Below are 57,020 nucleotides of genomic sequence, written 5' to 3'. Positions count from 1 at the left end.
CGCTCCAGCGGGCCGGCTCGGCCATCGAGCGGATCCCGCCGCCCGCCATCGCCTCGCCGATGTCCTGGCAGCACATCAGGGTGCGGAGGTCCAGCGCCCACAGCGCCCGGATCACCGGCACCAGCTCGACGTCGACCGGCACCGTCTCCCCCTCCGGGGCGGCCAGCTCCTCGGCGGGATGCACGTCGGTGATCTCGGGAACGGTCATCGGCTTCCCCTGCGATGCCACGCCCGCGTGCGGACGGCCGCCACGGTGGCGTCGGTCCAAGTGTCGTCCCGGCGGGCCCCGCCGTCCCGGGATCGAACCGACGGCGCCCGCCCGCCCCGCGATCCCGGCCGTGTTCCGCCGGTGGCGAGCAGGACGATGCCGCCCGCCAGGATGGCCAGCCCGGCCAGGGCGACGCCGCCGAGGTGCTCGTCCAGCACCACCAGGCCCAGCAGCGCGGCGACCGCGGGCTCGGCCAGGCCGAGGGTCGTGGCGACGGCGACCGGAGTGGTCGCCAGCCCCCGGGCGTAGAGCACGTAACCCAGCCCGGTGGTCACCACGCCCAGGTACAGCGTCACCAGCAGGCCGGGCCCGTTGAGCAGGGTGCCGGGCCCGCCGCTCAGCAGCACCGGGAGCAGCAGCACGCCCGCGCCGCCGAACAGGGCCCCGACCACGGCCAGGCCGTCCTCGCCGCGGGTGATCAGATGGGACGTCACGGTCGCGTACGCCGCGTAGGTCAGGCCGGACAGCAGGGCGAGCAGGACGCCCACCGGCTCGACCCCGGCGTCCTGGCCGCCGCCGACCAGCAGCGCGCAGCCGGTGACGGCGCCGGCCGTGGCGAGGATCCAGCGCCGCGACAGGCCGCCCTGGCCGGTGAGCAGGCAGAGCACGCCGGTGAAGGCGGGGGCGCTGCCGATGGTGACGACGGTGCCGGTCGCGACCCCGGTGCGGGCGACCGCCGCGAAGAACGCCGTCTGGTAGACCGCGACGCTGACCGCGCCGAGGGCGAGCATGGCCCAGGTCCCGCGGCCGCGGCGGAGCAGCGGGCGCAGGCCGGCGCCCCGGGCGGCGAGCACGAACAGCACCAGCCCGCCGAGGATGATGCGCGCGGCGCCGACGGTGACCGGCCCGGCGGACGCCGGGGCGAGGGTGCGGACGGTGCCGGTGGTGCCCCACAGGGACGCCGCCAGCAGGATGTCGGCCGCGCCGCCACCGGAGCGCAGTGAGCGCAGGGGACGCGGGGAGAGAAGGAACAGCACGCGGAACGCTCCTGAAACTCGAATCGGAAGATCGGATCCGTGTTCCGGGGCGAAGCCGTACGAGGGTGCGCGGAGCGGGCCCGGGTGCTCGGCACCGGGCCCGTACAGCGGAAGGAGAAGCGGCCGCCCCGGGTCAGGGGGCGGGCGGCGGCGTGACCGCGTGCCAGTACGTCATGGCTCCCGAGCGTAGCGGCAATGCCGCCCGCGTCCAACGGCACGCCCGCCACGGTGACGGCACCGGAGTGTGATCACCGTGGCACGGCGGGCGAGCGCCTCAGGCGGGTACGGCGTCGGCGCTCCGGGTGAGGGCGCGGCCGACCAGCGGCGGGAAGTCCCGGACCACCTTGGCCAGCTCCCGCAGGTCACCGTCGACCAGGGCCTGCGGCCCGTCGCACAGGGCGGTCTCCGGGTGCGGGTGCACATCGATGATCACACCGTCCGCGCCGACCGCGATGGCCGCCCGGGTGAGCGGCAGCACCAGGTCGCGGCGGCCCCCCGAGTGCGAGGGGTCCACGATCACCGGCAGGTGCGACAGCCGCTGGGCCACCGGCACCGCGGAGATGTCCAGGGTGTTGCGGGTGGCCTTCTCGAAGGTGCGGATGCCGCGCTCGCACAGCACGATGTCGAGGTTGCCGCGCTGGGCGATGTACTCGGCGGACATCAGCCACTCCTCGATGGTGCCGCTCATGCCGCGCTTGAGCATCACCGGCTTGCCGGCCTCGCCGGCCGCCTGCAGCAGCGCGAAGTTCTGCGTGTTGCGGGTGCCGATCTGCAGCATGTCGGCGTACGAGGCGACCAGGTCGACGTCGCGGGCGTCCACGACCTCGGTGACGATCGGCATCCCGGTCTCGGCCCGGACCTCGGCGAGGATCTTCAGCCCGGCCTCGCCGAGCCCCTGGAACGCGTACGGCGACGTGCGCGGCTTGAACGCGCCGCCGCGCAGCAGGGTGGCGCCCGCGGCCCGCGCCATCTGCGCGGCCTGGAGGGTCTGCTCCGGGGTCTCCACCGCGCACGGGCCGGCGATGAGGGTCATCGTGTCGGGGCCGATCGGGACGCCGCCGACCCGCACCACGGAACGGTCCGGGTGGTTCTCGCGGCTGATCAGCTTGTAGGGCACCGAGATGCGCACGACGTCGCTCACGCCGCTCATGCCGCGCAGGTTGAGCGAGCCGAACTGCTGGACGTCGCCGACCAGCCCGACGATGGTGCGGTTCACGCCGCGGCTGACGAAGGCGTCGCCGCCCGCCGCCCCGACCAGCGAGACGACGGCGTCGATATCCGCTTCGGTGGCCTCTGGGCCCATCACAACGACCATTGCTCTCTCTCCTCATCCAGCGGGACTGTGTGAACATGCAGAAAGCCCCGGGCCAGTGCGGCCCGGGGCTTTCGTGTGAGGTCTGTCAGCGCAGCGTTCGGCCGACCATCACCCGAGCTCCGGGCTGGCCATACCAAAAGAAGTAGACGACGCTGCGCACGTCACACACATTACACACAGTCCCGGGATGCCGCGGGCGGGAGGGCCCGAATATGGCTCACCGCCTGAGGGTGGCAGTATGGCCGGGTCATGACAGATCCAGGGACCGAGCTCGAGAAGTCACTGCCGCCGGGACAGTACGTCCCCCGCGGCTGGCCCGTCCTGCACTACGGGCCGGTGCCCAAGTTCCGGCCCGCCGGCTGGGACTTCCGGGTGTACGGAGCCACCGCGGCCGACCGGCAGTACCGCTGGAACTGGGACGAGTTCGACGGCCTGCCCACCGAGAAGGTCGTCGCGGACTTCCACTGCGTCACCAAGTTCACCATCCCCGACAACCACTGGGAGGGCGTCACCGGCGCCGCCTTCGTGGAGCTGGCCCCGCCGCACCCGGACGTCACCCACGTCATGGTCTGGGCGGAGTACGGCTACAGCGCCAACCTGCGGATGGCGGACTTCCTGGCCGCGGGCACGATGCTCGCCACCCACCACAACGGTGAGCGACTCACCCCCGACCACGGCTTCCCGGTCCGGCTCGTCGTGCCGCACCTGTACGCCTGGAAGAGCGTCAAGTGGGCGCGCGCGGTGGAGTATCTCGTGCAGGACCGGCGCGGGTTCTGGGAGGAGCGCGGCTACCACAACACCGCCGACCCCTGGCGTGAGCAGCGCTACTCCTACCAGGAGGAGGACGGCGACTCCCCGCCGCCGTAGGTACGGGCCAGCCCCGCGGATCGTCATTCTGCGTGTTCGTCTGCTTACTTTTCGTTATCGTAATCTGTCATGGTCTGGCGACGAACACGGCGGCGCGGATTCGGCTCGCTCGCCGACGAGGCCACCTTCGGCACCCTGCACACCATCTCGCTGGCATCGCCGTCCCTGCGGTCCGGCCTGACCAGGGACTCCGCCCGCAAGGCCGCCCGGCACCTGCGGGCGCTGCTGGACGTCGAGGCGGTGGCGCTGACCGACGCCGAGCAGCTGCTCGGCTGGGACGGCGCCGGCGCCGAGCACGCGGGCCGTGCGCTGGGGCACGTGCATCCGGTGCTGAAATCGGGGCGGCCACGGGTGGTCGAGTCCGAGCTGGTGGCGTGCGGCGACCCCTTCTGCAAGGTGCGCGTGGGCATGGTCGCCCCGCTCACCATCGAGGGACGCGTGGTGGGGGCCCTGGCGGCCTACGGCCCGGCCGCGTGCCCGACCCGGATCCGGGCGCTGGGCGAGGTGGCCCGCTGGGTGTCGGGCCAGCTGGAGCTGGCCGAGCTCGACTCCGCCCGGGCCCGGCTGATCGAGGCCGAGATGCGGGCGCTGCGCGCGCAGATCTCCCCGCACTTCGTCTACAACTCGCTGACGACCATCGCCTCCTTCGTGCGCACGGATCCGGAACGCGCGCGGGAACTGCTGCTGGACTTCGCCGACTTCGCCCGGTACTCCTTCCGCAATCCACGCGAGTTCACCACGCTCGCCGAGGAACTGCGCTCCATCGACCGGTATCTGCTGCTGGAACGCGCCCGGTTCGGGGAGCGGTTGCGGTTCACGGTGGAGATCGCCCCGGAAGTGCTGCCCGTGGCCGTTCCCTTTCTCTCCCTGCAGCCGCTGGTGGAGAACGCGATCCGGCACGGCATGGAGGCCAGCAGGCAGTCCTTTCACGTCCGCATCGTGGCCCGCGACGCCGGGGCCGAGGCCGCCATCAGCATCGAGGACGACGGGGTCGGAATGGATCCGGAGCGATTGCGGGCGGTGCTGGCCGGCGACACCGGTCCCAATGCGGGCATCGGGCTGGCCAATGTCGACGAGCGGATGCGGCAGGTCTACGGCGACGAGTTCGGCCTGATCGTGGAGACCGGTCAGGGGGCCGGCACCAAGGTGAGCCTGCGGGTGCCGAAATGCCGGCCCGGGGTCTTTCCGGAGTGAATCCGAGCGCCCGCCGGAAGCAATTACCGGCTACCTGGTGAAAGCGATTGCGCACGCAGGGTGATCGGGGGCATGGTCGGCACATGCTTCACGTACTTGCGGTCGACGACGAGGTTCCCGCGCTGGAGGAGCTGGCCTACCTCCTGCGGGAGGATCCGCGCATCGAACAGGTGACGGCCGCCTCCGAGGCGGCCCAGGCGCTGCGCAACCTCAGCCGCATGCTGGTCGCCGGCCAGCGCCTGGACGCCATCTTCCTCGACATCCGGATGCCCGGGCTGGACGGGCTGGACTTCACCCGGCTCCTGATGGAGTTCGCCGCCCCGCCGGTCGTGGTGTTCGTGACCGCGCACGACGACTGCGCGGTGACGGCGTACGAGCTGGGCGCCCTGGACTACCTGCTGAAACCCGTGCGCCCGCAGCGGCTGGCCGAGGCCGTACGCCGGGTCCAGGTGGCGGTGAGCCGCAAGGAGGAAGGGCCCGCGCCGGACGAGGCGGAGCTGGACGAGGTGATCCCCGTCGAGCTGGGCGGCCGCACCCGGCTCGTCATGCGGTCGACGGTGCTCTACGTCGAGGCGCACGGCGACTACGTACGGCTGCACACCTCCGAGGGCGGCTACCTCATCCGGATGCCGCTGGTGGTGCTGGCCAAGCGGTGGGAGGTCGCGGGCTTCATCCGGATCCATCGCAGCACCCTGGTCTCGGCCGGGCACATCACCGAGCTGCGCTTCGACGGCGGCCGGGCCACCGTGCAGGTCGGCGACGAGCTGCTGCCGGTGAGCCGGCGCCACACCCGCGAGGTGCGCGACCTGCTCGTCCGGCGGTTCCGGTTCGACCCCCGGCCGCGCCCGGACTCGCCGCTGCCGCAGACCTCCCGCCCGCAGCCCGCCCCGGAGCCGCCGGCCGCCTCCGCCCAGGATCCCGCGGTCCCGGGTGCGCCGCCCGCCGGCCCGCCGCCGGCGGAGGCACCGTGAGCGGTCCGCGGCGGGTGCCGGTGACCAGCCCGCGCACGCGGGCGCCGCGCGGCCCCGGGCACTGGCCGGTGAGCCGGGAGCTCGACGAGCAGACCGCGCTGGGCGCCGTCTACGTCCGCTGGCTGATGCGGGCCCAGCTCCGCCTGGCGATGTTCACCTCCCTGGTCATGGTGATGGCCTTCGGCGGCCTGCCGCTGGCGTTCGTCGTGGTCCCCGGGCTGGCCCGGTCGCGGATGCTCGGGGTGCCGCTGCCCTGGCTGGTGCTGGCCCTGGGCGTGCAGCCGCTCTGGATCCTCACGGCCGCGTGGCACGTGCGGCGCGCCGAACGCACCGAGCGGGACTTCACCGAGGTCGTGGAGCGCTCATGAGCGTGCCGGTGACAGTGGCCGCGCTGACGGCGCTGGTGGCGGCCGTGGGGGCGCTCAGCCTGCTGTGGAGCCCGCGGGCGGAGGCCTGCGCCCGGCTCACCCCCCGGCCGATGCGCGAGCCGCGGAACACCCCGGTGATCGGCGGGGAGTTCATCTCCGCGGCGGCCTTCCTCGGCACCGCGGGCCTGGCGCTGGCCTACGGGGCCGGCATGCTGTGGCTGCCCGTCGGGGCCGCGGCCGGGCACGTGCTACTGCAGGTCTTCGTGACCGCGCCGCTGCGCCGCTCCGGCGCCTTCACCCTCACGGGCTTCGCCGAGTGGCGGCTCGGCTCGCGGGCGGTGCGGCGGGCGGCCGGCGTCTGTGTCTGCGTCACCGGCTGGTTCTGCCTGCTGCCTCAGCTGGAGAGCGCCGGGATCGCGCTGCGGGTGCTCGCAGGCCCTCCTGCGTGGGTGGGCCGGACGGCCGTCATCGTCGTCGCCCTGTCCATCGTGCTCGCCGGCGGCATGCGCGGCCTCACCGCCGGCCGGGCCTTCCGGTGCTGGTTCAGGCTCGTCGCGATGGCCGTCCCCGTGGTCGCGCTGCTCGCGCTCTGGCACCTCGGCCTCACCGCCGGCCAGGGCCGGCCGCAGCCGCCCCGCTTCGCGCAGGAGACGACCGTCGCCATCGATCTCGACGTGGCGATCCGGGTGCTCGCCGGCACCGGGATCGAGATCGCCGGGGTGCTGGACGGGCGGCGCCACGACGGGGCGCGCGTCGTGCTGGAACCCGGCACGCACGTGCTGGAGGAGGGAGCCCGGCTGGTCTTCCCCGCCGGTGCCCGGGTGCCGCGCCCGGCCCCGGCGCCGGAGCCGGGCGGTGACGTCTGGGCGGCGCCGTTCGGCCGGGGCGACCACCCGCTGTTCACCACCTACTCCGTGGTCCTCAGCGTGCTGCTGGGGACCATGGGGCTGCCGCACGCCGTCGGGTGCTTCTCCGCCCACGCGTGCGGGCGGGCGGCGCGCCGCACCGCCGCCCTGGTCCCGGCGCTGCTCGGGCTGTTCTGCGTCCTTCCCGCGCTGTACGGCGCCCTGGGCCGGCTCTACACCCCCGGCCTGCTCATGACCGGCGACGGGGACGCGACCGTCCTCATGCTGCCGCACCGGCTGGCCCCCGGGCCGGCCGGCTCGTTCCTGACCGGGCTGGTCGCCGCGGCGGCCTTCGCTGCCTTCGCCGCCGCCTCCTGCTGCGCGGTGGTGGCCATCGCCGGCACCGTCTCCCACTGCGGGCCGCGCGGCGGGGCGGGCGCGTTCCGGCTCGGCGCGGTCGTCGCCGTCGCCGTGCCGCTCGCGCTGGTGGCATGGGTCCGGCCGCTCGGCCCGGCCGGGCTGGTCACGCTCGGCTGTACGGTCTCGGCGTGCTCGTTGTGCCCGCTGCTGGTCCTGGGCCTCTGGTGGCGGCGGCTGACCCCGGTGGGGGCGGTGGCGGGTCTCGCCGCGGGCTGCTCGCTGGCCGTCCTGGCAGCCCTGACGCACCTCGCCGGCGCCGTGCGGGGCGGCTGGCCCGGGGCGGTGCTCGCACAGCCCACCGTCGCCATCGTCCCGGTCACGTTCGCGGTGATGGTGGGGGTCTCGCTGCTGACCCCGCTCCGGGTGCCGCCCGGCGTGGATCGTGCGATGGCCAGGCTCCATCTGCCCGAGGGACTGACCACCGACCGCGCCCGATGAGCCGTCGGGACCGTTCGTCGCCGTAGACCGACCGTTCGTCGTACGACTACTGAGCGTATGACGCTGGCTACGCACCGTTCATCGAGGGCGCGGTTTCCCACCACCCCCATCAGCGGTAAGACGCATAGTGTTCGTCCTGAGCACCGAACTTCAAGACGACACAGGAGATCCGGAGCGCCGGAGCGGTCGTACCACGTTGATGGGCGGGGATTCCCGAACGTACGACGTGGGACCGCACCGGAGGCCGGATCAGAGCCGACAGGCCCCGTACCGGGGGGGTGGGGCCTGACGGCGGTGGGCTCGGGTGCTGCTGAACAGTCGGGGGGTTGTTCGGCAGCGCCCGGGCCCTTTTTCACGGGTCCGGGCAGCCTGCCCGGCCCCGAGGCCAGTGCCCGCCGCGTCGCCCGGAGGCGGCCCGGAGGCGGCCCGGCTCAGCCGTCCCGCAGCCTCTTGAGCGTGTCGATGTCCCGCCGGTGCGGCTCGGCCGACTTGCCCGGGGTCTCGATCAGGAACGGGACCCCCGCCACGGCCGGATGCCGGAAGAGCTCGGCGAACGGGGCCTCACCGATCAGGCCGGCGCCGATGTTCTCGTGCCGGTCCCGGGCGGAACCGCACGGGTCCTTGGAGTCGTTGGCGTGGATCACCTTCAGCCGCCCCGCCCCCACGGTGGCCACGAGCGCGTCGATGGTCTCCTTGACCCCGGCCGCCGCGGTGAGGTCGTGTCCCGCGGCGAAGGCGTGGCAGGTGTCCAGGCACACGCCGAGCCGGGGATGCCGCTCCAGCGCGTCGAAGTAGGGGCCCAGCTGCTGCACGGTCGCGCACAGCATGGCGCCCTGCCCCGCCATCGGCTCGAGCAGCAGATCCGGCCCGTCCTCGGGGATCTCCTCCAGCAGCGGCAGCAGGTGCTCGTGGATCTGTCGCATCGCCTGGTCGTAGGACTGGCTGACCGCGGAGCCGGTGTGCACGACCACGCCGCGGGCGCCGATGTCGGCGGCCCGGCTCAGCGCGTGCCGGACGGAGTCCACCGACCTCTTCAGCGTCTCCTCGGTGGGAGAGCCGAAGTTGATCAGGTAGGACGCGTGCACGTAGGTGGGCAGGCCGCTGTCGCGCAGCCGGGCGTCCTCGGCGGCCTTGCCCGCGGCCAGAGCCCAGCCGCGCGGGTTGGAGACGAAGACCTGGATGGCCTCCGCACCGATCTCGGCGGCGTATTTCAGCCCTCCGGTGGCGAGGCCGCCGGCGACGAAGACGTGCCCGCCGATGGGGCTCTTGGGAGTCGGCGTCATAGGCCTACCAGCCTACTCACCCGGGCGGGCGGCCCGGCCCGTGACGGCCGGCCCCTCAGGGACCCCGGAAGATGCGGATGGTCGAGCCGCGCGCGGCCTGGCCGCCGTTGGGGATCTGGAGCTTGATGATGTCCCCGCCGAACCCGCCGACGTTCACCTGGAACCCCGCTTCGCGCAGGGTTTTGCGCGCGTCGTGCACGTTCTGGCCGACGACGTTGGGCACCGGGATCTGCTCCTGGCCCTGGCCGCCGCCGTTGTCGCAGCCGACCTTGATGCCGAACTGGTCGAAGAAGCACTTCGGCTTGTTCACGGTGACGGTGACGGTGTCGCCGTTGCTGACGCCGGTGCCGGCCGGCGGGCTCTGGGTGACCACCACGTTGGGCGGCTCGCCGTCCTGCTCCTGGAAGCTGGCGTTCAGCCCGGCCTGCTGGAGCAGCTGCGCGGCCTCCTCGCGGGACTTGCCCGCGAGGTCGGGCACCGTGATGCCGTCGCTGACCACGACCGTGACGGACTCACCCGGCTGCACCATCTCCCCGGCGCGCGGATCGGTGCGGACGACCTGGTCGCGGGGCACGGTCTTGGAGGACTCCCGTTTGACGGTGTCGGCGTTGAAGCCCTTCGCCGACAGCGCGCTCTGGGCCTCCGACAGGGACTTGCCCGCGACGCTGGGCACCGGGACGGGCGGCTTGCCCTTGGAGGGGATCAGGGTGACGAGCGCGGACTTGGTGAGCCGGGTGCCGGGGACCGGGTCGGTGGCGGCCACCATGCCCTTGAGCACCTTCTGGTCGTACCTGGCCTTGCCCTGGGCGACGCGGTAGCCCTTCGCCTCGAGCTGGGCCTTGGCGTCCTTGACCGAGACGCCGATGATGTCGGCCGGGACGGTCTCGTACTGGCCCGCGGTCTGGTACCACACCGCCCAGCCGAGCACCAGGGCGGCGATGAGGCCCAGCGCGATGAGCACGAACCGGCCGGTCACGAAGGAGATCACGCGGTCCGCGAGCGGGGCGGCGGGCTCCGCCGGCGCGCCGGGCCGCACCAGGCCGGGCGGCAGGACCGAGGTGTGCGAGCCGCCGCCCTGCATGGTCGGCTGCTGGAAGGAGGCCGTGACATTGGCCATCTGGTGGTCGATGTCACGGGGGAGCGCCCGGTCGGTCTCGGCGACGGCGGCCAGGAAGTGGTTGGCGTCGGCGGGCCGGCGGGCCGGGTCGTGGCTGGTGGAGGTGGCGACCAGCGCGTCGAGCTGCGGCGGGATGCCCGGCAGCACGCTGGAGGGCAGCGGCACGACCTCGTTGACGTGCTTGTAGGCCACCGCGAGCGGGCTGTCGGCCTGGTGCGGCTGGTAGCCGGTCAGCAGCTCGAACAGCATGATCCCGGCGGCGTAGACGTCGGAGCGGGAGTCGGCGTGGCCGGACAGCACCTGCTCCGGCGCCATGTAGCCGACCGTGCCGATGATCATGCCGGTCTTGGTCTGCTTGCTCGCCGTCTCGGCCCGCGCCAGCCCGAAGTCGGCCACCTTGACCTGGCCGTCATCGGTCAGCAGGACGTTCTCGGGCTTGACGTCGCGGTGCACGAGCCCGGCCCGGTGGGCGGCGCCCAGCGCGGCCAGCACCGGCTGCATCAGGCTCAGTGCCTGCCGGGGGCCCAGCCGGCTCTGCTCGGTGAGCAGGTCGCGCAGCGTGCGGCCGGGGACGTACTCCATCGCCAGGAAGACGTAGTGGCCGTCGGTGCCCTGGTCGTAGACGGCCACGACGTTGGGGTGCGACAGCGCCGCCGCGGACTTGGCCTCGACGATGAAACGCCGGACGAACTCGTCGTCCTGCGCGAGGTTGGCGTGCATCACCTTGAGCGCGATGGCGCGACCGAGTTTGATGTCACGGGCCACGTAGACGGTGGCCATCCCGCCGCGGGCGATCCGGGACTCAATGCGGTAGCGCCCGTCGAGCACCTGCCCGACGAGTGGATCTGCAACCGTCGTGTCCATCGGTGTGAGTGTACGGGCGATTCGCCCTTGCTCCCATCAGTCCGGGGTATGAGCATGGGCCGATTCTGGCGCGCGTGTCACAGACGCGGCCCGGAAGGCTATCCGGCCAGGCCCTCCCAGGGCGAGGAGGCCTGGGCGTGGCGGCGCCGGGGGATGCGGCCGGCCAGCCGGGCCAGCCGGCCCGCCTCGACCGCGTGCCGCATGGCCGCGGCCATCGTCGCGGGGGACTGCGCCCGGGTCACCGCGGTGGCCAGCAGGACGGCGTCGCAGCCCAGCTCCATGGCGAGGGCGGCGTCGCTGGCGGTGCCGATGCCCGCGTCCAGCACGACCGGGACCCCCGCCCGCTCCACGATCAGCTCGATGTTGTGCGGGTTGCGGATGCCCAGGCCCGACCCGATGGGGGAGCCCAGCGGCATCACCGCGGCGCAGCCCGCCTGCTCCAGCCGGCGGGCCAGCACCGGGTCGTCGTTGGTGTAGGGCAGCACGACGAACCCGTCGCCGACCAGCTGCTCGGCGGCGTCGAGCAGCTCGATCGGGTCCGGCAGGAGGGTGTGCTCGTCGGCGATGACCTCGAGCTTCACCCAGTTGGTGCCCAGGGCCTCGCGGGCCAGCTTGGCGGTCAGCACCGCCTCACCGGCGGTGAAGCAGCCGGCGGTGTTCGGCAGCACCCGGATGTCGCACTCCCGCAGGACGTCGAGCACCGAGCCGCGCGCCGCCGGATCCACCCGGCGCATCGCGACGGTGGTCAGCCGGGTACCGGAGGCGGTCAGCGCCTCCCGCAGCGCCCGCATGCTGGGCGCCCCGCCGGTGCCCATGATCAGCCGTGAGCCGAGGGACTCGCCCGCGATCACGAGCTCGTCCGTGCCCGCCGGCCGGTCCGCTCCCGCGGGGCCCTCGTTCCTGCCCGGATCCACCCTGCTCACCCTCCCTGTACGGCGGTCAGTACCTCGAGCCGGTCCGCGTCCCGTACGGGCGTCGAAGGCCACTCGGCGCGGCGGACGACCTCGTCGTTGAGCGCGACCGCCACGCCCGCGGTGGCCGGCGTCACCGCCGCGACCACGCTGGCCACGGTCGCGTCGTCCGGGACCTCGCGCGGCTCGCCGTTGACGATCAGCTTCATGCTCTCATCTCCTCGCCGGGCCGCTGGCCGGGCTGATCACCGGGCCGATCGCCGGGCTGATTTCCGGGCCCGCCGCCGGGCCCGGCCGGGGCGAACCGGTCCGGGGTGAACGGCCGGGCGATGGCCGGCAGCGCGCCGCCGGCGAGCACCTCGGCCATCACCTCACCGGTCACCGGCGCCAGCAGCACCCCGCTGCGGAAGTGCCCGGCGGCCAGGAACAGCCCGGGCAGCGCGGCCGGGCCGAGGACCGGGGCGTTGTCCGGCGACCCCGGGCGCAGGCCCGCGTTCACCTCGACGAACTCCAGCTCGGTGATGCCGGGCACCAGCTCGCGGGCGTCGCGCAGCAGCTCCCAGACGCCGCCCGCCGTGATGGTGGTGTCGTAGCCGAGCTCCTCCTGGGTCGCCCCCACCACGATCTCGCCGTCCGCACGCGGCACCAGGTAGATCGAGGAGCCGCGCACCAGCCCCCGGGTCGGGCGGCTCAGCGCGGGAGTGCCCGCCGGTCCGGCCCGCAGCCGCAGCACCTGCCCCTTCACCGGCCGGATCGGCGGCACGACGCCCGGCGGGAGGCCGGCCAGGTCGCCGATCCACGGGCCGGCCGCCAGCACCACCCGGCCGGCCCGGATCTCGCCGCCGCCCGCCAGCCGTACCCCCACCGCGGTGTCCCGCTCCACGATCACGCCGGTGGCGGCCAGCCGTACGAGCTCGCCGCCGGCCCGGCCGACCGCGGTCAGCAGCGCGGCGGTGAGCCGCCGGGGGTCGATCGCGCCGTCGCCGGGGGCCAGCAGCCCGCCCCGCACCGAGGGGGCCAGCATCGGCTCCAGCCGGCGGCATTCCCGGCCGGTCAGGGCCTCGGCGTGCACCCCGAGCTTCTCCTGGAAGCGCCGCAGGTCGTCGAGGTAGCCGAGATCGTCGCCGTCGAAGGCGACCTGGAGGAGCCCGTCGGCCCGGTGCCCCGTCCGCTGCCCGGTGAGCTCCTCCAGCTCGGCCACGAAGGACGGGTAGCGGTCCCGGGAGGCGAGACCGAGGCGCAGCAGCGGCTCCTCTCCGTAGGTGAGCTCGCTGACCGGGGTGAGCATCCCCGCGGCCACGTGCGACGCCCTGCTCGCCGGGGCCGGGTCGACCAGCGTGACCGTCAGGCCGCGCTGGGCCGCCCGCCAGGCGGTCACCAGCCCGATGACCCCCGCCCCGATGATCACCACGTCCCGCGGCGCTGGATCGGACACCTCTGGCTCCCTTCGCCGGCATGATCCGGATCAGGTCGTAGCGGTCGGCGGCCCCATCAGCCGCCCTCTCAGCCCGGTCGTACCGGACTCCCGCGCTCGTCCCCCCTAGCGTATGTCCCGGCGGGGCACCCGGCACCGCCGGACCATACGGCCACGTGTCTGGACACCCGTCTACAGCGGCCCGGAGGCCCCGTACTAGGGTGTGCCGTCATGGATGCGGTTGCGGGCGGGCCCTCGTCGCCGGGCTCCGTGGTGGTCGCCGGCGCCGGGCTGGCGGGTGTGCGGACCGCCGAGGCGCTGCGGGCCAGGGGATACCAGGGCGCCATCACCCTCGTCGGGGCCGAACGGCACCGGCCCTACGACCGGCCGCCGCTGTCGAAGGCGGTCCTCCTGGGGGACACCGACGACACGACCGTCGACACCGACTGGGACGCGCTGCGCTGCGAGCTCCTGCTCGGGCACACGGTCACGGGACTGCGCCTGGCCCCGGACACCGGCGGGACGCTGGAGTCGTCGGCGGGGGAACTGCCCTTCGACGGGCTGGTCATCGCCACCGGCTCGACGCCCGTACGGCTGCCCGGGGACGGCCCCCAGCACGTCATCCGCACGATCGACGACGCCCGGGCGCTGCGGGCCGGGCTGACCGAGGGCGCCCGCATCGTCATCGTCGGCGCGGGCTGGATCGGGGCCGAGGTGGCCACGGCGGCCGCCCGGCTGGGCTGCCGGGTCACCGTCGTGGAGGCCGCCGACGCGCCGCTGGCCAACGCCGTCGGCTCCGAGATCGGCGCGCTGACCGTGCCGTGGTACGCCGCGGCGGGGATCGAGCTGCGCTGCGGGGTCAAGGTCGCCTCGGTCGAACCGAACGGCCTGGCGCTGGCCGGCGGCGGCTGGATCGACGCCCACGAGATCGTGGTGGGGGTCGGCGTCCGCCCGGAGACCGCCTGGCTGGCGGGCTCGGGGCTGGAACTGGCGGGCGGGGTGGTGGTGGACGCCTCCCTGCGCACCAGGCGGCCCGAGATCGTCGCGGTCGGCGACTGCGCCGCGTGGTGGTCGAACCGGTACGGCCGGCGACTGCGGGTCGAGCACTGGGACAACGCGCTCAACGCCCCCGAGGTGGCCGCCGCCTCGCTCCTGGGCGAGGACGCCTGCTACGACGCCGTCCCGTACTTCTGGTCCGAGCAGTTCGGCCGCATGATGCAGTTCGCGGGCCACCCGGGGCCGGGCCGGCCGGTCTTCCGGGGCGATCCCACCGAGCCCGCCTGGGCGGCGTGCTGGCTGACCGGTGACCGGCTGGACGCGATCCTGACCGTCGACCGGCCCCGCGACCTGGTGCAGGCCCGCCGGCTCATGGCGAGCGGAACCCCCGTCGACCCCGAGTTGATCATGGATCCGGGGGTCGCCGTCCGCAATTCCGCACGCATGTGAGATGGTTCAGGCGGTTTGAGCACTTGCCAGAGGTGGTACCAAGGTGTCCGTGACACAGATGAACACCGCTGTTGATAGCGCGACCGGAAAGAGCGCCGAGGACCTGGTGGGAGAGTGGCTCTCCCTCTCGGAGGCGGCTGTCGCTCTCGGGCTCAACCAGAACAAGGCCAAGCAGCTGATCCGTGACCACAAGCTCCTCGGCGTCCCGCACGAGGGCGGCTACCGGATCCCCGCGATCTTCGTCCAGGACGGGCAGGTCGTCAAAGGGCTGAGCGGGACGCTCACGCTGCTGGCCGACGCGGGCTTCAGCGAGATCGAGGCGCTGCGCTGGCTGTTCACCGACGACGACACCCTGCCGGGGACCCCCGCGCAGGCACTGGCCGAGAACCGGGGCACCGAGATCCGCAGACGGGCTCAGGCCCTGGCGTTCTAGGCCCCGCCCCGGGGCCCCTCCCGGGGCCGCTCACCCGAGAGGTCTCACCGTGCCCCTGCATCTCCCGTCCGAACGTGCCGTGACGCTGCGGGCCAGGCTCGACCGGGCCCGGCTCTACCTGTGCACCGACGCCCGGGAGCGGCAGGGCGACCTGCCGGCGTTCCTCGACGAGGTGCTGGGCAACGGCGTGGACATCGTCCAGCTGCGCCAGAAGGGGCTGGAGGCGCGCCAGGAGATCGACCACCTGTCGGTCTTCCGGGAGGCGTGTGACCGGCACGGGGCGCTGCTGGCGGTCAACGACCGGGCCGACGTCGCCGCCGCGGCCCGGCCCGACGTGCTGCACCTCGGGCAGGACGACCTCCCCGTCGCGACGGCCCGGCGCATCCTCGGCGAGGACGTGCTGATCGGGCGCTCGACGCACTCCGACGAGGAGGCCTCGGCCGCCGCGGCGCAGCCGGGCGTCGACTACTTCGTCGCCGGCCCGGTCTGGCCGACGCCGACCAAGCCCGGCCGCCCCGCGCCCGGGCCCAAGCTGCTGGAGTACGTCGCCGCGCAGCGCGTGTCCCGGCCGTGGTTCGCCATCGGCGGCATCGACCTGGGCAACCTCGACCAGGTGCTGGACCGGGGGGCCCGGCGGGTCGTGGTGGTCCGGGCCCTCACCGAGGCCTCGTCACCGGGCGCGGTGGCCGCCGAACTGGCCCGCCGCCTGCGCGACGCGCGGTGCTGACCGGGCGGATGCTCGTATGCCGCCCCCGGATGCACGACAATGACCGTATGAGCATCGCACCCGATGACGACCGGCAGGTGGATCTCTCCGACGACGACCTGGAGATCCTGCCGGACCAGACCCGTGACGACACCGACACCGGCTGGGGGGAGTGGCGCGCGCCCGCCGACGACGACGCCCGCTACCTCGAGGACAGGCCGCCGCACTGGTGACGGCCGGGTCGTGAGCGGTGCCCGCGGGCCGGGTGCCGATCGGGCGGCCCGTCGGGTGGTCTGGGCCGCACGGGCGGCCGGGGTCGTGCCGCGGCGTCTCAGGCGTCCAGTCGTACGGACTCGAGCGTGTCGCGGAACTGCGCCGCGGTGCGAAAGCGCCGGGTCACGTCCTTCTCCAGCGCGATGCGCAGCACCGCCATGAGGGATTCCGGGACACCGGCGATGGACTCGACGGGGCGGTCGTGTGCCGCTGAGTAGTGCTTCACCAGCGCCGTCACCGGCAGGTTCCGCTCCGGAGCACGTGGCGGCCGGCCCGCCAGCAGGGCGTAGAGGGTCGCTCCGAGCGAGTACACGTCCGCGGCGGCGGTCGGCTCGGCACCGTCGAACGACTCCGGCGAGGCGTACGCCGGGGTCATCGTGTTCAGCGTCACCGACAGTTCCCGCCCCGGCTCCGGCAGTGCCGCTATGCCGAAATCGGCGAGCGCCACCTGGCCGAACTCGGTGAGCAGCAGATTGTGCGGCTTGATGTCACGGTGCAGGACCCCCAGTCGATGGGCCTGCCCGAGCGCGCCCGCGATGTGCACGCCGATCTCCCGGACGCGGGCGGGGGGCAGCGGCCCGTTGATCCTCAGCCAGTCCGCCAGTGAGCCGCCGGTGCACATCTCCATGACGAGGTAGGGGCGTCCATCGCCCAGGGCCCCGGCGGCGTGGAGGGTGACGACGTTCGGATGTGCGGACAGCCGCGCGGCGGCCTCCACCTCGCGCTGGAAGCGCCGCAAATCCCGTTCCCGGACCCGGAGATCGACTACTTTGATCGCCACATTGCGTTTCGGGTTGAGCTGTCTGGCCCGGTAGACGGTCGCGTAGCCGCCCTCACCCAGCGCTTCGAGGACGGTGTACCCGGGCAGCCGGAAAGGTGCCCGGCCCGCACTCCCCCCTCCGGGGGGCCGGTCCGCCACGGCGCCCACCATCACCGGCCTGGCCGCCTGGGACTCCTGCCAGGTCAGCTCGGCGACGTCCGCCACCACGCAGGTGATGTTCTCGGGACCGCCGCCCCGCTTGGCCAGGTCGATCAGCCGCTCGGCGGCCCCGCCGGGCTCCGTATGCTCGGTGAGGGCGTGGTGGAGGGTCTGTGCGCTCACCACCCCCGACAGCCCATGGGAGCAGAGGAGATAACGGTCGCCCAGCCGGGCGTCCCGCAGCGACAGGTCGGGCTCGACCTCGCCGCGCCCGTCGAGGGCACGCAGCAGCACCGAGCGCTGCGGATGGGAGGCGGCCTCCTCCAGGGTGATCCGGCCCTCGTCCACCAGCGACTGGACCAGGGTGTGGTCGTGGGTGATCTGGAAGAGCACGCCATCGCGCAGGAGATAGGCCCGCGAGTCGCCGATGTGCACCAGGGCGATGCGGGAGCCCGACCGCAGCATCGCGGTGAGCGTCGCTCCCATGCCGTGGAGGGAGGGTTCGCCCTCGACGAGGTGGTGGAGCTCGTCGTTGGCCCGTCTGACGCCGAGCTCCAGCGTGCCGACGAGGGACTGGGCGGGGATCTCGGTGTCCAGCCCGCGGAGGCTCTCGATGACGGTGGCACTCGCGATGTCCCCGCCGGGCCGGTCCGCGATGCCGTCGGCGACGGCGAGCAGGTGTGCGCCCGCGTAGGCCGAGTCCTCGTTGCGGTCGGGGACGATGCCGGCATCCGAGTGCACGCCGTAACGGATGCCGATGGTCACCGAGCCTCCCGCCGGCAGCACGACTGAGTTCCCCAAAATACCGAAAGACCGGCCTCCGCGTACGCGCCTCGGCGGTGCGAACCGGTCTTCCGGGGCGCCGGCGATCGCCGTCCGGTACGCACAGGCGTCAGGCCGGGATCCGCGCCGCCGGGGCCGTGCCGGGGCCGGGTGACGGCTCAGTGGGTGGGCATGAGGACGCCCAGCAGGAAACCCAGGACGATCACCGCTGCGAGGGCGACCATCATCCGCCAGCGGTAGGCGGGGATCTTCTTCGGCTTGGGCTTCGGGCGGGGGCCGGCACCGGCGCGCAGGGCCTGCACGAGCTGGGGAGCGGTCGGCCGGGCGGCCGGGTTCTTGTCCAGGCTGCGCTCGACCAGCTCCCGCAGCGGTCCCTTGAGGTCGCCGAGGTCCGGAGCGCGCTCGGTCACCCGGCGCATGACGGCCGGTCCGGAACCGGAGCCGAACGGCGGCCGGCCGGTGGCCGCGAACACCATGGTCGAGCCCCACGCGAAGACGTCGGCGCTGGTCCCGACCGGTTCCTCCTCGATCTGCTCCGGGGACATGTAGGCGGGCGTGCCCACCGGCCCGGTGGTCGTCGGCGTGGCGTCCAGGGTGCGGGCGACCCCGAAGTCGATCACTTTGGCGCCCTCCGGCCCGAGCACCACGTTGCCGGGCTTGAAATCGCGGTGCACGATGCCGGCCCGGTGGATGGCGGCCAGCGCGGCGGCCGTCCGCAGCGCTACCTTGCGCAGCTGGGCGCCGGCCAGCGGGCCGCGGTCCTCGACCACGTGCTGCAGTGACGGGCCCTCGACGAACTCGCTGACGATGTAGGGCCGGTCGCCGGTCACCTCGGCGTCGAGCACCCGGGCGGTGTGCGGGGCGGAGACCCGCCGGGCGGCCGCCGCCTCCTTCATGAAGCGCGTACGGGCGCGCTGGCTGGCCGCCCAGCCCCCGCGCAGCAGCTTCACCGTCACGAGGTCACCGCCGCGATCACGGCCCAGGTAGACCACGCCCTGGCCGCCCTCGCCCAGCCGCCCGATGAGCGTGTAACCGCCCAGACGGCGCGGATCGTCCGGGCCGAGGGGAGTGTCATCAGGCACGTGAGCTCCGGCGTTACAGGGGGAGGCAAAGATTGCCCTATTTGTATCGCGTCCGGGAAGAGTGTGGGCCAGGAAACGTCGTCCCATCCGGCAAAAGATCACCGGATGGGACGACGTGACGGTATTCAGAGCCGGTACGTGTGATGGGGACCCCGTGGGTCAGTGCGCCGCCTCGGGCTGCACCCCGAACGCGTTGAGGGCGAAGGCCAGCATCGTGTAGTGGCCGATGAGGATCACCAGCTCGATCAGCCGGTGCTCGTCGAACCGCTCCGCCAGCGCGTCCCAGCTCGCCTGGCTGAGCGTCCGGGTCGTGTGCAGCTCGTCGGCCGCGGCGACCACGATGCGGTCCGCCGGTGCCCAGGGGTACTCGTCCAGCCCTGCGGCCAGGGCCGCGATCTCGGCGTCGTCCAGGCCCGCGTCCCGGGCGAGCCGGGCGTGGTGGGTCCATTCGTAGGTGCAGCCGTTGTTGTGGGCGGCGCGCAGGATCGCCAGCTCACGGTCCCGGGCGGGCAGCGTCCCGCCCATGAGGAGCATGGTGCCGAAGCCGATCCACGATCTGAACAGGTCGGGATGCCGGCCCAGCGTGGTGAAGATGTTGAGCGGGCCGGTCACGGAGACGACTCCGGCCACGGTCTCGTCCCACTCGCTCTCCGGCAGCGGGGTGATGCGGGGGGTCTCGTCAGGCATGGCGAACATTCTGGTTCACCCGGACCTCAGGTGCCCCACCTTTCAGTGACAGAACGCCACGAACTTCCCATTGGCCGACAGTCCACCGCCCTGCCGGCCCGCGGGGCGTCAGCAGTGACCGCCGCCCCGGGGGATGCCGCCGGTGGCGGCGATGTCCCGGGAGGACGCGCCGACCATCACCCGGTAGCAGCCCGGGGCGATCTTCCAGGAGCCGGTGGCCTGGTGCCAGAACGCGTAGGAACGGGCGTTCAGCGGGAAGGTCACCCGCCTGCTCTGGCCCGGCGCGAGGACGACCTTGGCGAACCCCTTGAGCGCTCTGGGCGGCTGCGGGGTCCCGGCGTCCGGCGCGGGCATGCCGAGATAGAGCTGCGGTACGGCCGTGCCCGTGCGCTGCCCGGTGTTGGTCACGGTGACCGAGACGCCGCCCGGCCGCACGGCGAGGTCCCCGTAGCCGAAGGTCGTGTACGACAGGCCGAAGCCGAAGGGGAAGCTCGGGGTGATGCCGTTGGCGTCGTAGTGCCGGTAGCCCACCATGACGCCCTCGGAGTAGGTCGCCGTGCCGTCCACTCCGGGGTAGCGCCGCGGGTCCCCGGCGACCGGGGTGTCGCCCTCCGCGGCGGGGAAGGTCACCGGCAGCCGGCCGCCCGGGTCCACGTCTCCGTACAGCACGCGGGCGAGGGCGGTGCCGCCCTGCTCGCCCGGGTACCACGCCTCCACCACGGCGGCCACCTGGCCGGCCCAGGGGGTGAGGACGGGCCCGCCGGTCTCGAGCACGACGACGGTCCGGGGATTGGCGGCGGCGACCTTGGCGATGAGCCCGTCCTGGTCGCCGCGCTTCTGCGTGCCGCACTCGAGGCTGAGGCAGCTGAGATCGGTGGCCTCCTGACGCGAGGCCGCGGCCACCACGATCGCCACGTCCGACGAGCGGGCCAGCTCCGCGGCGGCGGCCGGGTCGGACCCGTCGGAGTAGGTCACGGTCGCCCCGGACCCGGCGCGGGCGGTGATCCCCTGGCGCGGGGTGACGGGGGCGCGGGGGGTGACCTGGGAGGAGCCGCCGCCGCTGACGTAGGAGTCCGCGGCCGAGCCGATGACGGCGATCTTCCTGGGCGCGCCGAGCGGGAGCACGCCGTTGTTCTTCAGCAGCGTGATGCCGTTCTCGGCGATCTGCCGGGCGGTGTCGGCGTGCCCGGCGGTGTCGATGGTCTCCGGGGCGTTCGGGTACTGCGGGCGGTCGAAGACCCCGTGGGCGAACAGGGTGCGCAGGTAGTTGCGGACGTGGGCGTCCACCGTCGCCCGGCTCACCGTGCCGAGCCCGAGGGCGGCGCGCAGGGCGAGCGGGGTGTAGCCGAGCCCGATCGGCATCTCGATGTCGAGGCCGCCGTTGGCCGAGACCGCGGTGCCCTTGGCGGCCAGCACCCAGTCGGAGATCACCGTGCCGCGGAAGCCCCACTGGTCCCGCAGAACCTGGTCGAGCATGAGCTTGCTGCCGCAGCTCGGCTCCCCGTTGACCCTGTTGTAGCCGCACATCACCATGCCCGCGCGGCCGTTGCGCACGGCGGCCTCGAACGCCGGGAGGTAGATCTCGCGGAGCGTCCGTGCGGAGACCGCGATGTTCCCGAGGTAACGGTCGCGCTCCTGGTTGTTGGCGGGATAGTGCTTCACCGCCGCGATGACGCCCTGCGCCTGCGCGGCGCGGACCCAGGGGACCGTCAGCCCGGTGGCCAGGTAGGGGTCCTCGCCGAAGGCCTCGTAGGCGCGGCCGGCCTGCGGCACGCGCACGATGTCCACGGCCGGGCCCAGGGCCACGTCGTTGCCCTTCCGCCGCGCCTCGTCGCCGACCACCGAGGCGAACCGCGCGGCGGCGGCCACGTCGAAGCCCGCGCCGAGCGCGATCGGGGCGGGCAGTGCCGTGCCGGGTCCCTGGCGGATGCCCGCGGGGCCGCCGCCCGCCATCAGCACGGTGGGGATGCCCAGGCGCGGGATGCCGTTGACGGTGCCCTCGTGCGCGGTGGGGGAGTCGGGGGTGTGCAGCGGCCCGAACAGGTCGTCCCCGGCCATCAGGTCGAGTTCCTCGCCGAGCGTCATCGCCGCGAGCAACAGGCCGGCCCGCTGGTCCGGGGACAGACCGGTGGCGCACCAGGGGCGGGAGGCCGGGTCTCCGCACGGCGCCGCGGCGCGAGCGGCGGTGGCCGCGACGGACCGGGGCAGGGGGGCGGCAGTGCCCACGCCGGTCTGTATTGCGAGGGGAGCGATGCACAGCAGCGCCGCCAGGACGACGGACCGTCGAGTGAGCATGGGCGGACGATATGCCTCGACTGCCCTACTTTGAGGGGTCGGATGCCGGGTGGAAGAAAATTGTAACGCGTTCTTTATTACTGACCCGTAGGCCCCTGGAGCCCCGCCTTCCGCGCTCTGGCGGGGCGGCCCCGGCCGCCATCACGGCATAGGGCCAGGTAGGCGTCCCCCGGTCTCAGGGGCGGGTGAGGAGTGTCCCTTCGGGTGCCGGGTCGTGGACCGTGACACCGTTCTGGAGGGCCAGCCGGTAGAGGTCCTCCAGCGCCGCCTCGTGCAGGTCCTGCTCGAAGACGTCTCCGTCGGCCATGGCCTGTTCCACCGACCGGCGTTCCTGTCCCAGCCGTCGCCTGAGGACCTCCGCGAAGCTCTGCATCGTCCACCCCTTTCGCCTGTTGTGTACGTAATATGTATCAATCGCCGCTTAAGTAGCTAGTCAAGGCAAATGCAGTTATTTGTCTTTAATGTCGGCTTAGTGATGACCTTGCCAGCAGCGGCGGGCCGGCCGGCACGGCGGGGCCCGCGGCCGGGGCGGTACGGCCCCGGATCGCCGCCCCGCCGACCAGGGCCACGGCCAGCGCCAGCAGCGCGCACGGGACGACATAGGACAGCGGCCCGTCGGTGACGGCCGCGCGCAGCCAGGAGTCGCCCAGCCGGAACGCCACGCCGGGCAGGCAGCCGCCGGTCGCCACCAGCGCACGGCCGAGATGCGGCCAGTCCAGCCGGGAGGCGGGGGCCAGCGCGATCAACGGGAAGACCAGCGCCTCGTACCACGGGTAGTAGACCGGGGTGGTGAGCACCCAGGCCAGGCAGATCGCCAGCGAGGGCCGGAGCCGGCCCGAGCCGGACGGCAGCCCGCGCAGCAGCACGAGCGCCACGGCGAAGGCCGCCGCCAGGGGCCCCCACGACAGCAGCCAGCCCGGCGGCGGGCCGCCCAGCACCGGGACCAGCAGCTGCCAGGGCGTGTTCCAGGACGGCATCCGCCCGCGGCGGACCACGGCCATGATCGCCTCGGGGCCGGTCAGCAGGTAGGCGGTGGCCAGCGCGGCGGCGGCCCCGGCCAGGAGCGCCGCCACCGCCCAGCGCGAGGTCCTGACCGCCCAGACCATCCCCGCCCCCGCCAGCGCGTACGGGGCCTTCACCGCGGCCGCCGCGCCCAGCAGCAGCCCGGCCGCCCCGCTGCGGAGCACCGCGCCCGGCCGGCTCGCCCTCCGGCCGGCCGCCCGCCCCAGCAGGCAGAGCCCCGCCACCGCGAGCGCCGCCGCGGGCCCGTCCACGTGGGCGCCGCCGATCAGGGCCCACAGCATCAGCGGATTCAGCGTCCACAGCAGGTGGACGCGGATCCTTCGCGCGGGGTCGGGGCCGGCCAGCCGGGCCAGGGCGACGGAGACGGACAGGAAGGCCGCGGCGTTCCAGATCTTCAGCCACAGCACCGTCCAGGCCGCCGACCCGCCGCCGAGCTCGGCGGCCGCCCACTGGGCGGCCGTGGCGAGCGGACCGTAGACCGAGGGGAGGTCCTCCCACTCGCGGGGCGCCAGCGCGCCCACCGGGTCACCGGTCGCCCGGAACTCGCCGGGGGTGAGCACGTGCGGGTTGTGGCCCAGCGCCGCCATCCGGCCGTAGGCCGCGTAGTCCATCGGGTCCGTGCTGCCCATCGGCGGCGCGATGGTGAGGACCGCGACCGCCACCCCGCCGCCGAGCAGCAGTCCCGCCGCCGGCACGCGCCATCCGCCGCGTACCGCCGCCAGGCCGGCGGCCATCCCTGCGGTGCCGATGATCATCGCGGCCCAGAGCAGGAGGGTCACGGCCAGATCCGTGGAGGGCGCCCAGGGCAGCCGGGGGAGGAGGCCCGGCCGGTCCAGCGCCGGCACCGCCGCCGGCGGGCGCCAGGAGCCGACCAGGGTCATCAGCACGACGCTGACCGAGATCCCGGCGAGCGCGAAGGCCCCGCGTCTCCGCCCCCGGCCAGCTTCCCCGATCACCCGCCGACCGTACGAGCCGCAGGTGAACGCCCCATGACGCCGGCGCGTCTTCCCGGTCCGGGGTCCGTACGGAGATCGCCTGGAGCGGCGCGGGAGGGTCAGCCGCGGCGGGCGGTCGCCGCCACGGCGAGTTCGGTGAGGGCCTCGCGGGCCCCGGCGGCGATGGACGGCGACTCGAGCGCGGCGTGCGCCTGGGCGGCGTAGGTGTCGATCATCGCCTCGCAGGCGGCCAGGGCCCCGGTCTCGACGATGACCGACCTGAGGTCGGCGATGCCCGCCTGGTCCAGTGCCGGATCGCCCAGCAGGCGCCGTACGACCTCGGCCTGGGCCGCGCCGGCGCGTTCCAGCGCGAGCGCGATGAGCACCGTCCGCTTGCCCTCGCGCAGGTCGTCCCCGGCCGGCTTGCCGGTCTCCGCCGGATCCCCGAAGACCCCGAGGACGTCGTCGCGGAGCTGGAAGGCGATGCCCAGCGGCAGGCCGTACGCCGACAGGGCCGCCGGCACCGGCTCGTCCGCCCCGGCCAGCGCGGCACCGAGGTGCAGCGGCCGCTCGATGGTGTACTTCGCGCTCTTGTACTCCACGACCCGCAGGGCCGTCTCGACCGTCCCGGTGCCCCGCGCCTGCTCGAGCATGTCGAGATACTGGCCGCTCATGACCTCGGTGCGCATCAGGTCGTACACCCTGCGCCCCCGCTGGAGGACGTCGGCGGGCAGGCCGCACCGGTCGTACATCTCGCCGGACCAGGCCAGGCACAGGTCGCCGAGCAGGATCGCGGCGCCGGTGCCGAACGACTCCGCCGCCCCCCAGCCGGCCGCCCCCGCCATCGCCTCGAACCGGCGGTGCACCGAGGGCTGCCCGCGGCGGGTGTCGCTGGCGTCCATCACGTCGTCGTGGATCAGCGCGCTGGCCTGCAGCAGCTCCAGTGAGGCCGCCGCGGCCACCACCTCCCGGCGGTCGTCCCCCCCGGCGCTGCGCCAGCCCCAGTAGCAGAACAACGGCCGGAGCCGCTTGCCGCCGGAGAGGAACGCGTCCAGCGCCGCCAGAATCGGCGCCAGATCGTCACTGATGGACAGCAGCGCGGGCCGCTGCCGGTCGACGAAGGCCAGCAGGGCCTCGCCGATCTCCTTGTTCACGCGGGAGGACATGGGCAGAGCGTAGTCACCGATCACAAAGGGACGTACAGGGCATATGCAAATCATGATCTTTCTCGCAGGCCACAACCGGCCCTCGCCTCGTCGGTATCCGCCGGGCCGCCGCCACGGCACTACTGTGGTCGCCATGAGGTCCGCGCGTCCCGAACGCCCCCCGACGATCCGCGAGCTGCTCGCCGCCGGGGGAAAGTCGTTCTCCTTCGAGTTCTTCCCGCCCAGGACCGAGCAGGGTGTGCGGAACCTCTGGCGGACGATCAGGGAGCTCGAGGCGCTGCACCCCACCTTCGTGTCGGTGACCTACGGCGCCGGCGGCGGCACCCGCGACAAGACGGTGGACATCGTCGAGCGGATCGCCACCGACACCACGCTCACCCCGGTCGCGCACTTCACCGCCGTCGACCACTCGCACGCCGAGCTGCGGCAGCTGGTGGGCCGCTTCGCCTCGGTCGGGGTCCGCAACATCCTGGCGCTGCGCGGCGACCCGCCCGGCGCCGACCCGCTGGGCGAGTGGGTCAAGCACCCCGACGGCGTGGAGTACGCCGAGGAGCTGGTCCGGCTGGTCCGGTCGTACGGCGACTTCTGCGTGGGCGTCGCGGCGTTCCCGTACAAGCATCCGCGCTCACCCGACGTCGAGAGCGACACCCGGCACTTCGTGGCCAAGTGCCGGGCCGGCGCCGACTACGCGATCACCCAGATGTTCTTCGTGGCCGAGGACTACTTCCGGCTGCGCGACCGGGTCGCGGCCCAGGGCTGTGACACGCCGATCATCCCGGGCATCATGCCGGTCACCCAGATGAGCACCATCGAGCGGTCCGAGCAGCTGTCCGGAGCGCCCTTCCCGCCCGAGGTGGCGGCCCGATTCCAGGCGGTCGCCGACGACCCGGAGGCGGTCCGGCGGCTCGGCGTCGAGCTCGCCGCCGAGCTGTGCCGGGAGCTGCTGGACGCCGGAGCCCCGGGGATCCACTTCATCACCTTCAACAAGTCGACCGCGACGCGCGAGGTCTACGGGCTGCTCGGCGCCGAGGCGTACCTGGCCGACGGCAGCTCGAGCGGCAAGGACGCGCCCATCACGGCGTAGGGCGGCCCGCCGCCGGGGAACTCGAAGTCCGACAGCAGGTCGGTCAGGCCCACCGAATGGTAGAGCCGGCGGGCCCGGGAGTCCGGGCGGTCGAGGGTCGACAGCACGACGGTGCGCTCCGGCCGGCCCGCGCACAGCTCGGTGAGCAGCCGGCGGCCCAGCCCCTGGCCCTGCGCGTCCGGGCGCACGTGCAGCTCGGCCACCTCGAACGGATCGGCCATCCAGTCGTCGGCGTACCGCCGCCCGCCGAGGTCGGCGAGCGCCTGGTAGACGACGTCGTGCCACCACTGGCCCCGGGCCCCGTGGAAGCCGTAGATGAACCCGGCCGGCTCCGGGAGGCCGCCGGGCCGCAAGATCCCGCCCCGGCGGCGCTCGGCCACGATCGCGCGGAAACCCGGGTAGACGGCGTGGCGCTGCATGATCGCGTGCCGTCCCGACACCTGGTCCAGCGGCGGGTCCATCGCGGCCGTGTAGACGTCGAGCAACGCGCCGATGCGTTTACGGAACGCGGCGGCGTCGACCTCGCGCAGGTTCGGCTCCTTCACCCGGCCGAGCCTAGCCCTCCGGTTCAGGCGCGGACGGGGCTTGCCCCCGTCGTGATCCGCTCCGTCGACGCCAGCGTGGTGTAGATGTCCCACAAGATCTTGTCTGCGGCGTTGCGGAGGGCGTGCTGGTGCGCGGAAAGCTGCGCACCCCACTGGCGCGACTCCGGACCCAGCCAGGCGTCGGTGCCGTGCAGGGTCTTCAGCGGCGCGTCCAGCGCCCTGCGGAGCTGGTCGATGCTGCCGAAGGCGTCCTGGTAGCTCTGGTAGAGCTCCTTGTAGAGGGGATTGGGCTGCTGTCCAGGCGGCAGCTTCTGCGCCGCGGCGCCCTCGATCGGCGGCGGGAGGCTGCCCGGCGGCGGGGGAGTGGCCATGTCGTCCTCCTGTCAGCCGATGGTCACCGGGAAGAGCGCGGCGTCGCGCAGCCACCGTCCAGCCGGTTGCTCACCAGATGCGGGCCGAGCCCGGCCGCGCTCATCACCGGCGGGCTCTGCGGGGCCGGGACGGCGGCCCGGCCCTCCGGGCGGGGCGCCGCCGGCGGCTCCGTGACGTGTGCCGTGACGTGTGCCGGGGCGGGTGCCGTGACGTGTGCCGTGGCCGGGGAGAAGGCCGCCCCGGTGACGTGCCCGGCCTTCAGCACCTGCTCGAGCGCCGCCGCGGTCCGGGGGGTGAAGTGCGCCCCGGTCAGCACCTGCACGGCCGCCGCGCGGTCGTGCAGCCGGTCGGCCTCCGCGAGCAGCCTGTTCAGCCATTTCCGGTCCAGGCCGAGCTGGTGGTCGGCCATGGCGAGCGAGGTGCTGATCTGCTGGAGCCTCGCCTTGTCGTGACCGGCCGCCGCGATCAGGCCCGCGGTGCCCGCCGGTCCGAGCCGCTCGTAGAGCGCCTGGGTGTAGTCGGGGTCATGGGCGTTGGCCTTGAGGCGCTGCCACACCCCGGCGGGGATCGGGGTGTGGTTCTCGCCGGCCTTGCCGATGGTGAGGGCGTCCGCCGCGGCGGCCTTCACCGCCGCGTGATGGGTGGGGTAGTGGCCGAGATCGGCTCCGGCGCCGTGCGGCGTCACCCGCGGCTTGGACGGCGTGCCCGCGGCCTTGCCGAGACCCGTCCCCGCGCCGCCGCCGGACCCGCCCGAGCCGCCCGAGCCGGTCCTGCCCAGCTTCCCTCCGGCCGGAGGCACGGTCACGCCGCCACCGGTGTCGGGATGGGTGAGGGCGTAGTTGCGCCGCCGGGTCAGCATCCCGAGCTGCGTGGTCACCCACTGCCCGGCCTGCGCGGCCTGCGTGTAGCCGGTGGCCGGCACCCCGGGCGGCGGGCGGTGGGCGCTCAGCCAGCTCCGGATGGCGTTGCCGGCGTCCGTCGTCTGCTTGACGAGCTGGCCCAGCGCGTCCGGATCGATGCCACGGAAGTTCGGGTCGCGCCTGGCTGCGGCGAGCATGTCGCCGGTCGATCCGCCCATCGGTGCTCCGGATGGTCGCGACGGTCCAGTGGTGCTCAGTGTGATTGTTGTATCACGCGTTATCGAGGGCTGTCTGTACCGCTCCGGCATCCCGTGCCGTTTCAGGGACGTCCGTCATCGGTCACGGCGGCGGCGGCCGGTCGGCCCCGGTGGCCCCCGGCGGACCGCCGCCGGTTCCCGCCGGTCACGCCGCCGGCCGCGCCGCGGTCCGCGGCCGGGGGTGCCGGGCGTTGCCGGGCGCCGGTCCCCGGCCGGGCGCCGGTCCCCGGCCGGGTGCCGGTCCCGGCCGGAGAAGGGCGGAGAGACCCGGCGCGATTCTGTCGGACCAGGCTGTTCTACTGGGGCGCGTCCGGTGAACCGGCCTGATCGTTCCTGGTGAGAGGCCCTACGCGACACCCGTTCGAACGTATTGACGAACAGCGGGAGGCACGGTTTACTGGAGGTACGTCGAACTGACGTTCGACGGGTGCGGGGCTCGCGGCCCGCGCCCAGGGACCGTCTCGCCGGGGCAGCGCATCCAACCGGCGGGACGCGACGGCCGGGCGGAGTGAGGGGAAGCTCTCCGCCCGGCCGGCCCGCCCGACCGCCGGGCGTGCCTGCCTGGTTCAGCTCGTTTCCACCCGGGGGGCGACCCCCGGACCCCCGCAGGGGGGCCGGAAGGAGACATGCCATGTCCGTGAACACGACCGTGCGACGACTCCCGACCCCCCGGGTCGCACCCTCGGCGCTCGCTCTGCTCCAGGCCGCCCGCCAGGGTCTCGCGGAGTCCGCCGAGGCGACCGCTCCCGCCAGCCGTTATGTCGCCGCGCACCTGTCAGCACTGCGGGCCGCGGCCGCCCTGCTCGCCACCCGTGAACCGGCCGGCACCCACCGGCGCGGGCGCCCCCGCAGCGTGTGGGTGCTGCTCCCTGAGGCCGACCCGGCACTCAGCGAGTGGGCCGCATTCTTCGCCGCCGGTGCCGACAAGCGGGCCGCGGCCGAGGCGGGGCTGCCCCGGGCCGTGACGGCACGGGAGGCGGAGGAGCTGCTGCACGACGCCGAGATCTTCGTCGCCCTCGTCGAGGACACCCTGGGCCTGCCCGGCCAGCCGACCCTGCCGATCGCCGACTCACGCGCCAGCTGAGCGGCACGACCACAAGGGAGCGCACGCAAGGGACGAACGCGGGAGCGAAGCGGAGGCGCCCATCGGCCGTGCTCGTCGCGCCGGTGGTGCCGGACCGTGCTCCCGCGCGGAGGAGGGCGCTCGCCTGGCCGAGCGTCCCGGATCCGCAGGTACGTCTCCCGGGGACCATCCCCCGAGCCCCGGAGGCGACCCGCGCCGATGGCGCCGCTCTTCCCCCGAGGCGGCGCTGTCGGCGCGGCCGCGTGCCACGGAAGGTGCGGACGGGCGCCGGACGCGCCTGAACCGCGGGGAAACGCCGGACGCGCCTGAATGCGCGAGACATGCCGGACGCGCCTGAATGCGCGGGACATGCCGGACGCGCCTGAATGCGCGAGACATGCCGGACGTGCCTGAACGCGCGGGACACGCAGGACGCGCCTGAACGAACGCGAAGCGCCGGATGTGCCCGCACCCGCGGGAACCCTGAACCGCTGCCGCAGGTGGGAGCACGGGGAGTCCGGGGCAGGCCGGTGACGGGCCGGTGGCCGGCCGGTCTCACCTCTCGCCATGATCATGTGGTCCTTGTCACAAGGGCCACATGATCACGGCGAGACGGTTCTGTGAGGGGGTGTCAGAACCCCTCGACGGCGCGGCGTGCCTCGGGATCGAGGACGCCCCAGTTGATGAGTTCCTCGGTCAGTTCGGCCGGGGACTTGTCATAGATCACGGCTAGCGACCGGAGATCCTCCTGCCGGATCGACAGGACCTTTCCGTTGTAGTCGCCCCGCTGGCTCTGAATCGTCGCGGCGTAGCGGGCGAGGGGACCGGCCTTGTCCTTCGGAAGCTGTTGCAGGCGCTCGAGATCGATGACCAGCTTCGGCGTCGGGCCGAGTGGGCTCGGCGCGGCTCCGCCGGGCAGCAACTCGGACACCGGCACGCCGTAGAAATCAGCGAGCTCGGCCAGCTTCTGAACGGTGACGGCGCGGTCGCCCCGCTCGTACGAACCCACGACGACAGCCTTCCAGCGGCCACGGGACTTCTCCTCCACGCCGTGCAGGGACAGCCCCTGCTGGGTACGGATGGCACGGAGTCTCGCACCGAGAGCCTTTGCGTATTCAGACGGCATCTTTGCGGCCCCCCAGGCTCACTTCGTCGTCATTGGGGTCCGGGAGAGAGGACCTGGGAGTGTTCCACCACTCTTGCTTCCCCGGGGGCCCGCACCTTCGTGACGAAGGGGCTGATCCGCCCGGGGGGTCCATCTCCAGGGATGGTTACGGACAGTGACGGTAAAACGGAGACGGCCTAAGGTCAAGCTGATTGGAAAAAAGGGGTCGAACCGGCCACCTGTGGTCGAGTGTCCTCGGACCGTGCACAGACCGCTACCGCCCCCCTGGCACAGGGTGTTCCCCGCGCCACAGCATGTGTGCGGGCAGCGGCCGGATGTGACCCCTCTCACCTGCTAAGACACCCTACGCTCCGGTACGGCCGCAGTGGTCGGAGACTGCTACGGTGAAGAGACAAGGCGTCCTTTAAACCCCGTCCCGTGAGGCGGGAAAGGAGGTTTCTGAGGTGAATGCTGCTTCCCTGCCTGCGGAGGCACGCGCGGCGGACGGTGACGGGCGGCACAAGTCCGTCCTCGAGGCTCCCGACATCCGGCGCGCGCTGACCCGCATCGCACACGAGATCCTCGAGCGCACCAAGGGCGGCGAGAACGTCGTCCTGCTCGGCATCCAGACCCGGGGCGTGACGCTCGCCCGCCGGCTGGCCGAGCGGCTCGAAGAGGTCGAGGGACGACCCGTGCCCTGGGGTTCGCTCGACGTGACCATGTACCGCGACGACCTGCGCATGAAACCGGCCCGCGCGCTCAGCAGGACTGAACTGCCCGCGGCCGGCGTCGACGATCGCATCGTCGTCCTCGTCGACGACGTGCTGTTCTCCGGCCGCACCGTGCGCGCCGCCCTCGACGCGCTCAACGACCTCGGCCGCCCGCGCGCCGTCCAGCTCGCGATCCTGGTCGACCGCGGCCATCGCGAGCTGCCCATCCGAGCCGACTACGTGGGCAAGAACCTGCCCACGTCGACGCGCGAGACCGTCAAGGTCCTGCTGGCCGAGAACGACGAGCGCGACGCCGTGCTGCTCGGCCCACGATTCGCCGAGGGGCGGGAGCAGGCATGAGCGCGGCAAGGGCGCGCGCCTGGACCGGGGAACGCGCGCAGCGAGGAACGAGCGAGCACGTGACGAGGGAAGGCGCCGCCTTCCGGCGTCCCGGCGCTGAGCGGGAGAAAGCATGAAACGCCATCTCATCTCGGCGGCGGATCTGAGCAGGGACGACGCGCTGCTCATCCTCGACACGGCGGAGGAGCTGGGCCGGGTCGCCGGCCGGTCGATCAAGAAACTGCCCACGCTGCGCGGCCGTACGGTGGTCAACCTCTTCTTCGAGGACTCCACCCGGACCCGGATCTCCTTCGAGGCCGCGGCCAAGCGCCTGTCCGCCGACGTCATCAACTTCTCCGCCAAGGGCTCCAGCGTCTCCAAGGGCGAGAGCCTCAAGGACACCGCGCTGACCCTGGAGGCGATGGGCGCCGACGGGGTCGTCATCCGGCACGGCGCCTCGGGCGCGGCGCACCGCCTCGCCAACTGGGTGCAGGGCAGCGTGGTCAACGCCGGTGACGGCACCCACGAGCACCCCACCCAGGCGTTGCTGGACGCGTTCACGATGCGCCGCCGGCTGGGCGACCTGGAGGGCCGCAAGGTCACGATCGTCGGGGACGTCCTGCACAGCAGGGTGGCACGTTCCAACGTGCTGCTGCTGCGCACGCTCGGCGCCGAGGTGACCCTGGTCGCCCCGCCGACGCTGCTCCCGGTGGCGGTCGACAGCTGGCCGTGCGCGGTGTCGTACGACCTGGACGCGGTGCTGCCCAAGAGCGACGTCTGCATGATGCTGCGGGTCCAGGCGGAGCGGATGAACGCCGCCTACTTCCCGACGGCGCGCGAGTACACCCGCCGGTACGGGCTGGACGGGAGCCGGATGGCGATGCTCCCCGAGCACGCCATCGTCATGCATCCCGGTCCCATGATCCGCGGCATGGAGATCGCCGCCGAGGTGGCCGACTCCCCGCGCTCCACGATCGTCGAGCAGGTGGCCAACGGTGTCACCACCCGCATGGCCGTGCTCTATCTGCTCCTCGGCGGCTCCGAGCCCGCCATCGGCAAGGAGATCAACGAATGACGTCGTACATCATCAGGAACGCCCGGATCCTCGGCGGCGACGCCCAGGACCTGCTGGTCCGGGACGGCGTCATCGCCGAGGTCGGCGCCGGCCTGAGCGAGGCCGACGCCCAGCCGGTCGAGGCCGGCGGGCTCATCGCGCTGCCCGGCCTGGTGGACCTGCACACGCACCTGCGCGAGCCGGGCCGGGAGGACGCCGAGACCGTCGCGTCCGGCACCCGGGCCGCCGCGCTGGGCGGCTACACCGCCGTGCACGCCATGGCGAACACCCATCCGGTCGCCGACACCGCCGGGGTGGTCGAGCAGGTCTGGCGGCTGGGCACCGAGGCGGGCTACTGCGACGTGCACCCGGTCGGCGCCGTCACCCAGGGCATCGCCGGCCGCCAGCTCGCCGAGCTGGGCGCGATGGCCGACTCGGCCGCCCGCGTCCGGGTCTTCTCCGACGACGGCCACTGCGTCTCCGACGCCGTGATCATGCGAAGGGCGCTGGAGTACGTCAAGGCGTTCGGCGGGGTCATCGCCCAGCACGCACAGGAGCCGCGGCTCACCGAGGGCGCGCAGATGAACGAGGGCGACGTCTCCGGCCGGCTCGGCCTGGCCGGATGGCCCGCCGTGGCGGAGGAGGCGATCATCGCCCGCGACTGCCTGCTCGCGGCGCACGTCGGCTCCCGGCTGCACGTCTGCCACGTGTCGACCGCCGGCTCGGTGGAGATCATCCGCTGGGCGAAGAGCAAGGGCTGGCAGGTGACCGCCGAGGTCACCCCGCACCACCTGCTGCTCGACGACTCCCTCGCCGAGACCTACGACCCGATCTACAAGGTCAACCCGCCGCTGCGCACCCGCGCGGACGTCCTGGCGCTGCGGGAGGCGCTCGCCGACGGCACCATCGACTGCGTCGCCACCGACCACGCCCCGCACCCGCTCGAGGACAAGGAGACCGAGTGGGCGGTGGCCGCCATGGGCATGGTCGGCCTGGAGACCGCGCTGCCGGTGGTGCACGAGGCGATGGTCGAGACCGGGCTGCTGGACTGGGCCGGGGTCGCGGACCGGATGTCGCGCCGCCCGGCGCGGATCGGCCTGCTGACCGGCCAGGGCCGGCCCCTGGAGCCCGGCTCGCCCGCCAACATCACGCTGTACGACCCCGCGGCCCGCACCACCGTCGATCCCGCGGGCTTCGCCTCGAAGAGCCGCAACACGCCCTTCGCCGGCCTGGAACTGCCCGGCCGGGTCGTGGCGACGTTCCTGCGCGGCCGCCCCACCGTCCTGGAAGGAAAGCTGCAATGACCTCGGCACCCCCCGCACTTCTGGTGCTCGAAGACGGACGGGTCTTTCACGGAGCCGGGTACGGCGCGGAGGGGGAGACCTTCGGCGAGATGGTCTTCAACACCGGCATGACCGGCTACCAGGAGACCCTCACCGATCCGTCGTACCACCGGCAGATCGTCGCGATGACGGCCCCGCACATCGGCAACACCGGCGTCAACGACGAGGACGCCGAGTCCCGGCGCATCTGGGTGGCCGGCTACGTCGTGCGCGAGCCGGCCCGGGTCGCCTCCAACTGGCGGGCCAAGCGGTCTCTCGAAGAGGAGCTGCGCGCCCACGGGGTCGTCGGCATCGCCATGCCCGGCACCCGGGCGCTGACCCGGCACCTGCGGGACCGCGGCGCCATGCGCGCCGGGATCTCCACCGTCGAGACCGACCCGCAGGCGCTGCTGGCCCGCGTCCTGCAGAGCCCGTCGATGGCGGGCGCGGACCTGGCCCGCGAGGTCAGCACCCCGCACCCGTACGTGGCCGAGGCCCGCGGCGCCAAGCGCTTCACGGTGGCCGCGGTGGACCTCGGCATCAAGGCCATGACGCCGTACCGGCTGGCCGAGCGCGGCTGCGAGGTGCACGTGCTGCCCGCGGCGGTGACCGCCGCCGAGATCCTGGCCCTGGGCGCGGACGGGGTGTTCTTCAGCAACGGGCCGGGCGACCCGGCCGCCGCCGACTACGCGGTCGAGTCCATGCGCGGGGTCCTCGACGCGGGGACCCCGGTCTTCGGCATCTGCTTCGGCAACCAGATCCTCGGCCGGGCGCTCGGCCTGGGCACCTACAAGCTGGCCTTCGGCCACCGGGGCATCAACCAGCCGGTCCGCGACCGGCGGAGCGGCAAGGTCGACGTCTCGGCCCACAACCACGGCTTCGCGGTCGACGCGCCCGCCGACGGGCCGTTCGAGACCCCGTACGGCGGGGCCGAGGTCAGCCACGTCAACCTCAACGACGGCTGCGTCGAAGGGCTGCGGCTGCTGGACCGGCCGGCGTTCAGCGTCCAGTACCACCCGGAGGCCGCCGCCGGCCCGCACGACGCCACCGCCCTGTTCGACCAGTTCTGCGCGCTGATGGAAGGTGCTCCGTAATGCCCCGCCGTGAAGATCTGAACTCGGTCCTGGTCATCGGCTCCGGGCCGATCGTCATCGGCCAGGCGTGCGAGTTCGACTACTCCGGCACCCAGGCGTGCCGGGTGCTGAAGGCCGAGGGGCTGCGGGTCTCGCTGGTCAACAGCAACCCCGCGACGATCATGACCGACCCCGAGTTCGCCGACGCCACCTACGTCGAGCCGATCACGCCCGAGGTCATCGAGAAGATCATCGCCAAGGAGCGCCCGGACGCGCTGCTGCCGACGCTGGGCGGCCAGACCGCGCTCAACGCGGCGGTGGCGCTGCACGAGTCCGGGGTGCTGGAGAAGTACGGGGTCGAGCTGATCGGCGCCAACTTCGCTGCCATCCAGGCCGGCGAGAACCGCGAGCTGTTCAAGAAGGTGGTCGCCACCGTCGCCCGGGAGCAGGGGCTCAACGCCGAGTCGGCCCGCTCGGTGGTCTGCCACACGATGGACGAGTGCCTGGCCGCGGCGGGCACCCTCGGCTACCCGATGGTGGTGCGCCCCTCCTTCACCATGGGCGGCGCCGGCTCCGGCATGGCCTACGACGAGCAGGACCTGCGCCGCATCGCCGGCTCCGGCCTGGACGCCTCCCCGACCAGCGAGGTGCTGCTGGAGGAGTCGATCATCGGCTGGAAGGAGTACGAGCTGGAGGTCATGCGCGACCGGGCCGACAACGTGGTGATCGTGTGCTCCATCGAGAACGTCGACCCGATGGGCGTGCACACCGGCGACAGCGTGACCGTGGCGCCCGCGATGACGCTGACCGACCGCGAGTACCAGAACATGCGCGACGTGGCCATCGCGGTCATCCGCGAGGTCGGGGTGGACACCGGCGGCTGCAACATCCAGTTCGCCGTCGAGCCCGCCACCGGCCGCATGATCGTCATCGAGATGAACCCGCGGGTCTCGCGCTCCAGCGCGCTGGCGTCGAAGGCCACCGGCTTCCCGATCGCCAAGATCGCGGCCAGGCTGGCCATCGGCTACACGCTGGACGAGATCCCCAACGACATCACCCGGGAGACCCCCGCCAGCTTCGAGCCGAGCCTGGACTACGTGGTCGTGAAGGCCCCGCGCTTCGCGTTCGAGAAGTTCCCCGGCGCCGATCCGACCCTGACCACGCACATGAAGTCGGTCGGTGAGGCGATGGCGATCGGCAGATCGTTCCCAGAGGCCCTCCAGAAGGCCCTCAGATCCCTTGAGCAGCCCGGATCCCCCTTCTCCTGGGTCGAACCACCTGGAGGGGTCACGGAGGCGCAGAGGGCCGCACAGCGGGAGGATCTCGTCACGCGGAGTCGTAGCCCCCATGACGGCCGGATGCGCACCGTGCAGCGGGCGCTGTGGGCGGGCGCCACCATCGAGGAGCTCTACGAGGCGACCGGCATCGACCCGTGGTTCCTCGACCAGATCGCCGCCATCAACGAGATCGCCGCCGACATCAAGTCCGCCCCGGACGCGCTCACCAAGGAGAAGCTGCTCCGGGCCAAGCGGCACGGTTTCTCCGACGAGCAGATCGGCGGGCTGCGGGGGCTGTCCCAGGAGGTCGTCCGCGAGGTGCGGCACGCCCTCGGGCTGCGGCCGGTCTACCAGACGGTCGACACCTGCGCCGCCGAGTTCGCGGCCCGGACCCCGTACCTCTACTCGACCTACGACGAGGAGACCGAGGTGCCGCCCGGGCTGCGGCCCAAGGTGATCATCCTGGGCAGTGGGCCGAACCGCATCGGGCAGGGCGTCGAGTTCGACTACAGCTGCGTGCACGCGTCCTTCACGCTGCACGAGGCCGGCTACGAGACCGTCATGGTCAACTGCAACCCGGAGACCGTCTCGACCGACTACGACACCTCCGACCGGCTGTACTTCGAGCCGCTCACCCTGGAGGACGTGCTCGAGGTCGTCTACGCCGAGCAGCAGACCGGCATCCTCGCGGGCGTGATCGTCCAGCTCGGCGGCCAGACCCCGCTGGGCCTGGCGCAGAAGCTCAAGGACGCGGGCGTCCCCATCGTGGGCACCAGCCCGGAGAGCATCCACCTCGCCGAGGACCGCGGCGCGTTCGGCAAGGTGCTGGAGCGGGCCGGGCTGCCCGCGCCCAAGCACGGCACCGCGACGTCGTACCAGGAGGCAGCGGCCATCGCCGCGGAGATCGGGTACCCGGTGCTGGTCCGGCCGTCCTACGTGCTGGGCGGGCGCGGCATGGAGATCGTGTACGACGACGCCACGCTGGAGTCGTACATGCTGCGGGCCACCCAGGCGCTGGGCGCGGTGGTGGGCCCCGACCATCCGGTGCTGGTCGACCGGTTCCTCGACGAGGCGATCGAGATCGACGTCGACGCGCTCTTCGACGGCCGCGAGCTCTATCTGGGCGGCGTGATGGAGCACATCGAGGAGGCCGGCATCCACTCCGGCGACTCGGCCTGCGCGCTGCCGCCCATCACGCTCGGCCGCGAGAACATCGACCGGATCCGCGAGTCCACCGAGGCGCTGGCGCGCGGCATCGGCGTGCGCGGGCTGATCAACGTGCAGTACGCGCTGTCGGCCGGCGTGCTGTACGTGCTGGAGGCCAACCCGCGGGCCTCGCGGACCGTGCCGTTCGTCTCCAAGGCCACCGCGGTGCCGCTCGCGAAGGCGGCCGCCCGCGTCACCATGGGCACCAGCATCGCGCAGCTGCGCGCGGAGGGGCTGCTGCCCGCCGAGGGCGACGGCGGCACCCTGCCGCTGGACGCGCCGATCTCGGTGAAGGAGGCGGTGCTGCCCTTCGACCGGTTCCGCACCATCGAGGGCCTGGGCGTCGACACCGTGCTCGGCCCGGAGATGCGCTCGACCGGTGAGGTGATGGGCATCGACGAGGTCTTCGGCACCGCCTACGCCAAATCCCAGCAGGCGGCGTACGGGTCGCTGCCGACCAAGGGGCGGGCCTTCGTGTCGGTGGCGAACCGCGACAAAAGGGCCATGATCTTCCCGGTCAAGCGCCTTGCTGACCTGGGCTTTGAGATTCTTGCCACCGAGGGGACCGCGGAAGTCCTGCGCCGCAACGGCGTGCGTGCCAAGATCGTCCGAAAGCACAGCGCCGGGCCGGGGGCGGACGGCGAGCCGACGATCGTACGGCGCGTCCTCGATGGCGAAGTGGACCTCATCGTCAATACTCCGTTCGGCAGCCCCGGGCAGTCCGGGCCGCGGCTCGACGGCTACGAGATCCGTACCGCGGCCGTGCTGCGCGGCATCCCGTGCGTGACCACCGTCCAGGGACTCGCCGCCGCGGTGCAGGGAATCGAGGCGATCGTGCGCGGAGACGTCGGCGTCCGTTCGCTGCAGGAACACGCCGCGCGGGTCCAGGACGGCCGGGCCCGCGCCTAGCGCACAGAAGCGGAGACAGGGTGAGCGAGCTGGCGGGGCGCGGCGCCGTCTGGACTGAGGAGCGCGCGGAGCGAGGAACGAGCGAGCACGCGACGAGGGAGGGCGGTGCCTTCGGGCGCCGCGTCGGCTCGCGGGGGGCGCTGTGAGCGAGCTGGCGGGGCGCGGCGCCGTCTGGACTGAGGAGCGCGCGGAGCGAGGAACGAGCGAGCCCCCCGGCACCCGGGAGGCACTGTGAGCGACACGCCGGTGCAGGCGTCGGGGACCGTGCTGACGGTCCGGCAGGTCGGCGCGTACCACGCGATGACGCTGGTGGCCCCGGCGGTCGCGGAGCGCTTCCGGCCCGGTCAGTTCGTGGCGCTGGCCGTCGGCGGCGAGCACACCAACCGGCTGGCCCGCCGGTGCTTCGTGGTCTACGAGGTCAAGTCCGACTACGGCGGCACGGTGGAGTTCGTCTTCGCCGACCGGGATCCGGGCACGGCGTGGCTGACCCGGCGCCGGGCGCGCGACACCGTGGACCTGCTCGGCCCGCTGGGCCGGCCCTTCCCTCAGCCGCGCGATCCGGTCAGCTGCGTGCTGGCCGGCGCCGGCCCCGGCGGGGCGGCGCTGTTCTCGCTGGCCGACGCGCTGCGCAGGCGGGGCTGCCAGGTGCACTTCGTGCTCGGCGGCCCCGACACAGCCCATGTCTTCGGTGCCCGCTCGGCGCGCCGGATCGGCGACTCGGCGACGGTCGCCACCGGCGACGGCTCGTCCGGCGTCCAGGGCTCGGTGGGCGACGTGCTGGCCCAGGTCGTCGAGGAGACCCGGGCCGACGTGGTCTACGCCTGCGGGCCGACCTCGATGCTGCGGGCGGTCAGCGCCGTCTCCACCGAGTACGGGCTGCCCGCCCAGGTCTGCCTGGAGGAGTTCCTGCAGGAGACCGGGGCCTGCGGCACGGGGATGTGCCTGAACTGCGTGCTGCCGGTCATCGGCGACGACGGCGTGACGCGGATGCTGCGCGCCTGCGCGGACGGCCCGGTGCTGCGCGGCGAGCGGGTCCGCTGGGGCGACCTCGGCACCATCCCGCTGGACGTGCTCGGCGGCCCGCGCGTCCCGCACGTCACGGAGGGCGCCCGGTGAGCGCGGACATGGCCACCCGGCTCGGCAAGGCCCACCTGCCCAACCCGGTGATCACGGCGTCGGGCTGCGGGGGCACCGGCCGCGAGCTGGCGGTGTACACCGATCTGAGCCGGCTCGGCGCCTTCGGCACGCCGTCGGTGATGGCCCAGCCCAGGCCGGGGCGGCCCACCCCGCGGATCGCCGAGACGCCCAGCGGCCTGCTCAGCGCGGGCGGCCTGCCCGGCCCCGGAGTGGACGCGTTCGTGGCCCGCGACCTGCCGTGGCTGGCCGAGCAGGGCGCTCGCGTGGTGGTCTCGGTCGGCGGCAACAGCATCGCGGAGTACGCCGAGGTGGCGCGCAGGCTCTACGACGCGCACGACGCCCCGGGCGGAGAGGCGATCACGGCCGTGGAGGTCAACATCGCGTGCCCGAACGCCGAGGACCGCGGGCTGATGTTCGGCGGTCACCCCGCCGCGTCCGCCGAGGTCGTACGGGCCGTACGGGCCAACACCCGGCGCGACGTACCGGTCTTCGCCAAGCTGTCGCCCGACGTCGCCGACATCGTGACGATCGCGCTGGCCTGCGCGGACGCCGGTGCTGACGGGCTCTCGCTGATCAACACGATGGTCGGCATGGCGATCGACACCCGGACCCTCAAGCCCGCGCTGTCGGGGGTGTCGGGCGGCCTGTCCGGCCCGGCGATCCGCCCCGTGGCGATCCGCTGCGTCTACCAGGTGCACGCCGCGCTGCCCGACACGCCGATCATCGGCGGCGGCGGAGTGGCGACCGGGCTGGACGCATTGGAGTTCCTGCTGGCGGGGGCCTCGGCCGTCTCGGTCGGCACGACGGTGCTGCACGACCCCTCGGCGGGCCCGCGGATCGTGCGCGAGCTCGAGGACGCCCTCGCCGAGCGCGGTATCGCCCGGTCGGCCGAGGCCGTCGGACTGGCCCACCGGCCGCCGGGACTGGTCCCGCGGCAAGTCCGGCAGCGGCAGGCGCCCGCGGCCGGTCCCGACGCGACCCGCGCCCAGAAGGAGAAGCTGCCGTGACCCCCGCTCCCATCGCCGTCGCCCTCGACGCGCCGGATCTGGAGACCGCCGCCCGGTGGGCCAGCCTGGTCACCCCGCACGTGAGCACCGTCAAGGTCGGCCTGGAGCTCTACCTCAGGTACGGGCCGGACGTGGTCGCCAGCGTGCGCGGCGCGAGCCGGGTCCAGGTCTTCCTCGATCTCAAGCTGCACGACATCCCGGCCACGGTCGCCGGCGCCGCCCGCGCGGTGGCCCGGCTCAAGCCGTCGTTCCTGACCGTGCACGCCACCGGGGGCGCCGCCATGATCCGGGCCGCGGTCGAGGCCGCCCCGACCACCAAGATCGCGGCTGTGACGGTTCTCACGTCCCTCGGCGACCAGGACCTGCGCGAGATCGGCCTGGCCGGGCCCGCCTCAGACGCCGTACGACGGCTCGCGGTCATCGCCGTGGGGGCGGGGGCGCAGGCGCTCGTCTGCTCGCCGCAGGAGGCCGCTGCGGTCCGCGCAGAGGTGGGTCAGGAGATCACCCTCATCACCCCGGGGGTCCGGCCGTCGGGCGCGGCGGCCCAGGACCAGGCGCGGGTCTCCACCCCCGAGGTGGCACTCAACGCCGGCGCCGACCTTCTGGTGATCGGCCGTCCGATCACGGGGGCCGCCGACCCGGGCGCCGCCGCGGCCGGGATCGCCGCGGCGTTGCGCCGGACCGGCACCGTGGCGCGCTGACGCTCCGCAGCATGATCATGGGTGGCCCGGATGAACCCGGCGGGTGGTTTTCCGAGCCGCGTGCGAACCCGGCGTGATGGTTTTCTGTCCCCTCCCCATGGGCCGTTCGGGTGGTTTCAGACCCTCCTTCGGGAACCCCCGGGGTGGTTTTCAGGCATTTGTCAGGGTTCTGTCAGGGGGCTCTGACGCCTCCCTGACGGGCTCCGGCCGGGCTCTGTCGGGAGGCGGGCAGGAAGCCTTGCGAGGGGCCGTTCGGGGCGCGAAAACGCGGTCAGGGGAAAGTCTCGGCCGACCTGGTTTCAGCGCGCTGGAGGGCTTACTTTGGGTACAATGCGTATTCAGGACAGCACGAAGAGAGACATTCGTGATTTTGTACCGGGCTAAACGGGGGTTCACGTTGCTTTATGGGGTCTGAACTCGCTAGTTTCCCAACCCGTCCGACTCCGTCGAGTGGAAACACGAGGTGACCCGGCGTGGCTCTTCCGCCCCTAACCCCCGAACAGCGCGCCGCAGCCCTTGAAAAGGCTGCCAAGGCCCGCAAGGAGCGGGCCGAGGTCAAGAACCGGCTGAAGCATGGCGGCACCACCCTGGCTGAGGTCCTCAAAGAGGGCCAGACCGATGATGTCGTCGGCAAGATGAAGGTGACGGCCCTGCTGGAATCACTGCCTGGCGTGGGCAAGGTGCGCGCCAAGCAGATCATCGAGCGGCTCGGCATCGCCGAGTCGCGCCGCGTACGCGGGCTGGGCGCCAACCAGCGCGCGGCCCTGGAGCGTGAGTTCGGCGGCGGTGGGAACCGCTGACGAGCTCTCCGCAAGCGGGCGCAACGGTATGACTCCCGTCGCGGCCGGCTCCGGTATCCCCCCGATGCCGGATGACGGCTCCATCCCGCTGCGACGCTTGACGGTCCTCTCCGGGCCGTCGGGCGTCGGCAAGAGCACGGTCGTCGCCGAGATCCGGCGGGCCCACCCCCAGGTGTGGCTGTCGGTCTCGGTGACAACCCGGGCCCCCCGGCCCGGGGAAGTGCATGGCGTGCAGTACTTCTTCGTCGACGACGCCGGTTTCGACCGGCTCGTCGCCGAGGGGGAGCTGCTCGAGTGGGCCGAGTTCGCGGGCAACCGCTACGGCACACCGCGGCGCGCGGTCGAAGAACGGCTCGCCGCCGGGGTGCCGACCCTGCTGGAGATCGACCTGCAGGGCGCCCGGCAGGTGCATCACGCCATGCCGGAGGCCCGGCTGGTCTTCCTCGCCCCGCCCTCCTGGGACGAGCTCGTGCGCCGGCTCATCGGCCGGGGCACCGAGCCCCCCGACGTCATCGAACGCCGTCTCCAGGCCGCGAAGGTCGAGCTCGCCGCCGAGAAGGAGTTCGACGTCACTCTGGTCAATACCTCCGTCCAGGACGTCTGCCGGGAACTCACGGCGCTGATGTGGCGGTAGTCTGGGCTCTTCTATCCGGACTAAGGGAAGGCATACGGCGTGGCAGCCAGTGCCGAAGGCATCACCAACCCGTCGATCGACGCTCTCCTCGACGTCGTCGACAGCAAGTACAGCCTCGTGAGCATCGCCGCCAAGCGGGCGCGGCAGATCAACGCCTACTACGCCCAGCTGGGCGAGGGCCTTCTGGAGTACGTCGGGCCGCTGGTCGAGACGCAGGTCCAGGAGAAGCCGCTGTCCATCGCGCTGCGTGAGACGCGCGAGGGGCTGTTGCACGTAGAACCCACCGAGGGCTGAGTCCCCCTTGTCGGAGGGGCGGCGCCCCCAGGTCGTCCTGGGGGTGGGCGCGGGCATCGCCGCGTACAAGGTCTGCGAGCTCCTGCGGCGGCTCACCGAGTCAGGACACGACGTGCGGGTGGTCCCCACCCGTGACGCGCTGAGGTTCGTCGGTGAGCCGACGTGGGCGGCGCTGTCGGGGCACCCGGTCTCCACCGAGGTGTGGGACGGCGTCTCGCAGGTCCCGCACGTACGGCTCGGGCAGCAGGCCGACCTGGTCTTCGTCGCACCCGCCACCGCCGACCTGCTGGCCAGGGCGGCGCACGGGCTCGCCGACGACCTGCTGACCAACACGCTGCTCACCGCGCGCTGCCCGGTGGTCTTCGCCCCCGCGATGCACACCGAGATGTGGGAGCACCCGGCCACCCGGGCCAACGTCGCCACCCTGCGCTCCCGCGGGGCCATCGTCGTGGAGCCCGCCTCGGGACGCCTCACCGGCGCCGACACCGGCCCCGGCCGGCTGCCCGAGCCCGCCGCGCTGTTCGAGGTCGCCCGGCGGGTGCTGGCCCGCGGCGGTCTCGCCCAGGACCTCGCCGGCCGGCGGGTGACCGTCTCGGCGGGCGGCACCCGCGAGCCCCTCGACCCCGTGCGCTTCATCGGCAACCGGTCCTCCGGGCTGCAGGGCTACGCGCTGGCCAACGTCGCGGCCGCCCGGGGCGCCGAGGTGACGCTGGTGGCCGCGAACGTCGCGCTGCCCGATCCGGCGGGCGTACGGCTCGTGCGGGTGGGATCGGCCGAGGAGATGCGCACGGCCGTCCTGGCGGCGGCGCAGGAGTGCGACGCGGTCGTGATGGCCGCCGCGGTGGCCGACTTCCGGCCCGCGGACTACCAGGACTCGAAGATCAAGAAGACGCCCTCGGACGAGCCGGCGCCGATCCGGCTGGCCAAGAATCCCGACATCCTCGCCGAGCTGGTGCGGCGGCGCCCGGCCGGGGCCGCGCAGGTCGTCGTGGGCTTCGCGGCCGAGACCGACGACGTGGACCGGCACGGCCGGGAGAAACTCGCCCGCAAGGGCTGTGACCTGCTGGTGGTCAACCGGGTGGGGGAGAACCTCACCTTCGGCGCGCCCGACAACGAGGCCGTGGTGCTCGGTGCCGACGGCTCCTCGGTGGCGGTGCCGCGCGGCCCCAAGGAGGCGCTCGCCGAGGTGGTCTGGGACCTGGTCGCCGACCGCCTGGACAGATTCTTGCCGTCGTGCGACAAGGGCGGATCCCGCTAGACTTCCGGCGAGCCGGATCTACGACCATCCCCATCTGCTACCAGTCAGCAGCCGCTGCAAGGAGTTCCGTACGTGTCTCGTCGCCTGTTCACCTCCGAGTCCGTCACCGAAGGACACCCGGACAAGATTGCGGACCAGATCAGTGACGCGATCCTCGACGCGATGCTCAAGGACGACGCCAAGAGCCGGGTCGCCGTTGAGACCATGATCACCACCGGTCAGGTGCACGTCGCCGGCGAGGTGACCACCGAGACCTACGTCGACATCCCCGGCGTGATCCGCGAGAAGATCCTGGAGATCGGCTACGACTCCTCCGCCAAGGGCTTCGACGGTCACTCCTGCGGCGTGTCGGTCTCCATCGGCGCGCAGTCGCCCGACATCGCGCAGGGCGTGGACGACGCCTACGAGACCCGTGAGGGCGAGGGCGAGGACGACCTCGACCGCCAGGGCGCCGGCGACCAGGGGCTGATGTTCGGCTACGCCTGCCGCGACACGCCCGAGCTGATGCCGCTGCCGATCACGCTGGCGCACCGGCTGTCGGCCCGGCTCACCGCCGTCCGCAAGGACGGCACCGTGGCCTACCTGCGGCCGGACGGCAAGACGCAGGTCACCATCGAGTACGACGGCGACCGCCCGGTCCGGCTCGACACCGTGGTCGTGTCCACCCAGCACGCTCCCGACATCGACCTCAAGGAGCTGCTGACCCCGGACATCAAGGAGCACGTCGTCGACCCGATCGTCGCCGAGCTCGACATCGACACCGACGGCTACCGGCTGCTGGTCAACCCGACCGGGCGGTTCGAGATCGGCGGCCCGATGGGCGACGCCGGCCTCACCGGACGCAAGATCATCGTCGACACCTACGGCGGCATGGCCCGGCACGGCGGCGGCGCCTTCTCCGGCAAGGACCCGTCCAAGGTGGACCGCTCCGCCGCGTACGCGATGCGCTGGGTCGCCAAGAACATCGTCGCGGCCGGCCTGGCCGACCGTGCCGAGGTCCAGGTCGCCTACGCGATCGGCAAGGCGCACCCGGTCGGCGTCTTCGTGGAGACCTTCGGCACCGAGAAGATCGCCGTCGACAAGATCCAGGACGCCGTGCTGACGGTCTTCGACCTCCGCCCGGCCGCGATCATCCGTGACCTGGACCTGCTCCGCCCCATCTACTCCGAGACCGCCGCCTACGGTCACTTCGGCCGTGAGGGCTTCTCCTGGGAGTCCACCGACCGCGCCGACGCGCTCAAGGCCGCCGCCGGTCTGTGAGCTGCGGCGCCGCCTGATCCGGCGCTCCGAGCGGGTGGTTTCGAGGGCCCGGACGACCGTTGTCGTCCGGGCCCTCGGCATGCCGGGGCCCGGCGAAAAGTGTGATATGCCACAATTTCCTGCTGTACGGAGAGGTGGGATGTCGTACGGGCCGCGTCCCGCGATCACTGCGAACGCGGGAGCCGTGAACACCGTGTGTTCCTGACCGCCGGCGTGCGTGGCGAATGGGGGCCGATGCCCGTGCGGACATCGACTCGGATGGGACGACCCCGGGCAGGGCGGCGCCGGTGGGCGCTGGTGCCGATGCTGGTGGTCTGCTGGCTGGCCGCTCCTCCGGCGGCGGGCGCGGTGGCGGGGGCGGCGGACGATCCCGAGGTGCACGCCTACGCGGGCGTGGGCCTGTCGCCCGGCGACGGCGACCCCGGCCGGGAGTACCTCTACCTGACGGTGCGGAACGCCACGGCCTGCGCGCTGCCAGCCGGGGCCATCGGGCCGGAGGCCAAGGCCACACGCGGTGTACGGGTCGAGTCGGGAGGCAGGCGGCTCTACCCGTCGGTGGTCACCGCCGCTCCGGAGGATCAGACCGGCACGGAGGTCTGGTACTCGGGAGCCGACGACCTGATCATCGAGACGCCGGCCAGGGGCCCTGCCGGTTCGGCGTTCCCGCTTCGTCTCGACTGCCGGGACCGGGCCGGGACCTGGGTGAAGGTGCTGGACCGCTCGATCCCGTCCCCGGGTCACGCGGGCGTACTGCCGGTGCTGCACGACCTGGTGGCCGCGAACGGCGCGATCACCGTCGCCGACGTCAGCGCCCAGTACAGCCAGCCGCCCAAGGTCACGGCGGCCACGCTCACCGCGGAGGTGGAGGGGCGGCCGGCCCAGGTGCGCGCCGGCCGGAGCGCCGGCCTGATGTCCGTGCGGCTGCCGCCGGGTCTCACACGGGGCGTCCATCTGCTGACCCTGCGATCCGGCTCCCAGGTCACGACCGTGCCGATCATCAATGGCTTCGCGGTGACGGTCGCGCCGCCGCCCGCCCGGCCCGCGCCGAGGCGGGAACCCCGGTCGGCGGTGCTGCGCGCGGTGCCCACGCTTTCGCAGCTGAGCCCGACCCCCGCGACGGTGGGGCTGACCGTCGGCGCGGCCGGGACCCTGCTGGCGCTCATCGCCTTCCCCGCCCAGCCGTTCAACCGGACGCTGGACGAGCACGAGGAGCAGATCAGGCGGGGCCTGCGCAGGCTGGCCGGCCGGCGCGGCGGTGCCGGGGCGGCGCCCGCGGCGCCGGCCCGGGTGCGGATTCCGCCGCTGCTCGCGTTCGCCGGGTTCTGCGTGCTCGCCGCGGGGCTGGGGGTGCTGGTCGACACGCACGTCACGACGCTGGGGGCGGACGCCGCCGTCCTGTTCACGGGATTCCTGGTCGCCGTCCCGCTCACCACGCTGACCTACGCGGGCGTCGTCGAGCTGTACGCCCGGCTGTTCTCCGGTGTGCGGGGCACGCTGGGGGTCCTCGGCTGGGCCCTGGGCATCGCCGTGACCTGTGCCCTGGTGTCGCGGCTGGCCAGGTTCGAGCCCGGTTACGTCTACGGGCTGGTGGCCGGATTCGTGGTGGTCCGGGACGGGCGCCGGGTCCGGTCCCGGGGGCTCGGCGCGGAACGCGACGGCGCGACGGTGCTGGCCGGTGCGGTCTCGGTCCTGATGCTCAGCCTGGCCGCGTACATGGTCCTGGACCAGACGCACGACCCGGCGCTGAAGGACGGGGCGGCCCTGTGGCTGCGGTTGCTCGACGCGGCGATGGTCGCGACCTTCGTGACCGGTGTCCAGACGATCGTCTTCGGGCTGCTGCCGCTGAGCTTCATGGACGGGCACACGCTCTTCCGGTGGAGCAGGCCGGTGTGGGCCGTGGTGTACGGCACCGGTCTGGCGGTCTTCGTCTACGTGCTGGTGCTCAAGCACGGCGACGAGGGGCCCCGGCAGCACGCCGGGGACCTGGTCCGCGGTCTGTGGGTCTTCCTGGCCTTCGGTGTCCTCTCGGTGCTGCTGTGGGGCTTCTTCCGCTACCGGCCCGCTCCGGACGGCGCCGGGGATCCCGCCGGGTCCCGGCGCCACGGCTGGGCCTGGTTCGCCGCCGGGGCGGTCCTGCCCTCGGCACTGATGCTCGCGGGCGGGGTCTGGGCCACCGCCGCGTTCGGCGGCGCCGGTCCCGCCGTCGCCTCCGCACCGGCTCCCGCGTCCCCGGCCCCCACGTCCGTGCCGGCGACGGCGTCCGTCACGGCGACGCCGACGGCGGCGCCCGGCACGCCGTCGGCCGCGGCCGTGGCGTGCGAGAAGGGGTCCCGGACGGTCACCGACTACCGCGGAGCCGATTTCAAGGTGTGGTACTGCCCCACGGCACGGGCGGGCGAGGTCTACCGCACCCCGGGCGGGGGAGTGGCGACCGGGTTCCTCGAAGCCGGCCGGAACTGGTTCGCCTGCCGGCGGCAGGGCACCCCGGACCCCTCGGGGGGAGCCCGCACCTGGCTGTACACCCAGGGCGATGACGTCTACGAGCAGCGGGGGTGGGGCTGGTTCCCCGCGAGCTCCCTGACCTCCGCCGGAACCGACCCGTCGCTCCCCGGCCTGCCCGCCTGCCCCGCCGACGTGCCCGGCTGAGCCGGAGCCGAGCGCGGGACCGGAGGGCGGGGCCGGGCCGTGCCGCGGCTAGGCTGCCGGGCCATGGGAGCTCACGTGATGGCCGGCGGGCTGCCGACCTATCACGAGGTGCACGGCGACGGCGACCCGCTCGTGCTGCTGCACGGAGGGCTGGCCACCGTCGAGTCCTGGGGCGCGCAGATACCCGCGCTGGCCGGGCACTACCGCGTCCACGTCCCCGAACGGCGGGGCCACGGCCGTACCCCGGACGTCGAGGGCCCGATCACCTACGCGGCGATGGCGGGCGACACCATCGGCTACCTGGAGGCGCTCGGCCTCCGACGGGCGCATCTGGTCGGGTGGAGCGACGGAGCCGTCGTGGCGGTGCTCGTCGCGCTGCGGCGCCCCGACCTGGTGGGCAAGCTGGTGCTGATCGGCCAGTTCTTCAACCGGGACGGTGAGCGGCCCGAGTCGAGGGCCATGACCGAGGCGTGGGCCGCCGAGCCCCCGCGGGAGTTCCGGATGTTCTACGACCCGTACTCCCCGGACGGGCCCGCCCACTTCCCGGTCGTGTTCGCGAAGATGATGCGGCTGTGGCGCGAGGAGCCCGACCTCGACCTGGCCGAGCTGGCGGCCATCGCGGCGCCCACGCTGGTCATGCAGGGCGACGACGACGTGGTCACGGTCGAGCACAGCGCCGCCGTCGCCCGCGCCGTGCCCGACGCCCAGCTCGCGGTCGTGCCCGGGGCGTCGCACGCGCTGCCGCTGGAGCGGCCCGAGCTGGTCAACCGGCTCATCCTGGAGTTCCTCGCGCCCGGGCGGCCGGCCAGGCTGATGCCCCTCACCCACTGAGCGGGGCCGGGTCCGGGCCATGCGGAACGGAACATTCCGCGATTTCTTCTAGCATGCTCCGCATGACCGGACGCGAAGGAACCCACGCCGAGCCCCCGCGGGCCGGATCGCCCGGGGGAGGCCCGGAGTGACGCCGGACGTCCTCGGCCCCCGGGCGCTCAACCGGGCCACGCTGGCGCGGCAGGCACTGCTGCGCCGGGCGGACATGACGGCCGCCGAGGCGATCGAGCACCTGACGGGGATGCAGGCCCAGGCGCCCGACGCGCCGTACGTCGGCCTGTGGACCCGGCTGAGGGGCTTCCGCGCCGCCGAACTGGCCGAGCTGATCACCGAGCGGCGGGCGGTGCGCGTCTCGCTGATGCGCGCCACCGTGCACCTGGTCACCGCCCGCGACTGCCTGGAACTGCGCCCGCTGGTCCAGGTCGTCCTCGACCGCGGCTTCGCGGGGCAGGTGTTCGCCCGCAATCTCGCCGGGATCGACCCGGCGGAGCTCCAGGAGGCCGGCCGGGCGCTGATGGACGAGCGGCCGCGCACCCGGGCCGAGCTCGGCCGGCTGCTGGCCGGCCGGTGGCCCGGCCGCGACGCCACGTCCCTGGCCTTTGCGATCAGTTACCTGCTGCCGGTGGTGCAGGTGCCGCCGCGCGGCGTCTGGCGTGCCGGCGGGCGGCCCACGCTGGCCGTCGCGGAGACCTGGCTCGGCCGCCCCTTCGCCGCCCGGCCGTCCCTGGACGACCTGGTCCTGCGCTACCTCGCCGGGTACGGCCCGGCCACCGTGCGGGACGTGCAGCTGTGGTCCGGCCTGACCCGGCTGACCGAGGTGACCGAGCGGCTCCGTCCGCGGCTGCGCGTCTTCCGCGACGAGCGGGGCAGAGAGCTGTACGACCTGCCGGACGCCCCGCGGCCCGGCCCGGACGTCCCCGCCCCGCCGCGTTTCCTGCCCGAGTACGACAACCTGCTGCTGTCGCACGCGGACCGCACCCGCTTCATCCCCGACGGACGCCGGGTGCCGCTCCCTCCGGGCAACGGCGGGCGCCAGGGCACGCTGCTGGCCGGCGGGCTCTTCCGCGCGACCTGGAAGATCACCTGGCGGGGGGACACCGCCACGCTCCAGGTCGAGCCGTTCGGGCCCCTGCCGGACCAGGACGCGATCGCGGGTGAGGGCGAACGCCTGCTGGCCTTCGCGGCGGCGGACGCCGCCGTCCACGAGATCCGGTTCGCGCCTCCGCCCTGACGGCCGCACGCCACCGCCCTCTGGGCCGCCTTCGGGGCCGCCTTCGGGGCCGCCTTCGGGGCCGCCTTCGGGGCCGTCAGTGCCCCGGCCGCGGTGCCGGGGCGCGGGCCACCGCCGCGCCGGCGGGCCATGGCGCGATCAGCTCAGCGCCGTCCGCAGCGCGCCGAAGGCCACCCGGGGGTCGGTGATCGCGTGCTGGATGCCGGGGATCGGCCGGTCGATGCCGAGCAGCGAGTAGACGCCGTGCATCGCGCCGCGTACGGAGTACTCCACGGTGAAGACGACGTCCTGCGGGATCTCGGTGTACTGGCCGAGGAAGGCGAAGTTCTTCGCACCCCTGGGCACGACCAGCGGCCGGTCCTCGACGCCGCGCGGCTGGAAGGCGCTGGCGGCGTACGGCATCATCACCGGGATCACGGTGGTGGTGGCCTCGATCTCGCCGAGGTCGTCCTCGAACCCGAGGTGGTGGACGAGCTCGGTCAGCAGCTCCCGCCCGGTGGCCCGCGCCATCGTCGTCTCGACGAAGTCACCGGGCTCGTCCACGAACAGCCCGTACCCCCAGAGCGTGAAGACGTCGTCGGGCTGACCGTCGAAGTGCGGCTGGTGGGGTACGACGATGGACATCAGCCACCGGGAGTCGACGAAGGTCATCAGGGCGCCGGTGCCGGGGGCGTTTCCGGAGAACTCCTCGATCCTTCGCAGCAGCAGCGGACTGCGCATGGTCAGCGTGAACGACTCCCACTTCGACTCCTCGACGTTGCCGGTGAAACTCATCGGGCGACCGAAGTCCGGTGCCTTCCGGGCAATGCGCTCCCAGAGGGCGAAACCACCGTCGCGCTTGCCGCGGATGAGCTCGGGAGCATGATCGTCGTCGCCGTAGGCGGAGTCGGAGGTCAGCGAGCCGAGGGTGATGAAGGCCAGGTCGTCGGGGCCGAGTTCGCAGGCGCCCGGGCGGCCGTCGCGCTCGAGATGGATCCTGATCGCCCGGCGGTCGTCACCGGCGGAGGTGAAGTCCACGTCGGTGACCCTCGTGCCGTACTCGGTGACCACCCCCCGGTCGGCCAGCCAGCTCTGGATCGGGCGCACGATCGAGTCGTACTGGTTGAGCCGGGTCCGCCGGACGCCGCCGAGGGTGTGCATCCGCGGGAACTCCTGGGCGAACCGCAGCAGGTAGCGCTTCAGCTCGATGGCGCTGGACCAGTTCTGGAAGGCGAAGGTCGTGCGCCACATCGCCCAGAAGCCGGTCTCGAAGAAGTGCGGCGAGAACAGCTCGTCGATGCGCCGTGACCCGATGGACCGCTCGGGCAGCGCCATGAGCCTGGTGAGCTCGGCTCGGTCCCGCACGGTGAAGCCCAGGTCGGCCGCGTCGACGACGGTGTGCTTCTCGTCGATCAGCCGCGCCCTGGCGTGGGTGCGCCACGCCGCGTTGAAGTCCTGGATGTCGGCGAGCACCGACGTCGCCGGGTCGGAGAGCGTGGGAATCGTCTCCAGCAGGTCGCAGAGGCAGCCGTAGGCCTCCTCCTCGAACATCCGCCCGCCGCGGGTCACATAGCCGTGCTCGGGGTCGCCCGAGCCGTCGAGCGCGCCGCCCGCCACCGGCAGCTCCTCGAGGATGCGGATGCCGGACCCCTCGAAGCCGCCGTCCCTGACCAGGAAGACCGCCGCGGCGAGGGAGGCGATCCCACCCCCGACGATGTAGGCCCTGGCCGTGGTTTCCGCCACGCTCATGTGCTCCCCCTGTCTCCCCCCATGACCTCCCCAAGATCATGAAGCCCCCGGAGTCCTCCCTACCCGGCGGCATTTCCGGTTACACGGGGTCATGGCGGGGCACCCGGTCGTACGGTTCCGTCCGGCGCTTCTGTTAGGAAGGGGAGATGACCGACGGCGGCGCTGAGATGGAGCTCCTGCCGGGGATGGACGACCTCCCCGTGCGGGCCGCCGGCACGCCCGTCCGGACCGCGCCCGGCGGGGCGGGCAAGGGCGCGGCCGCCGAGCGCGGCGCCGCCGGGAGGCCCGCCGCCCCGGGCAAGGGGGCCAAGGGCGCCGCTCCCGGCAAGGGGGCCAAGGGCGCCCGGCAGGCCGCGGAGCGGCTTCCGGTGGCACGGGTGGCCGTGGACATGTCCCTGCCGCACCTTGACCGCCCCTTCGACTACCTGGTCCCCACGACCCTGGACGAAGCGGCCGTGCCGGGCTGCCGGGTGCGCATCCGGTTCGCCGGGCAGCTCGTCGACGGGTTCCTGCTGGAGCGCGCCGAGGAGAGCGACCACGGCGGGAGGTTGTCGTTCCTGGAGCGGGTCACCTCGCCCGAGCCCGTGCTGGCCCCCGAGGTCGCCGCCCTGGCCCGTGAGGTCGCCGACCGCTACGCGGGCACCCTCGCCGACGTCCTGCGGCTCGCCGTGCCGCCCCGGCACGCCCGCGCCGAGGCCCGCCCGGCGCCCCCCGCCCGCCCGGCGACGGTCTCGCCGCCCGAGCCGGGCCCGTGGGCGGACTACCCGGCGGGGCCCTCCTTCCTGGCGGCCCTGGCGGCCGGCAAGGCGCCGCGCGCGGTGTGGACCGCCATGCCGGGCCCGGACTGGCCGGCCGCCGTCGCCCGGGCCGTACGGGCCACGCTGGCGGGCGGGCGCGGGGCGCTCGTCGTGGTGGCCGACGGCCGGGACGTCGCCCGGGTGGACGCCGCCCTCGCCGCGGAGCTCGCCGCCGTCCCCGAGGCCGCCGTCCCCGAGGCCGTTCCCGAGGCCGCCGTCCCCCAGGTCGTCACCGCTGAGGCGGTCCCCGCCGAGGCCGCCACGCCGGGAGCCGTCCCTCCGGAGAGCGGACTTCCGCGGGCGGGTCCCGCGGAGGCGGGCTCATCGGAGGCGGGCCCATCCGAGGAGGGTCCGGCGGAGGAGGCACCCGCCGGGGCGGCTTCCGGGGAGCCCGCGGCCACGGAAACGCCCTCTCCCGGCGCCGCACGCCAGGAGGCCGGGCCTCCGGTGGCCGGGCCCCCCGAGGCCCCGGCCGGGGCCGGTGCGCCCCTGCACGTCGCGCTGACGGCGGAGCTGGGGCCGGCGGAGCGGTACCGCCGGTGGCTCGCGGTGCGCAGGGGGCAGGTGCGGGCGGTCGTCGGCACCCGGGCGGCGATGTTCGCGCCCGTGCGCGACCTGGGCCTGGTGGTGCTCTGGGACGACGGGGACGACGTGCACGCCGAGCCGCACGCCCCCTATCCGCACGCGCGGGAGGTGCTGGCCCTGCGCGCGCACCGGGCCGGGGCGGGCGCGCTCGTCGGCGGGTTCACCAGGACGACCGACGCCAGCCGGTTCGTGGAGACCGGCTGGGCGCATCCGCTGGTCCCCGGGCGGCAGGAGCTGCGCCGGACCATGCCGCGGATCAGGCCGGCCGGTGACGACCTGGAGCTGGCCCGCGACGAGATGGCCAGGACGGCCCGGCTGCCCGCCCTGGCGTTCCGTACCGCCAGGCAGGCCCTGGAGCACGGCCCGGTCCTGGTGCAGGTGCCCCGGCGGGGATACCTGCCCGCGCTCGCCTGCGGGCGATGCCGGGGCCCGGCCCGCTGCGCCGAGTGCTCCGGCCCGCTGGCGATGCGCTCGTCGCACGCGGTCCCGTACTGCCGGTGGTGCGGCCGGATCGCGGGGGACTGGCGCTGCCCCGAGTGCGGCGGCATCCAGGTCCGCGCGGTCGTGGTCGGCGCGGGCCGTACCGCGGAGGAGCTCGGCAGGGCCTTCCCCGGGGTCAGCGTCCGCACCTCCGGACGGGACGGGATCCTGGCCGAGGTCGGCCAGGACCGGGCCCTGGTGGTCGCCACGCCGGGCGCCGAGCCGGTGGCCGCCGGCGGTTACGCGGCGGCGCTGCTGCTCGACGGCTGGGCGCTGCTCGGCCGGCCGGATCTGCGCGCCGACGAGGAGGCGCTGCGGCGATGGATGAACGCCGCCGCCCTGGTCCGCGCGGGCGGGCACGTCGTCGTGCTGGCCGACGGGGGCCTGCCGCCGGTGCAGGCCCTGATCCGGTGGGACCCGGTCACCATGGCGGAACGCCAGCTCGCCGAGCGGCGTGAGCTCGGCTTTCCCCCGGCGGTGCGGATGGCCTCGCTGACCGGCACCCCCGCGGCCGTACGCGAACTGCTGGCGGCCGTCCCGCTGCCGGACGGGGCCGAGATCCTGGGGCCGGTCCCGGTGCCGGACCGGGACGGCGACACCCAGGAGAGGGCGCTCGTGCGGGTGGCCCTGCCCGCCGGAGCGGCCCTCGCCCGGGCGCTCAAGTCGGCCCAGGGGGTGCGCAGCGCCCGCAAGACCGCGGAGACGGTACGGGTCCAGCTCGATCCGCTGGAGCTCATCTGAGGACGGCGTGCGCCTGACGACGGCGTCGGCGGTACTAGGGTTTTCCGTGTGGCCGACGACTGGGTGAAGACGACCGTCCGCGAACTGACGGAATGGGCGGGAAAGCGAGAGGGCGAGCTCGACCTCGCCGGTGCGGAGCTGCTGCTGGAGCTCGCCCAGGAGGGGCTGGGGCTCTCCGGGGCCGGGGAGCTCGGCTCCGAGCAGCTGCGCAGCCTGCTGCTCGAGGAGTTCCCCGACGCGGTCGTCGCCAATCCCGACGACGTCCCGGCGGTGCTGGCGACGGCCGGGGCGCTGGTCGACTTCCTCGCCGAGACCGGTGCGCTGCCGCCCGGGCGGCCGGAGATCCTGCGCGCCGAGCTGAAGCGGCTGGAGCCGGAGTTCACCGAGATCATCGCCGAGAACGACGCCGCCGACCAGGAGGCGGCCTTCGAGGTGCTCGCCCGGATGATGCGGGCCGACGGCGTCGACCTGACCGACGAGAAGGCCATGGAGCGCTGGGTCCGGGAGTTCGAGGCGCTGCCCGAGCAGGAGCGCAACGCCCGCACGCTGCCCTACCTCAGCGACCAGGAGGAGGACAGCACCGTCCCGCCGGTGCGCCTCGCGCCGCGCGCCGAGCTGGCCGCGGCGGCCCGGGAGTCGCGCCTGCTCACCGACGTACGCGAGCTCGTGGACTGGGCGATCGGCCGCCCGCTGACCAAGGACGAGGAGCTGGCGCCGGCCGACGCCGCCGCGGCCGCCGAGGCCCTCGGGCTGCCCACCCCGCGCCGGCGCGACGAGGACATTCCCGAGATCGCCCGGCTGTGGTGGGCGGCCCTGGAGGTCGAGCTGGTCACCGGTGCGGACGGCACGGCAGCCCCGGGTGCCGGGCAGGCCGCCCTCGACGGCGGCGACGAGGAGGTGCTGGACCTCTGGCTGCGGATGTTCGACGACGTCACCACGCTCGACCCCGAGGAGGACGACCAGCTGACGCCGTACGAGGTCGTGCAGAACGAGCTGCCCGGCGTCCTGCTGCACCTCTACGAGCAGGAGCGGGCCTCCACCCTGGAGGAGCTGGCGGGGGCGCTGGCCGAGCACATCCTGCAGCTCTACGAGGTCGGGGAGAACGACCCGCTGGAGGGCGCCGCCGAGTACGCCCTCGAGCTGGAGCTCGGCGACCTCACCGAGTGGGGGGTCGTCGCGGGCGACCAGGAGGGCTACGAGCTCACCCCTCTGGGGGTGTGGGGGGTCCGTGAGCTGCTGATCGCCGACGGCTACACCGCCCCGCTCGTGGGCGACCTCGCGCAGGGCCCGGCCGACGCGCTCATCGAGGGCCTGGCCTGGCACGGCGAGGACACCGCCGACGAGGAGATCGACCTGTGGCTGGAGCGGCGCGAGCCGATCGCGGCCGCCACCGAGCTGATCGAGCTCATGCAGGCCGGCACCCCCGGCACCCGGCACCTGGCCGCCGCCGTGCTGCACCACGTGGACATGGCCGCCGCGCCGGTGCTGCGCCAGGCGCTCGCCAACCCGCTGACCCGCCCGTACGCCACCCTGTGGCTGCACGAGCACGGTGACGACACCACCGACATGGCCCCCGCCGAGATGATGTGGATCTTCATCGACATGGTGGCCGGGCTGCTGGAGACCGCACCGCCGGCCGAGGCCATCGCGGCCTCGCTCGCCGACGTCCCCGCCGAGGTCGACCTGTTCGGCATGGTCAAGGAGATGTGGCGGATCGACCACCCGAATGTCACCCAGGTGCTCGAGGCCCTCGGCGACCACCACCCGGACAAGACGCTGGCCAAGGCGGCCCGCAAGGCCGCCTTCAAGGCCAGGTCCGCGCAGGAAGGGGCCTGAACCTCCGTAGAATGGGCCGTGTTCCTCCGACAGTCACGGACGAACGCTCGATCGCGGGAAACGGAGTCACCCCTTGGCCGTCAAGCCCATCCGTCTTTTCGGCGACCCCGTGCTGCGCACGCCGGCGGACCCGGTGCGCGACTTCGACAAGGAGCTGCGCAACCTCGTCAAGGACCTCACCGACACCATGATCGACGCCCCCGGCGCGGGTCTGGCCGCCCCTCAGCTGGGCGTGGGCCTGCGGGTCTTCACCTACTACGTCGACGACCGCCTCGGCCATGTGGTCAACCCCACCCTGGACCTCTCCGAGGAGCAGGAGACCGACGACGAGGGCTGCCTGTCGCTGCCCGGCCTGGCCTTCCCCACCCCGCGGGCCGTCCGCGCGGTCGCCAAGGGCTTCAACATGCACGGTGAGCCGATCACACTCGAGGGCACCGACCTGCTGGCCCGCTGCGTCCAGCACGAGACCGACCACCTCGACGGCATCCTGTTCCTCGACCGGATGGACCCCGAGCAGCGCAAGCTGGCGATGAAGGCCGTCCGGGAGGCCGAGTGGTTCGGCGACCCGGTCCCGGTGATCAGGGAGTCCCCGCACCAGACGTTCGGCAGGGCCCTCTAGTGCGGCTGGTCTTCGCCGGCACCCCGCAGACCTCGGTTCCCGCGCTGGAGGCGCTGCTGGCCTCCGCGCACGAGGTCGTCGCGGTCCTCACCCGCCCCGACGCCCCCGCCGGGCGCGGCCGTCACCTGGTCGCCAGCCCGGTCGCCGAGCGGGCCGCCGAGGCGGGCATCGAGGCGCTCAAACCGGCCCGGCCGCGCGACCCGGAGTTCCTCGACCGGCTCCGCGAGATCGCCCCCGACTGCTGCCCGGTGGTGGCCTA

General features: G+C 73.5%; 51 protein-coding genes and 1 riboswitch (2 of these 52 running past the window's edge). Of the genes, 31 read left to right on the top strand and 20 right to left on the bottom strand.

What is annotated here, in order from left to right; genetic code table 11:
- The 3 genes from ACRYCC_RS29135 to aroF form a co-directional block, all read right to left on the bottom strand.
- On the bottom strand, positions 1 to 208 hold the 5' portion of the coding sequence (locus ACRYCC_RS29135; RefSeq protein ID WP_433816916.1) for a hypothetical protein. The gene continues 233 nt to the left of window position 1, outside the view; the window shows 208 of its 441 coding nt (coding positions 1-208); it begins with the start codon at positions 206 to 208; its stop codon lies beyond the left edge, outside the window.
- On the bottom strand, positions 205 to 1,245 hold the full coding sequence (locus tag ACRYCC_RS29130; RefSeq protein ID WP_433816915.1) for a DMT family transporter: 1,041 nt from the start codon (positions 1,243 to 1,245) through the stop codon (positions 205 to 207). The genes ACRYCC_RS29135 and ACRYCC_RS29130 overlap by 4 nt, the downstream gene beginning before the upstream one ends.
- A gap of 274 nt (positions 1,246 to 1,519) precedes the next feature.
- Entirely contained in the window at positions 1,520 to 2,560 is a 1,041-nt protein-coding gene (gene aroF, locus ACRYCC_RS29125; RefSeq protein ID WP_433816914.1) for a 3-deoxy-7-phosphoheptulonate synthase, read from the bottom strand.
- Between the two features lie 249 nt (positions 2,561 to 2,809).
- Here aroF and ACRYCC_RS29120 point away from each other — a divergent pair, with 249 nt between their 5' ends.
- The 5 genes from ACRYCC_RS29120 (at position 2,810) to ACRYCC_RS29100 (ending at position 7,663) form a co-directional block, all read left to right on the top strand.
- Positions 2,810 to 3,427: a molybdopterin-dependent oxidoreductase gene (locus ACRYCC_RS29120; protein WP_433816913.1), complete on the top strand. Its 618-nt coding sequence runs from the start codon at positions 2,810 to 2,812 to the stop codon at positions 3,425 to 3,427.
- Positions 3,428 to 3,496: 69 nt separating this feature from the next.
- Positions 3,497 to 4,621: a sensor histidine kinase gene (locus ACRYCC_RS29115; RefSeq protein ID WP_433816912.1), complete on the top strand. Its 1,125-nt coding sequence runs from the start codon at positions 3,497 to 3,499 to the stop codon at positions 4,619 to 4,621.
- Between the two features lie 83 nt (positions 4,622 to 4,704).
- Positions 4,705 to 5,592, top strand: a complete 888-nt coding sequence (locus ACRYCC_RS29110; protein ID WP_433816911.1) for a LytR/AlgR family response regulator transcription factor — start codon at positions 4,705 to 4,707, stop codon at positions 5,590 to 5,592.
- On the top strand, positions 5,589 to 5,960 hold the full coding sequence (locus tag ACRYCC_RS29105; RefSeq protein WP_433816910.1) for a hypothetical protein: 372 nt from the start codon (positions 5,589 to 5,591) through the stop codon (positions 5,958 to 5,960). Before ACRYCC_RS29110 ends, ACRYCC_RS29105 begins: the two co-directional genes overlap by 4 nt.
- Positions 5,957 to 7,663, top strand: coding sequence for a sodium:solute symporter family transporter (locus tag ACRYCC_RS29100; RefSeq protein ID WP_433816909.1), 1,707 nt, complete (start codon positions 5,957 to 5,959; stop codon positions 7,661 to 7,663). The genes ACRYCC_RS29105 and ACRYCC_RS29100 overlap by 4 nt, the downstream gene beginning before the upstream one ends.
- Before the next feature lie 431 nt (positions 7,664 to 8,094).
- On the opposite strand, the gene ACRYCC_RS29095 is transcribed toward ACRYCC_RS29100, so the two are convergent.
- From ACRYCC_RS29095 to thiO, 5 genes are all read right to left on the bottom strand, one after another.
- Positions 8,095 to 8,946: a deoxyribonuclease IV gene (locus tag ACRYCC_RS29095; RefSeq protein WP_433816908.1), complete on the bottom strand. Its 852-nt coding sequence runs from the start codon at positions 8,944 to 8,946 to the stop codon at positions 8,095 to 8,097.
- A gap of 55 nt (positions 8,947 to 9,001) precedes the next feature.
- A complete protein-coding gene (gene pknB, locus ACRYCC_RS29090; protein ID WP_433816907.1) occupies positions 9,002 to 10,927 on the bottom strand; it encodes a Stk1 family PASTA domain-containing Ser/Thr kinase in 1,926 nt (641 codons plus the stop codon).
- A 98-nt stretch (positions 10,928 to 11,025) separates the two neighbouring features.
- Entirely contained in the window at positions 11,026 to 11,841 is an 816-nt protein-coding gene (locus ACRYCC_RS29085; protein WP_433817212.1) for a thiazole synthase, read from the bottom strand.
- A gap of 5 nt (positions 11,842 to 11,846) precedes the next feature.
- On the bottom strand, positions 11,847 to 12,047 hold the full coding sequence (gene thiS, locus ACRYCC_RS29080) for a sulfur carrier protein ThiS (RefSeq protein ID WP_433816906.1): 201 nt from the start codon (positions 12,045 to 12,047) through the stop codon (positions 11,847 to 11,849).
- Positions 12,044 to 13,273, bottom strand: coding sequence for a glycine oxidase ThiO (gene thiO, locus ACRYCC_RS29075; protein ID WP_433816905.1), 1,230 nt, complete (start codon positions 13,271 to 13,273; stop codon positions 12,044 to 12,046). Before thiO ends, thiS begins: the two co-directional genes overlap by 4 nt.
- A riboswitch (TPP riboswitch) is annotated at positions 13,264 to 13,377 on the bottom strand. (Overlaps the previous gene by 10 nt.)
- 106 nt (positions 13,378 to 13,483) lie before the next feature.
- Between thiO and ACRYCC_RS29070 the strand changes: the two genes are divergently transcribed.
- From ACRYCC_RS29070 to ACRYCC_RS29055, 4 genes are read left to right on the top strand one after another with little or no spacing between them, the layout of a single operon-like run.
- The gene (locus tag ACRYCC_RS29070; protein WP_433816904.1) at positions 13,484 to 14,698 is read left to right on the top strand and encodes an NAD(P)/FAD-dependent oxidoreductase; all 1,215 of its coding nucleotides are present in this window, start codon (positions 13,484 to 13,486) and stop codon (positions 14,696 to 14,698) included.
- A gap of 58 nt (positions 14,699 to 14,756) precedes the next feature.
- Positions 14,757 to 15,131 carry an Rv2175c family DNA-binding protein gene (locus tag ACRYCC_RS29065; protein ID WP_433817211.1) on the top strand — a complete coding sequence of 125 codons (375 nt, stop codon included), beginning with the start codon at positions 14,757 to 14,759 and terminating at the stop codon, positions 15,129 to 15,131.
- Positions 15,132 to 15,180: 49 nt separating this feature from the next.
- The gene (gene thiE, locus ACRYCC_RS29060; protein WP_433816903.1) at positions 15,181 to 15,858 is read left to right on the top strand and encodes a thiamine phosphate synthase; all 678 of its coding nucleotides are present in this window, start codon (positions 15,181 to 15,183) and stop codon (positions 15,856 to 15,858) included.
- Between the two features lie 47 nt (positions 15,859 to 15,905).
- The gene (locus ACRYCC_RS29055) at positions 15,906 to 16,070 is read left to right on the top strand and encodes a hypothetical protein (protein WP_433816902.1); all 165 of its coding nucleotides are present in this window, start codon (positions 15,906 to 15,908) and stop codon (positions 16,068 to 16,070) included.
- A 98-nt stretch (positions 16,071 to 16,168) separates the two neighbouring features.
- Here ACRYCC_RS29055 and ACRYCC_RS29050 read toward each other — a convergent pair whose 3' ends face one another.
- The 7 genes from ACRYCC_RS29050 to ACRYCC_RS29020 form a co-directional block, all read right to left on the bottom strand.
- A complete protein-coding gene (locus tag ACRYCC_RS29050) occupies positions 16,169 to 17,794 on the bottom strand; it encodes a bifunctional protein-serine/threonine kinase/phosphatase (protein ID WP_433816901.1) in 1,626 nt (541 codons plus the stop codon).
- A gap of 176 nt (positions 17,795 to 17,970) precedes the next feature.
- Positions 17,971 to 18,894 (bottom strand): serine/threonine-protein kinase, encoded by a 924-nt coding sequence (locus ACRYCC_RS29045; protein ID WP_433816900.1) that lies wholly within the window; start codon positions 18,892 to 18,894, stop codon positions 17,971 to 17,973.
- 159 nt (positions 18,895 to 19,053) lie between these two features.
- Positions 19,054 to 19,581 (bottom strand): carboxymuconolactone decarboxylase family protein, encoded by a 528-nt coding sequence (locus ACRYCC_RS29040; protein WP_433816899.1) that lies wholly within the window; start codon positions 19,579 to 19,581, stop codon positions 19,054 to 19,056.
- A 108-nt stretch (positions 19,582 to 19,689) separates the two neighbouring features.
- Positions 19,690 to 21,876 carry a beta-glucosidase family protein gene (locus ACRYCC_RS29035; RefSeq protein WP_433816898.1) on the bottom strand — a complete coding sequence of 729 codons (2,187 nt, stop codon included), beginning with the start codon at positions 21,874 to 21,876 and terminating at the stop codon, positions 19,690 to 19,692.
- Between the two features lie 175 nt (positions 21,877 to 22,051).
- A complete protein-coding gene (locus ACRYCC_RS29030) occupies positions 22,052 to 22,249 on the bottom strand; it encodes a hypothetical protein (protein ID WP_433816897.1) in 198 nt (65 codons plus the stop codon).
- An 85-nt stretch (positions 22,250 to 22,334) separates the two neighbouring features.
- On the bottom strand, positions 22,335 to 23,855 hold the full coding sequence (locus ACRYCC_RS29025) for an MptA/MptB family glycosyltransferase (protein WP_433816896.1): 1,521 nt from the start codon (positions 23,853 to 23,855) through the stop codon (positions 22,335 to 22,337).
- 98 nt (positions 23,856 to 23,953) lie between these two features.
- Positions 23,954 to 25,000 carry a polyprenyl synthetase family protein gene (locus tag ACRYCC_RS29020; protein ID WP_433816895.1) on the bottom strand — a complete coding sequence of 349 codons (1,047 nt, stop codon included), beginning with the start codon at positions 24,998 to 25,000 and terminating at the stop codon, positions 23,954 to 23,956.
- A 133-nt stretch (positions 25,001 to 25,133) separates the two neighbouring features.
- On the opposite strand from ACRYCC_RS29020, the gene metF reads away from it, so the two are divergent.
- Positions 25,134 to 26,084 (top strand): methylenetetrahydrofolate reductase [NAD(P)H], encoded by a 951-nt coding sequence (gene metF / locus ACRYCC_RS29015; RefSeq protein WP_433816894.1) that lies wholly within the window; start codon positions 25,134 to 25,136, stop codon positions 26,082 to 26,084.
- Here the strand turns inward: metF and ACRYCC_RS29010 are convergent.
- Genes ACRYCC_RS29010 through ACRYCC_RS29000 form a run of 3 tightly spaced genes read right to left on the bottom strand, consistent with a single transcriptional unit; the run spans position 26,009 to position 28,079 of the window.
- The gene (locus tag ACRYCC_RS29010; protein WP_433816893.1) at positions 26,009 to 26,629 is read right to left on the bottom strand and encodes a GNAT family N-acetyltransferase; all 621 of its coding nucleotides are present in this window, start codon (positions 26,627 to 26,629) and stop codon (positions 26,009 to 26,011) included. The genes metF and ACRYCC_RS29010 overlap by 76 nt on opposite strands.
- 23 nt (positions 26,630 to 26,652) lie before the next feature.
- A complete protein-coding gene (locus ACRYCC_RS29005; RefSeq protein ID WP_433816892.1) occupies positions 26,653 to 27,000 on the bottom strand; it encodes a hypothetical protein in 348 nt (115 codons plus the stop codon).
- Between the two features lie 23 nt (positions 27,001 to 27,023).
- The gene (locus ACRYCC_RS29000; RefSeq protein ID WP_433816891.1) at positions 27,024 to 28,079 is read right to left on the bottom strand and encodes a hypothetical protein; all 1,056 of its coding nucleotides are present in this window, start codon (positions 28,077 to 28,079) and stop codon (positions 27,024 to 27,026) included.
- A 670-nt stretch (positions 28,080 to 28,749) separates the two neighbouring features.
- Between ACRYCC_RS29000 and ACRYCC_RS28995 the strand changes: the two genes are divergently transcribed.
- Positions 28,750 to 29,202, top strand: coding sequence for an SAV_6107 family HEPN domain-containing protein (locus ACRYCC_RS28995; RefSeq protein WP_433816890.1), 453 nt, complete (start codon positions 28,750 to 28,752; stop codon positions 29,200 to 29,202).
- A gap of 610 nt (positions 29,203 to 29,812) precedes the next feature.
- On the opposite strand, the gene bldD is transcribed toward ACRYCC_RS28995, so the two are convergent.
- On the bottom strand, positions 29,813 to 30,307 hold the full coding sequence (gene bldD, locus ACRYCC_RS28990; protein ID WP_433816889.1) for a transcriptional regulator BldD: 495 nt from the start codon (positions 30,305 to 30,307) through the stop codon (positions 29,813 to 29,815).
- Between the two features lie 458 nt (positions 30,308 to 30,765).
- Between bldD and pyrR the strand changes: the two genes are divergently transcribed.
- From pyrR to ACRYCC_RS28910, 16 genes are all read left to right on the top strand, one after another.
- Positions 30,766 to 31,356, top strand: coding sequence for a bifunctional pyr operon transcriptional regulator/uracil phosphoribosyltransferase PyrR (gene pyrR / locus ACRYCC_RS28985; RefSeq protein WP_433817210.1), 591 nt, complete (start codon positions 30,766 to 30,768; stop codon positions 31,354 to 31,356).
- A 112-nt stretch (positions 31,357 to 31,468) separates the two neighbouring features.
- Positions 31,469 to 32,410 carry an aspartate carbamoyltransferase catalytic subunit gene (locus ACRYCC_RS28980; protein WP_433816888.1) on the top strand — a complete coding sequence of 314 codons (942 nt, stop codon included), beginning with the start codon at positions 31,469 to 31,471 and terminating at the stop codon, positions 32,408 to 32,410.
- Positions 32,407 to 33,693, top strand: coding sequence for a dihydroorotase (locus ACRYCC_RS28975; RefSeq protein ID WP_433816887.1), 1,287 nt, complete (start codon positions 32,407 to 32,409; stop codon positions 33,691 to 33,693). Before ACRYCC_RS28980 ends, ACRYCC_RS28975 begins: the two co-directional genes overlap by 4 nt.
- Complete coding sequence (gene carA / locus ACRYCC_RS28970; protein WP_433816886.1) at positions 33,690 to 34,805, top strand: glutamine-hydrolyzing carbamoyl-phosphate synthase small subunit; 1,116 nt, start codon at positions 33,690 to 33,692, stop codon at positions 34,803 to 34,805. The genes ACRYCC_RS28975 and carA overlap by 4 nt, the downstream gene beginning before the upstream one ends.
- Entirely contained in the window at positions 34,805 to 38,176 is a 3,372-nt protein-coding gene (gene carB, locus ACRYCC_RS28965; RefSeq protein ID WP_433816885.1) for a carbamoyl-phosphate synthase large subunit, read from the top strand. The genes carA and carB overlap by 1 nt, the downstream gene beginning before the upstream one ends.
- 231 nt (positions 38,177 to 38,407) lie before the next feature.
- Complete coding sequence (locus tag ACRYCC_RS28960; RefSeq protein ID WP_433816884.1) at positions 38,408 to 39,292, top strand: iron-sulfur cluster-binding protein; 885 nt, start codon at positions 38,408 to 38,410, stop codon at positions 39,290 to 39,292.
- Entirely contained in the window at positions 39,289 to 40,320 is a 1,032-nt protein-coding gene (locus tag ACRYCC_RS28955) for a dihydroorotate dehydrogenase (protein ID WP_433816883.1), read from the top strand. The genes ACRYCC_RS28960 and ACRYCC_RS28955 overlap by 4 nt, the downstream gene beginning before the upstream one ends.
- Positions 40,317 to 41,021, top strand: coding sequence for an orotidine-5'-phosphate decarboxylase (gene pyrF / locus ACRYCC_RS28950; protein ID WP_433816882.1), 705 nt, complete (start codon positions 40,317 to 40,319; stop codon positions 41,019 to 41,021). Before ACRYCC_RS28955 ends, pyrF begins: the two co-directional genes overlap by 4 nt.
- Before the next feature lie 473 nt (positions 41,022 to 41,494).
- Positions 41,495 to 41,821 carry an integration host factor, actinobacterial type gene (gene mihF, locus ACRYCC_RS28945; RefSeq protein ID WP_433816881.1) on the top strand — a complete coding sequence of 109 codons (327 nt, stop codon included), beginning with the start codon at positions 41,495 to 41,497 and terminating at the stop codon, positions 41,819 to 41,821.
- Between the two features lie 64 nt (positions 41,822 to 41,885).
- Positions 41,886 to 42,455, top strand: coding sequence for a guanylate kinase (gene gmk / locus ACRYCC_RS28940; RefSeq protein ID WP_433816880.1), 570 nt, complete (start codon positions 41,886 to 41,888; stop codon positions 42,453 to 42,455).
- A 39-nt stretch (positions 42,456 to 42,494) separates the two neighbouring features.
- A complete protein-coding gene (gene rpoZ, locus ACRYCC_RS28935) occupies positions 42,495 to 42,749 on the top strand; it encodes a DNA-directed RNA polymerase subunit omega (RefSeq protein ID WP_433816879.1) in 255 nt (84 codons plus the stop codon).
- A 7-nt stretch (positions 42,750 to 42,756) separates the two neighbouring features.
- Positions 42,757 to 44,007 carry a bifunctional phosphopantothenoylcysteine decarboxylase/phosphopantothenate--cysteine ligase CoaBC gene (gene coaBC, locus ACRYCC_RS28930; protein WP_433816878.1) on the top strand — a complete coding sequence of 417 codons (1,251 nt, stop codon included), beginning with the start codon at positions 42,757 to 42,759 and terminating at the stop codon, positions 44,005 to 44,007.
- Positions 44,008 to 44,079: 72 nt separating this feature from the next.
- Positions 44,080 to 45,267, top strand: a complete 1,188-nt coding sequence (gene metK, locus ACRYCC_RS28925) for a methionine adenosyltransferase (RefSeq protein WP_433816877.1) — start codon at positions 44,080 to 44,082, stop codon at positions 45,265 to 45,267.
- A 258-nt stretch (positions 45,268 to 45,525) separates the two neighbouring features.
- Entirely contained in the window at positions 45,526 to 47,913 is a 2,388-nt protein-coding gene (locus ACRYCC_RS28920; RefSeq protein WP_433816876.1) for an FGLLP motif-containing membrane protein, read from the top strand.
- Between the two features lie 63 nt (positions 47,914 to 47,976).
- The gene (locus ACRYCC_RS28915; protein WP_433816875.1) at positions 47,977 to 48,744 is read left to right on the top strand and encodes an alpha/beta fold hydrolase; all 768 of its coding nucleotides are present in this window, start codon (positions 47,977 to 47,979) and stop codon (positions 48,742 to 48,744) included.
- A gap of 127 nt (positions 48,745 to 48,871) precedes the next feature.
- A complete protein-coding gene (locus ACRYCC_RS28910) occupies positions 48,872 to 49,975 on the top strand; it encodes a winged helix DNA-binding domain-containing protein (protein WP_433816874.1) in 1,104 nt (367 codons plus the stop codon).
- 138 nt (positions 49,976 to 50,113) lie between these two features.
- On the opposite strand, the gene ACRYCC_RS28905 is transcribed toward ACRYCC_RS28910, so the two are convergent.
- Positions 50,114 to 51,703 (bottom strand): oleate hydratase, encoded by a 1,590-nt coding sequence (locus tag ACRYCC_RS28905; protein WP_433816873.1) that lies wholly within the window; start codon positions 51,701 to 51,703, stop codon positions 50,114 to 50,116.
- Positions 51,704 to 51,849: 146 nt separating this feature from the next.
- Between ACRYCC_RS28905 and ACRYCC_RS28900 the strand changes: the two genes are divergently transcribed.
- The 4 genes from ACRYCC_RS28900 to fmt all read left to right on the top strand — a co-directional run.
- The gene (locus ACRYCC_RS28900; protein WP_433816872.1) at positions 51,850 to 54,306 is read left to right on the top strand and encodes a primosomal protein N'; all 2,457 of its coding nucleotides are present in this window, start codon (positions 51,850 to 51,852) and stop codon (positions 54,304 to 54,306) included.
- A gap of 48 nt (positions 54,307 to 54,354) precedes the next feature.
- Positions 54,355 to 56,142 (top strand): hypothetical protein, encoded by a 1,788-nt coding sequence (locus tag ACRYCC_RS28895; protein ID WP_433816871.1) that lies wholly within the window; start codon positions 54,355 to 54,357, stop codon positions 56,140 to 56,142.
- Positions 56,143 to 56,215: 73 nt separating this feature from the next.
- A complete protein-coding gene (gene def, locus ACRYCC_RS28890) occupies positions 56,216 to 56,761 on the top strand; it encodes a peptide deformylase (RefSeq protein ID WP_433816870.1) in 546 nt (181 codons plus the stop codon).
- Positions 56,761 to 57,020, top strand: the start of a protein-coding gene (gene fmt, locus ACRYCC_RS28885; protein WP_433816869.1) for a methionyl-tRNA formyltransferase. Its footprint extends 667 nt past the window's final position; 260 of the gene's 927 nt are visible here — the first part of the coding sequence; it begins with the start codon at positions 56,761 to 56,763; its stop codon lies off the right edge, out of view. Before def ends, fmt begins: the two co-directional genes overlap by 1 nt.

The sequence above is a fragment of the Actinomadura scrupuli genome, assembly GCF_050971785.1.
In the GTDB taxonomy this organism is placed as follows: Bacteria; Actinomycetota; Actinomycetes; order Streptosporangiales; family Streptosporangiaceae; genus Actinomadura_E; species Actinomadura_E scrupuli.
The sequence above is the reverse complement of the archived record's forward strand: the minus strand, read 5'-3'. Positions and strand labels throughout refer to the sequence as shown.

Excerpts from the sequence above, each read along its gene's own strand:
- aroF (WP_433816914.1), bottom strand. The coding sequence starts at position 2,560 with ATGGTCGTTGTGATGGGCCCAGAGGCCACCGAAGCGGATATCGACGCC.
- ACRYCC_RS29120 (WP_433816913.1), top strand. The coding sequence starts at position 2,810 with ATGACAGATCCAGGGACCGAGCTCGAGAAGTCACTGCCGCCGGGACAG.
- ACRYCC_RS29115 (WP_433816912.1), top strand. The coding sequence starts at position 3,497 with ATGGTCTGGCGACGAACACGGCGGCGCGGATTCGGCTCGCTCGCCGAC.
- ACRYCC_RS29110 (WP_433816911.1), top strand. The coding sequence starts at position 4,705 with ATGCTTCACGTACTTGCGGTCGACGACGAGGTTCCCGCGCTGGAGGAG.
- ACRYCC_RS29100 (WP_433816909.1), top strand. The coding sequence starts at position 5,957 with ATGAGCGTGCCGGTGACAGTGGCCGCGCTGACGGCGCTGGTGGCGGCC.
- ACRYCC_RS29095 (WP_433816908.1), bottom strand. The coding sequence starts at position 8,946 with ATGACGCCGACTCCCAAGAGCCCCATCGGCGGGCACGTCTTCGTCGCC.
- pknB (WP_433816907.1), bottom strand. The coding sequence starts at position 10,927 with ATGGACACGACGGTTGCAGATCCACTCGTCGGGCAGGTGCTCGACGGG.
- thiS (WP_433816906.1), bottom strand. The coding sequence starts at position 12,047 with ATGAAGCTGATCGTCAACGGCGAGCCGCGCGAGGTCCCGGACGACGCG.
- ACRYCC_RS29070 (WP_433816904.1), top strand. The coding sequence starts at position 13,484 with ATGGATGCGGTTGCGGGCGGGCCCTCGTCGCCGGGCTCCGTGGTGGTC.
- ACRYCC_RS29065 (WP_433817211.1), top strand. The coding sequence starts at position 14,757 with ATGAACACCGCTGTTGATAGCGCGACCGGAAAGAGCGCCGAGGACCTG.
- ACRYCC_RS29055 (WP_433816902.1), top strand. The coding sequence starts at position 15,906 with ATGAGCATCGCACCCGATGACGACCGGCAGGTGGATCTCTCCGACGAC.
- ACRYCC_RS29040 (WP_433816899.1), bottom strand. The coding sequence starts at position 19,581 with ATGCCTGACGAGACCCCCCGCATCACCCCGCTGCCGGAGAGCGAGTGG.
- ACRYCC_RS29035 (WP_433816898.1), bottom strand. The coding sequence starts at position 21,876 with ATGCTCACTCGACGGTCCGTCGTCCTGGCGGCGCTGCTGTGCATCGCT.
- ACRYCC_RS29030 (WP_433816897.1), bottom strand. The coding sequence starts at position 22,249 with ATGCAGAGCTTCGCGGAGGTCCTCAGGCGACGGCTGGGACAGGAACGC.
- ACRYCC_RS29020 (WP_433816895.1), bottom strand. The coding sequence starts at position 25,000 with ATGTCCTCCCGCGTGAACAAGGAGATCGGCGAGGCCCTGCTGGCCTTC.
- metF (WP_433816894.1), top strand. The coding sequence starts at position 25,134 with ATGAGGTCCGCGCGTCCCGAACGCCCCCCGACGATCCGCGAGCTGCTC.
- ACRYCC_RS29005 (WP_433816892.1), bottom strand. The coding sequence starts at position 27,000 with ATGGCCACTCCCCCGCCGCCGGGCAGCCTCCCGCCGCCGATCGAGGGC.
- ACRYCC_RS29000 (WP_433816891.1), bottom strand. The coding sequence starts at position 28,079 with ATGGGCGGATCGACCGGCGACATGCTCGCCGCAGCCAGGCGCGACCCG.
- ACRYCC_RS28995 (WP_433816890.1), top strand. The coding sequence starts at position 28,750 with ATGTCCGTGAACACGACCGTGCGACGACTCCCGACCCCCCGGGTCGCA.
- bldD (WP_433816889.1), bottom strand. The coding sequence starts at position 30,307 with ATGCCGTCTGAATACGCAAAGGCTCTCGGTGCGAGACTCCGTGCCATC.
- ACRYCC_RS28980 (WP_433816888.1), top strand. The coding sequence starts at position 31,469 with ATGAAACGCCATCTCATCTCGGCGGCGGATCTGAGCAGGGACGACGCG.
- ACRYCC_RS28975 (WP_433816887.1), top strand. The coding sequence starts at position 32,407 with ATGACGTCGTACATCATCAGGAACGCCCGGATCCTCGGCGGCGACGCC.
- carA (WP_433816886.1), top strand. The coding sequence starts at position 33,690 with ATGACCTCGGCACCCCCCGCACTTCTGGTGCTCGAAGACGGACGGGTC.
- carB (WP_433816885.1), top strand. The coding sequence starts at position 34,805 with ATGCCCCGCCGTGAAGATCTGAACTCGGTCCTGGTCATCGGCTCCGGG.
- gmk (WP_433816880.1), top strand. The coding sequence starts at position 41,886 with ATGCCGGATGACGGCTCCATCCCGCTGCGACGCTTGACGGTCCTCTCC.
- ACRYCC_RS28920 (WP_433816876.1), top strand. The coding sequence starts at position 45,526 with ATGGGACGACCCCGGGCAGGGCGGCGCCGGTGGGCGCTGGTGCCGATG.
- ACRYCC_RS28915 (WP_433816875.1), top strand. The coding sequence starts at position 47,977 with ATGGGAGCTCACGTGATGGCCGGCGGGCTGCCGACCTATCACGAGGTG.
- ACRYCC_RS28905 (WP_433816873.1), bottom strand. The coding sequence starts at position 51,703 with ATGAGCGTGGCGGAAACCACGGCCAGGGCCTACATCGTCGGGGGTGGG.
- ACRYCC_RS28900 (WP_433816872.1), top strand. The coding sequence starts at position 51,850 with ATGACCGACGGCGGCGCTGAGATGGAGCTCCTGCCGGGGATGGACGAC.